Genomic DNA, 42,644 nt, shown 5'->3' with positions numbered 1-42,644 from the left:
CCGAGTTGTTGGCAGGCGCCGCCGCCGCCGAGGGCATCGAGCCTGTACCGGCCCGGTCTGGCCCCAACGGCGGCCGCCACGTGTGGCTCGGGTGCGCGGAGGGCGTCCCCGTCACCACGGTGCGGCGGATCGCCCGAGCGGCCCGCACCCTGTGCCCGTCCCTGGACGTGGCCCCGCTCATGAACGCGAAAGCCGGCGCGGTCCGCCCGCCCGGCGCCGCCCACCGCCTCGGCGGACACAGCGAGCTCACGGCCCACACCCTTGACCAGGCCGTGACGGCCCTCGGCGCCGCCTCGGCGCGGGCCGAGGCGTTCGAGCGTCTCGCCGCGCGGCTGGAGACGATGGCCGCCGCCGTCAGCCCGACCAGCCGCACCCGCCGGCCGTCCGCCGCCCTGGCCGCCGACGGCGAGGACACCGAGGTACCGCCGTCCATCCGCCAGCGCGGCCCGATCGTCCGCCCGGTCGAGCAGGACGCCACCGGATGCCCCAGGCTCGCCGTCCCGTGGCGCCCCCTCGGAGAGCGCGCGGTGAAGGGACTCCGCCGCAATCTGACGACCCGTCAGAACTTCTCGGATTGGGCCCACGCCTCGGCCCGGTCCATGGCCCTGGCCGGCTGGACGCAGGCCGAGGCCCTGGCCGTGGTGCGCGACGCCGAGTCCTCCCCCGCGCTGGAGTGGCTCCGCAGCGAGCGCCAGGAGGACGGCACCCGCGCCCCGCGCGACGAGGACGAGACGGCCCGACTGTGGGCCCGGGTGTGGTGGCTCGCCGTCCAGGACGCCGCCCGCATGCCGCGCCGCCCGGAGGACGACGGCCACCACCAGGACCGCACGGACGCCGAGGCCGCCGTGGCCGACCTCGTTGCGCGGATGCAGGTGGCCGGCCCCGCACGGTGGGGCCGCGAGTCCGGCCCGGCGGACGCCGCCGTACTCATGGCCGTGGCATGGCTGATGATCAGCGCCAGCACCACCGACGTGTCCGCCAACGTGCGGCGCGTCGGCACGCTCGCCGGGTACACGTACCAGACGGCATCCCTGGCCCTGTGGCGCCTGATCAGGGACGGATGGCTCACCGTCACCGCCGAGGCCAACCGCAGGGCAGGACAGGCCCGCCGGGTGACCCTGGCGACGGAGCACAAGTGCCCCGAGCACAAGGGCCACCGGTGCGCGATTGACCGGGTCCCCGAGACCGTTTCCCCAGCTCACCCGGGGTCTGACAGAAGGCGGAACGCCGCCGCCCCCCCACCTCCCGCTGAACTCCCTACCTACCTGCGGTCCCTGATCGCCCACCAGCAGGCAGGGGTATGGCACACCCTCGGGCACCACGCGGCCCGCACCCTGTGGCAGGTTCAGGAACAGGACCGGCCCACCCTGACCCAGATCAGCGCCGCCACCGGCTACGGCCGTCGTGCCACCCTGCGGCACCTCAGGCAGGCCCAGGCCCTCCAGCTCATCACCACCGCCCGCCCCCGCCGAGGAGCGACCACGTACGTCCCCACGGGCCGGTCCCTGTACGAGGCAGGCCAGGAGACCGGAACGGCAACACGGACGGCCCACCTGGCAGCACAGGCCCGCGTCGACCAGGCCGCCCACGACTGGTGGGCCAGCGAGGAGGAGTGGAGCCGGCTCACCAGGACGGAGAAGCGCCGCCGCGGATTGCGGCCCGGCCCCGATCAGCAGGTGATCCCCGGCATGGCCGCCGGCGCACGGGCCTACCCCCGGACCAGCACGGGCAGCCCCGACCACGCCCGCGCCCGCGAGATCGAGGCCGAGCGCATCGGCGCCGCCGGAATGCTCGCCCACGCCCACCAGCTCGCCCAGCGCGGCCAGATCATCGACCCCGCCCACCTCAGCCCCACCGGAGCCCAGCAGCCGCAGCAGCGCCGCCGGGCCGTACTGCCCGCCCGCCAGCACTGCCGGCACTGCCAAGCCGCCCCGGGCGAGCGCTGCGTGACCTGGCGAGGTCAGGTCACCGCCGAGTGGCACGCGGTGCGCCGTACCGCAGCCGAGCAGGCCGCCGAGGAGGCGACACGCCCGACCGAGCAGAGAAGTGCATGAGGAGGGGAGGGAGGCGGTAGAGTCTGCCCACGGTCGATCGAGTCGGAGCGTCACCACGGTGACCACCGCAGCGAACGACCACCGACAGGACCCAAGCCCACAGCGTGCACAGCACGCAGAGCACGAAGCCGGAAATCCCTCAGGGGCCGGCGACGAGCCAGGGCCGAGGGAATTTAGCTTGCACACGCTAAAACTGTCGTCACGGGCAGGACGCCCCGGCCGGCTCTAGCCGCCGAGGGGCGGAGCCCCCGAGCAGGACCGCCGGCGAGAGGCCGGCCACCCACCCCGCGAAAACTGGCAGCCGCTCGTTAACGTTCATTTTCTCAATTACTGGTAATGGTAATCGCGTAAATGATAGAGTGAGCGGGTGCTGACAACCCGTGAGATTGCCACCCGCGACGACGACCCCGCCGACGAGTTCGACACGGCCGCATGGCTGAGTCAGCGCCTGGCCGAGGACACCGCACCCGCACTGTGCTGGACGCTTCCCCACCTGGAGACCGTCGAGCATGCCGCCGCCCACGGCATCCACGCCGACGGTGCCGGCACCTACCGGCGCACGCCGACCGGCCGCCGCATCGCCGCCGAGCGCGTCAACGCCCTCATGGCCGGCGGATTCCTGATCGAGGCCGAGGGCATCGTGACCGCCACCGCCGACGGCGTGGAAGCCGCCCGACGAGTCCGCGCGGTTCCCAACGCTCTCAAGACCGACAAGGAGTTCCGCGCCCGCGCCCGCCGCGTCAACCGTGCCCGCGCGCACGGCAAGCGCGCCGAACTCCTCCCGTGCCTCCCCGAAGGCGAGGAGCACGAGCGCCGCCGGGCCGCCGCCCGCCTGAGTCTGGCCGCCGCCAGTCGCCGAGCCGCCATCCAGCACGCCGAGACCGTCGCTCGCCAAGCCGCCGCCGAGGCCACCTACCAGGCCGAGCGGGCCGCCGAGGCCGCCCGAGAGCAAGCCGAGATCGAGCGCGGGGTACAGCGGGACATGTACGGGTGCGGATCCTGCCCCGCGTCATGGGAGCTGGACGCCCGATGTGGAATCTGCCGGAACGCCATCGCGCCGGCCCCGCACGTTCCCGAGGTCGAGGCCGACGACGACGGATGGGCCGAGGAGTACGCGGAGCAGGCCGCCCACGACGCCGCCCAGGCGCCGACCCGCCGCCCGTCCGTACGCGCCGAGATCACCCGCCACCACCAGACCGGCAGCCACAGTCAGGCCCGCATCACCCTCCCCGCCCACCGCGCCCACCGAGCCCGCGACCACCGCGCGATCGTGTTGGAAGTGGCGCGACTTCTCGGGGTCCAGACGTCGAGCCCCCGCCGGCTACTGGCCGACGGCACCCACACCGGTGCCGAGCTGTGGCGCCATGTCGATGTCACCGGCCCCGCCCGCGCCGTCGACCGCATGCTGACCGCACTGGGCCCCGTCATGACCAGGCTGGAGCGATTGGCCACCCGCGCCGCCCGCCGCTACGGCACATGGCGCCGCAGCCTGATGACCGTCCTGTCGGGCGTGCTGGACGAGTTCACCCCGACCGAGGTCAAGAACCTGGGACGCCGGTACCGATCGGATGTCCTGTCACACCTCACCGCGTCCATGGCCCAAGGCCCGCAGCAGCCCGTACGGGACGACGCTCGCCGGCCTCTCTGGGAGCGAGCCGACGCCGTGGCCGCCGAACTCTGGATTCAGGACCCCATCGACCCTTGGACAGCCACCGTCGAGCAGGCCACCCCGGAGCCGACCGCCGTCGAGCCCGTCGCCGTCGAGCCGGCCACTCCGCCGGCGCCTCACAGCCCGACCCCCGCGCGGGCCCGCCGCATACGCCGACTCCGCACGGGAACCTACCGGCAGCCCGCCACCACCAGGCCCGCCACCCTGCGCACACGAGACGCCGCCCGACCGGCCCCCCGCGCGCGTGTGACGTTGGCCGCCGCGCGAACCCTCCGCGCGATCTAGCCCCAACCCCTCTGCGGAGGACCCCGGTAGGGGGTCGAGCGCCGGTCACCCGCCGGCGCCCGACCCCTGCCGGACCCCGCCGAGAACGCCGCCCGCGTCGAGGACGACCAGGACGACCAGCACGACAGCGCGGCCGCCGTCGAGGACGAGCACCAGGACCACGAGCACGACCAGGCCGCCGCCGCCGTCGAGGTCGAGGAGCCGGCGGCCGCGCACCGGACCACCAACAGGAAGAGGACGCCGACATGCCGAAGCGGTACATCACCGAAAGCGACGAGCCGGGCGAGACGTTCGCCGGCTGGTTCGACACCGAGACGGCCGAGGCGTACGAGCCCTCGGCAGGCAGCCCCGCATTCCACGAGCGGCTGTGGCAATCCGTCGGCGGCCGGTGGGTCATCCAGACGATGCCCCGCCAGTTCGACGGGCGGGAAGACGACTGGCGGTTCGTCACCGAGGAGGACGCCCAGCAGTGGCGTGCCGCGAACAGGGGACCCGAAGAACTGCCCGAAGGGTTCTGAGCACGTCGGCCCGTCGCGAACGTCGTCCCGCAGGACACCGAGGCGAACTGATCATGCGCGCGGGTACGGGACGATCAGGGACCGGCCAGAAACCCCAGGCATCAGCCGAGTTTGGAACAGGAAGGCTTGCGTACGTGAACGACGACCAGGACGACCCGCAGCAGCCCGTGAACCAGGGCGACGACGACGGAGAGGAGGAGGCACCTCACGGCTACTGGCCCGAGCCGTGCGCCAACTGCGGTAAGTCGATCGTCCGGGCGAGGCCCGCGAGCGAGAAAGGCCGGCCGCCGGAGTACTGCACCAAAGAATGCCAGGCCGAACGCCGCCAGGCACGGGCACGCGAGCGCAACGCGCCGGGCCTGCCGGGTCAGATTCTCCGCATGGAGGAGACCGTGACCCGGCTGGAGCAGGTGGCGGCCGACACCCGGACGGAGATCAAGAAACTCAACTCACCCGAGGGCGTGGAAGCCAGGTTGGCGGCCGCGCGAGCCGCCAACATGCGCGACGTGGCCCAGGCCAACCAGACTGCCGCCGAGGCCCGCTCAGAAGCTGCCACCGCCCGCGCCGAGGCACAGCAGGCGGCCGCGGATCGCGATGCGGCACAGGCCGTCGCGGAGAGGGACCGTACCGCGCGGGCGGCCGCCGACACTGCCCGAGAAGACGCCGAGAACAAGGCGACCGCAGCCGCCCACCGGCAGCGGATCGCCGAAGAGAAGGCCGAGGCCGCCAAGGCCGCCCAGGAGCTCGCCGAGACCGCGCGGGACGCCGCCGTGCAGCGCGCCGAAACCGCCGAGCGCATCGCGACCGATGCCGTGGCCCAGAGCGAGCGTGCCACCGGCGAGCGCGACCAGGCACGCCAGGACGCGGCGGCCGCCCAGGCGCTCGCAGAGGAGGCCGGACGAGAGCGGGACCGCGCCGTCAGCCGCGCCGACGATGCGAGCCGGCTGCGGGCCGAGGCCGAGCGGGAACGCGCCGACGCCCGCCGCGAAGCCGAGGACGCCGTGGCCCGCGCGACCGCCGCCGCAGAAGCACAGGCCCGCGCCGAAGCGCGCGCGACCCAGGCCGAGGAGGAGATGAAGGAGTTGGCGAAGGGCTACGCCGCCGCCATGCAGGAAACCAAGGACGCCAGAGGCGAACGCGACCGGGCCGGCGAACAGGTGGTGGAGGCAAGCCGTCAGCGCGTCGCAGCCGAGAAGCTCGCGCGTGAGGCCGACGAGAGGAGGGAGCAGGCCGAGGCGCGGGCCGTGAAGGCGGAGGAGCGAGCGGACAAGCAGATCGCCGCCGCAGAGAAACACCGGGACGAGTTGGCCGCCCAGCTCGCGCGCGAGGTCGAGGAGCGGCGACGCGCGGACCGGGACAGCGTGGCCGCCACCCTCCGGGCCGAGACCGCCGAAGCCGCCGCCCAGCGAGCCGAGGAGGCCCGGAAGAAGCTCGCCGACGAGTTGGAGGCCCTGCGCAAGGAAGCGGGGGCGAAGAAGGAAAAGGCGCCCCGAGGACGCAAGGCACCGGCCAGCGAGGCCCCGCAGAAGGCAGCGGACAGTTCGACCCCCGTCGAGGTCATCCCGGGGCAGATTCCGGCATTCTCCGAGCCCGCGATCGAGGCGGAGTAGGGCCCGTAACCCCGGACTCAAAGGGAGGTTGTGGAGTACATGAAGACGACCACGACGAGCACCAGGGCGACGGGCAAGGTGCCCGCGCAGGCCACCGAGACCTACCGCGGACTGCCGGTGTACCCGTCCGGCGAGACGCCGGACGGGCTCATGACCGTACGCCAGTTGGAGGCCGCCGGCCGCAGGCAGACACCGGGCCAGAAACCCCGTGCCTATCTGCGCTACCGCACCCGCTACCGGGGAAGCGACATGATCGAGCTGTACCACGTCGATGACACCCGGGCCGTCCGGCCGCTTTCCCCCCGTCAGGAAGCGCAGAAACTCGCACGCCGCACGTGCATCCTGTGCGAGGCCGTGGCCGACCGCCCCCTGTACGAGCGCAGCCGGAGACGCTCCCCGTGGCTTCACACTTCCGGCCGCATCTGCACCCCCTGTGCGGACACGGCCGCCGACCGTTGGCAGCGCACATGCCTGCGGTGCGGGACCGAGTACCTGCACGACGACAGCGTGCGCTACCGCGTGTGCGCCGCGTGCGAGGAGACGCGTAAGCGCAGTGAGGAGGTCGCCCGCCGGCTCACCCGTCGGCACTGCCCCGACTGCACCGCTCAGACCGCCACCCGCGAGGAGATCGACGCCGCCGACGCCGCCGACGACTTCCGCCATGCGTTCGGGTTTCCCCGCACATGCGAGGCGTGCAAGACCGAACGGAAGCGGCAGGCCGAGGAGGCTCGCCGGGCAGGCGAGCGGGAACGATGGGACGAGCTGGGCCCGGTTCGCGAGTGGGCCCGCCGAGTGATGGCCGCACCGCACGAGTTCGCAATCCTTGACACGGAAACCACGGGACTCGACTGGGACGCGAAGATCGTGGAAATCAGCGTCACGGACGGGGCCGGGAACGTCTTGCTGGACACCCTCGTACATCCCGGGGTCCCGATTCCCGAGGAAACTACGGCGATCCACGGAATCACTGACGAGGACGTGAAGAACGCCGATCGGTTCGGGGCGATCCTGCCCCGGCTCACGAGGGCACTCGCAGGCCGGCGCGTCATCATCTACAACCAGGAGTACGACACCGGAGCCTTGGCCTACGAGCTCAACCGACACCACCTCGGCCTGATTGGGATCGAGCCACTGCGGCCGCACGACAGGCACCCCGCAGCCGCAGAGTGGATGGACGCCCAAGAGTGGGACAGATGCGCGATGCTCGCCTACGCGGTGCACGTGGGAGAGTGGTCGGACTACTGGGGCGGGTGGAGTTGGCAGAGGCTCGGGGGAGGTCACCGAGCACTCGGAGACTGCCGAACGGTAGTTGAACGGATCAGGGAAATCGCCGAGCAGCCCGACCCCTTTTAGCCCCCGAAGAAGCAGCCCGGAGCCCGTGCCGAAAGTCGGTGCGGGCTCCGGCATTTCCGCCCCCCGAAACGACTTAGCTTGTACACGCTAAACGGCCGGTGTTGTCCCATCCACGGGCCTTGGGCGGGGGTTGCCCACGGTGGTGCGGGAGGCAACGGACGACACGCTCATGTGCCACGACGAGACCCGCACCGACGCGGAGCGACCACACCGGCCGTCATTGGAGCGCGGCAGCTGCCAGCTCCCCGCCCGCCACAGACGGGCGGTGCGTTCGCCTCACGCTGCCGCATCCGTGACGGCGGGGGTACGGCGCCCGGCCCCGTACACGTCCGGCAGAGCGGCAACCTGGCCCCGGCCCGGCACCCCCCCTCCCGCCGCCGGCCGTCTTTTCCACGCCGCGACGGGCCGCAGTCGGCAGCGGCGCCGGCCACGCATGCCATGTGACGGTTGCCGCCCCACCCACCCCGCCGCACCCGTCCCGAAAGTTGGCGCGGCCCGAGTCGAGTGCTAACTACCTTGTTTGTTGGCACTCACGCCCTGGCCGCCAGTTTCTACGGGTGCAGGACGAGGGTGATGGCCTCTCGGGCGATGCGACCCAAGGTGTAGATCTGAGCTTGGAGTTCTTCCCGGCGGAGTCGCGCGGCACGGGAGCGTGAGCGGCCGGGCCCGAGCAGGTTTTCCGCGCGCAGTTGGCTGACGATGGGTTCGCTGATCCGGTGTGAGGCGAGCTGTGCGAAGTTGACCAATTCGGGGTCGAGGTCAAGGGCGAGTTTGTCGGTGAACCTCTCGCTCGGGGTCCCGGGTCGACGGCCGGAGAGCCGTTGACTTTCTCGTTCCTCAGGAGTGAAGGGGGCCCAGGGCCCGACGAGGTCAGCGCGGGAGAGTCGGACGCGCATGGACGCTTCCACGAGGCGACTTTGTCCAGGCCACTGAACAGGCCGAAGGCGGAGCAGTTCGAGGCGGAGGGGTTCCGGTGTGGGCTCGCCCTCGGACAGTCCAAGTCGCTCGCGCTGCGCGGTGAGCCATGCAGCCTCGCGGGCCGCATTTGCCCCGCTCAGCTCGCGCAGAGCGTTGGCGTCTTCCTTGTGGACCCACACGAAGGTGTTGAGCTTTCCCGCGATCATGATTGGCTTTCCTAGGTGGTGGAAGGAAAGGGCCCCGGCCGCGATGGGCGGAACCGGGGCCGGGGCAGGTCGAATGGGTGTCAGGCCGAAGGAGCGGACGACGGGGTCTGTGCCGGCTCAGGGCTCCGCGGATTCGGCGGAGACGCGGGCGCGACGGCCGGGGAAGGCGCCTTGGTGGCACGCGCCCTCTTGGGGCGGCCCGGCGGTCGCCGAGTCGGCTCGGTAGCTCCCATCTGCGCGAGTTCGCCGGTAGTCCACCCGCCAGCCTCGGCGTTCGCGTAGGCGGCGCCGTAGCGCCGCTCTACGTCAGCGAGCTGAGCTTGCAGGTGCTTGCGCTCGGCGATGATCTGCGCCAGGGGACGCACGACATCCAGGCGGGAAGACAGGAGGCTTTCAGCAGTTTCGATGAACGACTGTTCGTCAGGTGCAGTGCCGTTGTTCGTAGATGCGGTCATGGGCGCCATGCTAGCGCCCCCATCGGAGACGAGGCGGATTTCCCCCACCCGGATGGACGGTGAACCACCGGGGCAAGCCCCGGACCCCATACGCGGCGGAGCCGCGTGCCGCCCTACCCCCGGCACCCACCCCCAGCGGCCTCCAGAGTCGGAGCAAGTTAGTGGATAAGGTGCCCTTATCCAGGCAGCGGCGCCCGCCTCTCGCTATGCTCGGGCTCTTATGCCGCTGTTTTGGTCCGAGCACGGACCAACGGAGGGAAGGGGTTTGATGGAGCAGATGCCACCCGCTCGCCGTCGTCCGAGACGAGCCGACGCCCCGCGCAAAGAGCGCTTGAACGTCCGATTCAACGAGCTTGAGTACGCCACGATCCTGACGGCGGCGACGGCCGCCGGTCAGTCAGTGGCGGCGTACATCGCGACCGTTGCCGTGGCCGTCGCCAAAGAAGAAGTCAACCCGGCACCGGTCGACGTGAAAGACAAGCTGCGCACCCTGGCCGACGCCCGGGTTTCCGTGAACCGGATCGGAAACAACCTGAACCAGATTGCTCACGTCCTGAACAGCGAGGGCGAGGAGACCCCGGAGCGCCTGGCCGCCGTTCTGGACCGCGTGGCGAAGACCGTGGAGACGCTGGACGCCGCGACGTTGGCAGTCATGGAGGGACGGATTTGATCCCGAAGAAGGCGAAGGCCGGCGGCCGCACGACAGGGCTTCTGTACTACTTGTACGGGCCGGGTCGAGCGAACGAACACACAGACCCTCACATGGTCGCCGCGTGGGACGCGGGTGTGGCCGATCCGGCGTTGGATTCCGGCGCGACGATCACGACTCTGGGCATGCTGCTGGACGCCCCCGTGTTGATGCTGGACGGCCCGCAGCCGGAACAACACGTGTACCACGTGCCGGTCCGGCTGGACCCGGGAGACCGGATGCTGACGGATGCCGAATGGGCGGAGGTGGCACGCGAGATCATGGACGCCTCGGGCATCGCTCCGAAGGGCGACGCGATGGCGGCCCGATGGGTTGCGATCCGGCATGCCGACGATCACATTCACATCGTGGCGACCCTGGCCCGACAGGACGGACGGGCACCCGATGTCCGTCGAGACATGCCCAAGATGCAGGCCCGAGCGCGCGAACTGGAGAAGCGTTTCGGGCTACGCCAGCTCACCAGCGGCGACAAGACGGCGAGCCGGTGGCCCACGGCAGCGGAGCAGGCGAAGGCCAACCGAAAGGGCCGCGAGGAGACGCCGCGCGAGACCCTCCAACAGACCGTCCGACGGGCAGCCGCCGGAGCTCATTCCGATGACGAGTTCTTCGCCGCGATCACGTCCGCAGGTCTGCGACTGAACAAGCGCGTGGCACCGGACGAGGCAGTTACCGGCTACTCCGTTGCGCTGCCCGGAGACCGAACGGCCGGAGGCCGCGCCGTCTGGTTTTCCGGCTCACGGCTGGCACCAGACCTTTCGCTCCCCCGCGTCCGCGAGCGCTGGAGCGCGGGTGCCGGCTCCAGCACATCGCCGGGTGTCGACACGGTATCCAGCCGGGCCGCCGCCTGGCAGCTCGCGGCCGGGCACGTGCACCAGGCCGCCGCCGTCCTCGGGCAGGCCGGGAACGAAGCCGGGGCCGGTGAAATGGTGGCCCTGGCCGACTTCTTGGCCACCTACGCGGCCCAGGCGCCGGAAGCGGTCCGCGACGAGCTGAGGACCGCAGCCCGCGCGTTTGAACGGGCTGGCCGCGCGCCGACGAGCCGCCGCATGGACAGCGAGGCCAGCGCCCACCTGCGTAGCGCGACGCAGCTTCTCGTTACCGGAGCATCTGCCATCGCCAGTGGCGGAGAAGCCGCCGCGGCCATCGCAATTCTCGTTGCCGTCGCCCTGGCCATCACGGCCGCGATGCGATGGCACCAGGCCGCCCAGCACGCCGCCCAGGAGCGAGCGGCGGCGCAGGCCGGTACACATCTGCGAGCCGCCACCGAGGTGGCGTACGGCGCCGCCGGCGGCCGTCGACCAGGACGAGGCAGCCGGGCCATATGGCAGCGAACGGCGATGGAGCCGGACGGGCCGGCTCTAGTCGAGGCGTACGCGCCTGTCGTCCGTGCCGCACTCCCCCACCTAGCGGAAACCGTCCTCGGCGAGGCAGCGTGGCCGGCCCTGGCGGCTACCCTGCGCCAGGCGGAGAACGCCGGCTATGACCCGGGCCAGGTGCTCGCGCGCGTCGCGTCGCTTCGCGGATTCGATGACGCCGACAGCACCGCCGAGGTTCTCGTCTGGCGACTGCAACGGCAGATGGACAGGGACGCGCGGAACGCGTCGACTGGAGACGGACCGGCGATCCCGCCCCAGCAACAGCCCACACCGGTCGCACCCCAGACGGGGGGCAGGCCGGTCCGGTGGACGATCAGCCACTACGAGTTCGTGAACGAGGCGGATCGGTCGATCGTTGACGCCGAGGGCACCGGATATCTACCCGAGGGCGTGACGGCGGAGGCGTACGCGGCCGAGCGACTACATGAGTACGCGGCCAAGATGCGGATGGGTGATCCGAGCCACTACGCCGTGAGTCTGCGCGAGGGGGAGACGCCGAGAGGGAACCGTCTGGCATACCTCCCCGAAGGCAGCGTGACGGCCAGGCCGCCGCGTCCCTCCGATGTCTCTTCCGGCGACGGCGACGACACCGCGGATTCGGGTGCGAGGACCACACCGCCGCCGGTGGTGGGACGAGAGCCCGTGGCGATCGAGGACACGCCGCTAGGTGTGGACGCGACCGCGACCACGTTCGGGGAAGCTGTTCGCCAAGCGGTCCCGGAATATGCGGCGTCCGTGCTCGCGGACCCCGCTGCCCCGACACTGGCCGCCTACCTCATCAAGGCGGCGGGGGAAGGACACCAACCGGCGCAGATTCTCGCCGAGGTGGTCGCGTCCCGAGACCTGGCTGACGCGGACAACGTGGCCCAGGTGCTCACCTGGCGAATGCAAGGGAGATTACAAAAGGCCGGCGCCCCGGTTTCTCTCCCCCGCATCCCCAGAAGGACGGGACCCGCCCGCCCGCAGGGTGCGGCACCAGGTGAGCGGAGCGCTGCCGAGCGGGCCGCACAGGAGGCCGCACAGCGCCGGAACGCGACGCGCGGACCCCGGCGGTAGACAGGCTAGTCCGGGCCGTCACACGGGCGGGAAAACCGCCTACGTGACGGCCCTCGGACAGCTAGCGTCAGGTACAGGAGACCCGTGGAGATGAGGACATGATGATGGCTCAGGACGAGGGGAACCCGTGAGCGATACCAACCCGATGGAGCAGGCCGGAGGGCAGGCGGCCCAGACGGCCGCCGTCGCCCTGCAAGTGCTCGTGATGGTGGCCCAGGCCCTACGCGAGCGCCAACAGCGCGAGGCCGCGGAACGTGCTGCCGCGCCCACGCCGACACCCGCCCCCGTTCGGCAGCCGGTAGACCCGGATCACGAGCGGTACGCGCACCTAGTGCGGGGCACCATCAAGCCCCCGGAAGTGGCGGAGGCGATGGTGAATTCCACGCAGTGGCCGCAGCTCGCCACCGAGTTGAAACGGCTGGAGGCAACAGGCGTCAACGTGGCCCAGTTCCTCGGCGACGCAGCTCCCGTGATCGCGCGCATGGACACCGACCTACGGGCAGGGGCGACAGCACCGGGCGTCACCGTGCCGACGACCACGAGCCAGCCGCGCAATCCTTGGGCGCCCCCGCCCGGCCAGGAATCCGGGAGAAGCAAGGAGCCTCGGGCCGGAACCTGGGAGCGAATGAAGGAAGGAGGGAAGAACCTGTTGGACAAGGTACGGGGGCAACAGAAGCCCGTCGGCGACTACGCCAGCGAGCTCGCACGCCTCGGAATCGGGCCGCAGGAGAATGCTCGACTGGCCATCGTGGCCCGCGAGTCCATGGCCGATGAGCACGTGTTGGACAAGCTGGTTACCTCCCGGGAGTGGCCGACCATCGCCAAGCAGATGAAGGACCTGCAAGGCAGCGGGCACAATCCACGCGAGGCCCTTGCCGGCGTCCCCGTCCGTATCCAGCAGGCAGCAGCCGCAGGCATCACGCTCACGCCCGCAGAAGCGGCCCGCGGATTGCTCAACGACCAGGCCAAGAACCCCCCGACCCCGACGGCGACGGCGACCCCGATGGCGACGGCGGCCCCGGCCCCAACCGCGACGACGGCGCCGGCCCCCGCGTCGACCCCGGCCGCCCCGGCCCCGGCCCCGGCACCTGCCCCGGCCCCTGCCCCTGCCCCTGCCCCGGCCCCTGCCCCGGCCCCGGTGACGGCGCCGGCCCCCGCGTCGACCCCGGCCACCCCGACGGCGGCACCGGCGTCCACGTCGACCCCGACAGCGGCCCCCGCGTCGACCCCGGCCACGACCCCAACGGGGAGTCCCACGCCGACGACGGATGCCCGAGCGTCGGCAGCGTCCGCGCAGTCCACCACCGCTACGCCTGGCGTGACGCCGCCACCGGGGCCTGCGGCCGCGCCCGCGAGCCCTGCGGCCCAGCCGACTCCGGCCCGTACCCACGGACGATAGGAACGAGGAGCGATGAATTCGAGTTTCCGTACCCCCGGCAGGCCGGCGGGCAACGAGCCGACGAGCAAGGGCGCAACGTCCACCACCAGCAGCACAGGTGACACCGGAACGGACGACGCGGAGGACCGACGGCACGCGGCCGCGCTCGCCCGCAGCAGCACCGACCAGCGGTCCCGGGCCGATGCCGCACTCGGGGAGGCCGACGAGGCCCGAGGCCGCGCAGCCGAGGCCGCAGGACGCGGCGACATCGCCACGGCCGGGGCGGAATGGAGTGACGCGGCAGGCCTTGACGGACTGTCCGCCCACGAGGCCACGGGCGCCGACATCGACGCGCGCGCAGCAGCCGCAGCGGCGAAGTCTCCAAGCGTGCCGGCAACGAAGGGCGGCCGCCGGACGACCGCCGCGAAGGCGACGCCGACTCAGGCGCGCGGGCCGGAACGCGCACCGACCCCGCCGCCGGGAGCACCCCGCCGCAACATCGCGTAACGCGGACGACGAAGGGCCGGAGGGATGTTCTCCCTCCGGCCCTTTTAGCTTGTACACGTTAACCGTCAGACGGTCGCAGGTTCCGCCTCGGCGACGGCGGCCCGAGTCGGCAGCGGTGTCACCGGGGGCACCGGTAGTACGTCGTGCTGGAGTCGGTCCGGGTGGGTCATGCAGGCGGCAAACGGGCCATCGGCGGCACGGAGGTGGACCATCGCGGGGTCCAGGTGGTCACGGTGCCAGACGGACGGGCCGGTGCGTCCGCACGTCTCGGGATCGGTCAGTTCCTGCCAGGCCAACCACAGTGCATGGAGCCGCGCGACGGCCGCCGGGTGGGCCCACCAGGACGCGCACCAGGTGGCCGACGAGGAGACCTCACCGAGGTAGGTGGGGACGAGGAGATTCGTCACCCAGCCCGCCAGGGCTTCGAGTTCGGCCGCGTACTTTTCCCCGGTCAGCCAGAGGATGAACGGCGGTGTCTTGGGCCTCTCCTTCTCGCCGTCGCCGTCCTTCCCGTCGTTGTCCTGGCCGCCGCCGGAGGCCACCGCGGATGCCACCTGTTCCACCTTGTTCGTGGTGGTTTCGAGCTGTGAGGCGAAGGCCGCGATGTTGGCTTTGATGTCCTCCAGGTCCTCGGCCAGGCCGTCCAGGGTTGGCGTGTTGTCGGTCATGCCGAGAGCACCTTTCGGCTCGCGCGGTTGGCGATCTCTGCGATTTCGACGTTGGAGTCTGCCGTGAGATCGACGGCGTCCGGCTCCAGGTACCAGGGCCGCAGGCGGATCATGCCGACGCGTACGCCGGTCACCAGCAGCAGGGCCCGGCCCTTGGGCAGGGCCCGGATGTCCGCCGCTTCCATGACGCGCTCGCGCCGGCGCGAGGTGCTGACGCTGCGGCCTGTCGATCCGTGGGACACGGAGCTTTCGGAGACCTTGTGCTCACCGATGAGCCGGCTGACTTTCTCGGCGAATTCGGCGTCATCGAGGCCGGCGCCGAGAACCTTGACGGTGGCCGCGCTCCACATCGAATCCATGCCCGACTCACCCCAGACGCGGACGCCCTGGCGGTAGCTCTGGAGGATGGTTGTCACGGGGATGCCCCGGGATCCCAGGTGCGAGTACAAGTCGGGCAGGTCCTCGATGCGGCACACGTTGGCGGCCTCATCCAGTACGGCGGGCAACGGCGGGTCGAGCCGTCCGCCAGCTCGCTCGGCGGCCGCCATCGCCGCGCGGAGTACCGCGTCAGCGGCGGCCGCGATGACACCGGCCGCAGAGCCGCCGCCGTCCTTGGAGAGCAGATACAGGGAGTCTTTCGACTTTACGAAGGCGTCCGGGCGGAACTGTGCGGCCGCAGGGTCGGGGGTGACCCAGGCGAGGGTTTCGGGGTCGAGGAGGCAGGCCACGCACTGACGCGCCGTCTCGTAGATGCCGTCGCGGGTGTCGGCCGCACCGGCGACCGTCGAGGCGAGTTGCTGCGCGTGGGCTTCTTTCCCGGCAGCTTTGAGCGCGGCGACGGGGGCCCGGTCGCTCGGCGTCGACAGCCAGGCGAGCACGTCGGAGACGGAGCCGCCCGAGACGGAGGCCGCGTGAAACAGGGCGGTCAGCAGGTTCTTGGCCGCCCCCATCCAGAAGTCGCCGCGGCTTTTTTCGTCCGTGGTCGCCGCGATGAAGTGACTGGCCAAACGCCCGGCACCCTCGATCGTCCGGGCGGACGCCAGCATGTCCCACCACAGGGCCCGGGGAGAGTGCGTGATCCCCTGCGGGTCGATCAGCCACACCGTGCCGACCTTGCGGCGCCGCATGTGGGTGACCGCCCACACATCCGGCTTGTTGCTCGTGAGCATCACCGCGCCGGGGGCGCGCAACACCGTCGGCACGGCGATCGAGGTGGACTTGCCCGAGCGCGGCGCCATGATGGACAGCATCACGTCTTCCCAGCTCGCCCGGAGCTCAGGGCCGCGCGCCGCGTCGAGGTTGCCGAGCAGTACGCCCGTGTCGTCAGGCTCTACCTTCTCCACCCCCTTGAGGGACGGCCGCAGCTGACGGGCCCGTGCCGTGATCGCTTTGGGGGCGAGGGGTGCGAGCTCGCGCACTCCCGCGAGCCCGGCACGGTGGGAGAAGAAGCGTTGCCAGATGAAGAAGCCGGCGACGCCGAGGCCGACGAGGACGAGCACCAGGAGCACGACGATCCCGACGCCGGCCGCCGTGGTGTGCCCCGGCCACAGCCGGGCGGGGCCGCCGGAGACCAGGGCCACCGCGGATTTGAAACTGTAGGCGGGCGGAGCCCAGCCGCCCCCCGCGAGGAGGACGCCGAGGGTGCCGCCGATGTAGGCGCCGCTGAACAGGGCGGCGCCGCCCACGACGACGCCGAGGACGGCGAGGGGAGCCCCCGCGCCGGCCCCGCCGCCGTTGCCGGATTCGTTCACGCCGTCACTCCCTTGCTGATCGTCTTGGGGTCCGTCTCGTACAGGCGGCGTTCGGCTTCCGTCAGCGCGAGCCGGACGGGGGTGCCGGGGCGGGTGCCCAGCCTCAACATGTACTTGCCCCGGCCAGGGTGGACCTGGCGGGTGCCGTCCAGGCCGGTGCCGGAGGACGACGACCACGAGGCGATCATGGCGATTTCGGCATCCGTCAGGGGCCGTTGCGCCGAGACTCGTTCGAGCTCGCCGACGCTCAGCGCACCCAGGATCATCGAGTCACAGCGGTCGATCATGCCCATGGCCTTGGCCCGGTCCTCGGGGGTGGGCAGAGACTCAGGGTCGCGAAGGCTGTGCGTGATCATGAGCGTGACCTCACGCCGGGCCCTGTTCAACCTGGTCATGCTGTCGAACGCGTTGACGATGCCGGGGCCGGCTCGCAGGGCCCGCCACATTTCATCGAGCGGCAGCACGAGCGGGGAGTTCATCAGGCCGACCGCGCGGGCCGAGTCGATCGAGCTGTACGCGTACGCCCACGTTGCCAGCAGGCCGGCGGACACGACCTGATCGCCGGCCGTCAGCAGGGTGGACAGGTCGACGGACAGGGCCGGGGCGTCGAGGTCGAGCGGCCGGGTGGTCGGCCCGTCGAAGAGGCCGGCCAACGGGCCGTCGCACAGGTTCTCCAACGCGTGCGTGACCTGGCGGACCAGGGCCCGGTAGTCGTCTTCCGTGTCCACCATGAGCTGTGCCCGCAGCTCTGCGGGCCCTTCCCGGAGCACCTTCACCACGTCGGGGATGACCGGGTCTTCCTCCCCGATCAGCGCGGCTGCCACGAGCCGGATCGCCTTTTCCACGACGTTGCGTTCGGACGAGTCGGGCCGCCGGTCCATTTCCGTGGTCAGCAGAGCGTGAAGGAGCTCGCTGCGGCGACCGTTCATTTCCGAGAGCAGAGCATCCCGGCGGCCGGCGCCGAGGGTCGGCAGGACGCGCCGGAGGGGGCCGGAGTCGAGCGGGTTGAGTCGGTCGAGGCCGCGACCGATCCGGACGACCTGGCCGCCGAGCTCGCGGACCAGGCCCGCGTACTCCCCTTTGACGTCGCCGGGGACAACCAACTTGTGGCCGTAGGAGGTGTACACGAGGCAGATGCGCTTGGCGATGGCCGACTTTCCAACGCCGGGTTGCGCCATGATCCACACGCCCGGGTTGGTCAGCAGGGTGCCGATCCACCCGGACGGGTCGAAGCACACGAGTTCGTGCGTGAGCTGGTCGTACCCGATGGGTACGCCCTCGGGCGGCAGGCCGCCGCCGAGGACGAACGGGTACAGCCCCGCGGTTTGCTTGGTCGAGCTGAGGTAGACGGCACCGGGGTCCAGGAGGGCGGCCCGGCCACGGCCGGCCCCCTTCCAACCCCAGCGGGATGCGATCACGCGCGGGTTGAGGCCACCGCCGCCGGTAGGCTCGCTCCCGGTCGTCCCGGCGGTTACGGTCCGCCGGGACGACTTCTTGTCGATCTTGCTCATGACGCCCTTCTCAAAGCAGAGGGTTAATGCCGACCGGCAGGCCCACGACCAGGGCCGCGCTCTGGCCGCCGAACGCGGGACGGAACCGCAGACCGCCGGAGCTGCGGGCAGCCTTTTCGATCTCTCGCCGGGCGGCAGGCAGGTCCGCCAGGTTGTCCACGGTGGTGGTCACGTAGATGGACCACTGGACCATCCCCGCGCCCATCGCCTCTTCCTCGGCCGTCCGCTCGGCGTGCACCGCGTCCACCCGCTCACGCCGGGTCGACGTGCGCTTGGTGCGCTCGCGGTACTGCCGACGCGCGTCGTTGGCGTTGATCTCCCGCTCAACTACCGCTTGTGCCTCATGAGTCGGTAGAACGCGGTAGACGAGGGTCACGCGCCGGGTGAACTGCCCCGGGGCCAGGAGCTTCAACAGGGAGTCGTACGCGACGAGCTTGCGCGGCGCCTCACGGAGCACCCACGAGGTGCTGTAGTGGCCATCGTGCTGGTAGTGCGTCCACTCGTCCTCGGCGGCGACCGGCCCCACCTCGTGCCAGACGAGCTCTTCGATCTGCGCGGCCGGCGCGTCCATGTCGGACGGGACGAACGCCCCCCGGACAAGCCGCTTGATGTCCACGTCCGTGGCACGGCGCAGGACATCGACGCCCGCCCCGGACAGGTCCACCGCGTCCAGCGCGCCCAGGGCGACCGCCGCGGATTCGGCCGGCCCCGTCGGCTTCTCCGGCGAGGCGGCCGGGTCGATCACGAGCGAGAGCCAGGCGGCCATCTGCGCACTCGCCCGGGGGGCGCCTTCCACGAGCTCGCGGATCGCCTGCCGGGCGAGCGGCGGGGCCGCCGGGTCGAGGCGGCCCCGGACGTGATCGGAGAGCGCGGCGCCGCTGGACGGCGTGATCTGGAGAGTGACGGCCGCCATCTGCACGCCGTCCTCATCGGCGAGCCGCGCGAGGGTATCGCCCCAGGCGGTCACCTGAGAGCGGACCGTGGTGCCGGAGGCCAGCAAGGAGCCGGCCGGGTTCAGCAGCAGGGCCGCCGTCATCGTGCCGGTCCGCTGGTTCCAGACCAGACCGGTGGAGCCCCTGCCGTCTGACGCCTCGGCGCGGATCAGCTTGGTGGGGGCGACCATGCCCGGCAGGTCGAGCGCCTCGGGCGAGGGCAGGAACACCGACCGGTAGGAGGTCTCCCCGCGCATGTTGGCCAGGGACCAGCGGGCCCGACCGATCGCGTACGACATCAGCGGCATGCCGTGCCGCTGCCACACGGTCAGGATGATGACCGTGAGGGCGATCGGCACGGTGACCGCAAGGGTGCTCAGCGGGCCGCCCAGGATGATGACCATGATCGGCGTCAACATCGCACCGACGACGACCACCGTCTGACCCGAGTTCAGGGTGGCGATGCCCATGCTCTTGGAGCGCCGCCACCCTCCATAGAGGGGTTGTTGCGTCTCTGCGTTCATGGGGTCTACTCCGTTCCGCCGACGGTGCCGCCGGCCTTGTCCTTCGCGGCGCGTCCGGCCTCGGCGGCGACGAGGGCGATGCCCACGGGCGTAGCGGCCGTGGCGGTTGTGGCGGCCGTGGTCGCGCCGGTCGATGCCGTCTCGGTGGCCGTGGTGGCCGCCTCGGTGGCGGCTTCCGGACTGCCGCCCTGCTGGGGGATGTTCGCGGAGGCCTGGCGTACGGCGTTGGACCCGGAGTCGCCGCCGTCGTCGCCGCCCCCGTTGCCGCCGCCCCCGCCGCTTTCGCCGCCGGCCGGGCCGCTGCGGTCCATGTCGGCCGCGTGCTGAGTCGCCGACGTGCCGCCCCCGCCGCCCGCGCCGCCCATCTGCGAGCCCATGGCGCTGCCCGCGATGCTCAGCGCGCCCGCGAACCCGCCGCCCGAGCTCACCGCGCTACCGATCGAGGCGCCGATGGGAGCGAAGAGCGCGAAAAGGGATTTGAGAGCGATGATCGAAAGGCCGAGCGTGACGACGCCTCGGATGAAGTCGATGATCCCGTTTCCGTAGGCCATTTCAATGAATCCCACGGAGATGATCACGGCTGCAATCGGCTTGTAAATAACGATCACCATGATGGCGGTGAAGGTCCGGGGAAGCCACTGCCGCGTGCTTTCGCCGCCGAGCTGTCCGGCGCCCGCGATCGGAAGAATGAGCGCCTGAATCGGGATTGCCGCCTGCCGGAGGAACAGCATCACGATTTGCACGCCGCCGACGATGAGGACGATCAAGGAGACGGCCAGGAGGCCGAGCGGGTTGACGAGGGCCGGAAGCAGCATGAGGGCCATCCGGTCGGGTACGTCGTCGCCGCCGAACCCTACGAACAGAATCTGTTTGGTCAGCTGGTCAGAGGCGATCAGCAAGGCGTCGATGATCGCGATACCAGCCGCGCTCACCAGCATGTTGACCATGAGCCCTTGGAGCAGGTGCGCCAGGGGTGTGCCCTTGCGCTGGATGATCGTTTTGATGCCTTGGATCATCACGAGAAGGGTCGCGATACCGGCGCCGATGCCCATCATCAGCCCGTGCAGACTGAGTTTCTTGCTTGGATCGGATGAGGCGGTATCGCCCAGTACCCCCGAATCCTTGACCTGCACCGATGGGGTCATAAGCCAGAATCCGAGCCCGGTCCGCATGAATTCACCGACGAATTCGGCCATGCTCTTGGCCGCGTCGCCGAGAACGGAATCAGCGACCTTCTGTGCTGCCGCGCTCATTACCTTGCCGGTGGCATCGTTGACAGCTTTGCCGCCCTTGATGGCGGTTTTGATGCACGAAGCAGGGCCGCCCGGGTGCTTGGGGGCGTTGGGGATGAACCAGGAAGCGCACTTCCCGATGTTCCACCAGTCGACGGTAGGGAGCTTTTGTGCGGCAGCCGGAGCGGCGGCCGCCGGTTGCGCGAGAGCAGCGGGCGCGGCGAGTCCGAAGATGAGAGCGAGGGCGGCCACGGTGGCCGCCAGGCGCGCGAGCAGCAGGCGGGGCGTCACAGTCGGTCCCCCTCCTGAATCGCTTTCCACCGGTCCTCGTTGAAGTACGCGGTACCGATGTCCACGGGGTCGGGCAGCGGCTGACCGGGGTCGGTCGGCACGCCCTTCCAGTCGCCGCCCTCCCAGACGGCCCGGCCGGGGCTGACCACGATGGTGGTGGTCGGCTCAGCGCCGGTCTTGGCCGCGTGGGTGACGCGGAGGAGTACCAGAACGTCCACGGTGTCGGAGTTGACGGCCGAGTACTTCACGCCGATGGGCCACGCGACGAGCGTTGCACCGGCCGGCAGGGGGCCGGTGTCCGGGATGCCGGCGTACTGCCGGTTGCCCTTGGCGCCGTCCTCGGCGGCGGTGGCCATCTGGTCGCGGTACTGCGCGGACGAGTACGCGACGATGCCGGCCCGGACCTGTGCCGGGTCCATGCTCCAGGCATTGCGGACGGAGGCCACGGCCATGGCGGCCGCGCCCTCGGGGGTGTGCGGGAACTGCACCGGGAGGTTGCCGGCGCCCTTGGTCGCGCCGTCCGGCAGCTTGACCGTCTGGGCAGGCGCGACGTAGCCGCCATCGTCCGGCCGTACGGTCGGGGTGGCACTCGGCCCCGCGGATTCGGTCTTGGAGTCCGGGGCCGCCTTGGTCGAGCCGCCGCCGCCGGTGAAGGCGATGGCGACGAGGGCGCCGACGAGCACCAGGACCAGGCCGACGAGGAAGAACAGGGCCCGGCGCATCCGCCGTTGTGCCTGCTGTTGCAGGTTGAGAGTCATGGCCGCCGCCTCAGGTCACGATCGAGGGGACGACGCCGGCCGCGAGGGTGACGACGGAGAGGCCGCCGAGCACCCACAGCAAGCCGTTGGCGCCCTCGGCGGCCAGGTGGGAGCGGTTGCGGCGGCCGACCATCATCATGATTCCGCACGCGATGATGCCCAAGATCCCAGCGCCGATGGCGAAGTACTTCGCCCACCCAACCCACTGCGGCATGATCGTGTCCATGCCGGGGGGACTGGACGGCCCCTGGTCCCAGGACTTCGGGTCGTCGGCCATCGGGGCCAAGGCCACTACGTCGTTCAGGGTGCTCAACAGGTGCATGTGCACTCTCTCCTAGTCGGTGAGTCCGAGCTGTCGACGCAGGGCGCCGGCAGCTTTCTGGACGGGTCGGTGGGTGAGGCCGTCGGCGGGGGTGTCCGCCTCTCGCAGCCTCACCAGGTACGGCACTTCGACGATGCCGAGGACGCGCGGCCGCAGGGTCTTCGTGCGGTAGCTCGCCGCCCGAGGCAGCCGCAGCGGGGCATCCCGCACGACAACCAGGTACGGCCGTGGCACATCCGGGTGCCACGCGCCGATGAGCTGGACCGCCGAGGCGAGCCCGAAAGCGGTGGACCGGCAGACCACCAGCGGGATGTAATGCGGTGGCAGGTGTGAACCCTTCTTGAGTTCGAAGGTTCCGCCGTCACCGTCGGGGTCCAACCAACGAGTGATCGTTGATGTTCCCGCTCCACCGTGGGCGCCCACGACGCCGAAGTACCGGGAAGTGCTAGGCCGTTCGGCCACTGTTGCGCTCTTAACGCGCATCTTCTCACCCCCGTACTGTCGTTGACTTCAGCGTGACGCTACCATGACCTACTGTCAACACGTACTTATATAAATCGAGGGTCGAATGACTCCATCCAGCGGCATGGCGTCCTTCCGCGCTGACCTGTTGCTGACGCAACGACAGGTGGCCGGGCTGAGTTGCGAGGCGCTTGCGGTACTGGCGCACGTCTCCCCGGAAACCGTCCGCCGAGCGGAGAAGGGGAGAAGCAAGCCGTCCGCCAGGGTCACGAAGGCCTTGGCGGAGGCGCTCCGCCTGCCGTTGGAGGAATTGGCGCCTCCCGCGCCGGAGTTGACGCTCAAACAGCTACGGCAGCAGGCCGGAGCCACACAGCGGGACGTGGCTGGCCGGGCGGGGGTGTCCACGCAGATGGTCAGCCGGGTGGAGAACGGGGTGTACGGGGTGAAGGACAAGGCACGGTGGGCGCACGCCTACGGGGTGACTAAGGCGGTGTGGACGAGAGCGTGGGCGGTAGGCCGCGCGGACCGTCAACGGCGCATCAGGTCCCAGCCGGGCAAGGGCGGGGGGACAGAGTGAAAGCGCTAGTCAAAGTTGCGATGGTGGTGGGCGGCACGGTGCCCGTCGCCCTGTTCGGTCTCATCCTCGCGGGTGCCTCGGCGGTCGACGCGTCGGGACGCAGTTCCGGCGGTCTGGTCGGCGGGTTGAACCTGTCGGTCATGCCGGCCGCGGGGAGGCAGTACGCGCCGTGGTACGTGAAGTCCGCAGCGCAGTGCCCGGGGAAGCTGACGCCGGCCATTCTGGCGGCCCAGGGGTGGACAGAGTCCCTGTTCAACCCGAACGCCGAGGGTCCCCCGACCCAGTACGGAACCGCAAAAGGGATCGCGCAGTTCATCGACACGACCTGGCCGTCGTACGCGGAGGACGCGGACGGAGACGGGACCGCGCGCGGAGCGTACGACCCGGAAGACGCGATCATGGCTCAGGGCAAGTACATGTGCAAGCTGGTCAAGGACGCCGAGGCCTCGGGGTACTCCGGCGATCCGGTCAGCCTCGCGCTCGCCGGATATAACGCCGGCTGGGGGTGGGTGCAGTACTACAAAGGTGTGCCCCCCGAGAGGTTCGCGGAAGGCCAGACGTACAACTACGTGCGCGAGATCACGGCCAACGCGAAGAAGTGGGCGACGGCCCTCGGCGGCCCCGGCGTCGCAGGCCTCGGCACCGGCAGCGGCCCCGACGCGATACGGCACGCGTACAGCCAGTTGGGTATCCCCTACGCGTGGGGAGGCGGCACACCCGGAGGCCCAGGCCTCGGGTTCTGCGACGGCCGCAACGGCTACTTGGACGGCCGTTGCTCCGCCTCGGTCACCAAGGGATTCGACTGTTCGAGCCTGGCCCAATTCGCGTGGTGGCCGAGCGTGAAGCTGCCCAGGACCGCAGCCGACCAGTACGCGGCGACCGCGAGCCGGCCCGTTGCCAGGGGCGAGCTCAAGCCCGGCGACCTTGTGTTCTGGTCCAAATCCGGGCCCGCCGGCATCTACCACGTGGGCCTGTACTTCGGTGACGGCCAAGTCCTGCACGCCCCCCGGACGGGGAAGACGGTTTCGATCCAGCCCATGGACGAGGCCATGCCGAAGGGCGACTACGTGGGGGCGACCCGCCCAGGCGCCTGACGAGTTCGCGTGTACACGCGAAGCCGCAGCGACGAGAAGTGCCCCGCCGGCCCGAGGGTCGGCGGGGCACTTCGGTTAGCTGACGGGCGGGTTAGGAGCTCGCCAGCCAGGCGTACTGTTCCCGGCGGTCGACGTAGACCGTCCGTCCGGGCCCCCCGTTCAGCGCAGCCACGAGAGCCACCAGGTCGTCCACCGCCTCAGGCTCCGCCACCGGAACGTTCACCGGCTCCGGCTGGACCGGGACGGACTGCACCGGGACGGACGGGACCGGCATCGAGCGGGCAGGCGCCGGCTCGACCGGCCGCAGCGGCCAGCCACCATCAGGCTCAGCCGCAGGCAGAAGCGCCCAGCCGGCCACGCCGCCGCCACGAGTCACACCACGCGAGTCACGCACTACAGTCACGGCAGATCCTCCATACAGGATCGAGGCCCCGAAGGCGGAGCAGGCAGAAGCCGCCCGAGGCCGAACGGTTGAGGGGGTCGGGTGCCAGCCCGGCCCCCTCTCTTGAGTCAGGACTGTACTTGCTTTCTTGCTTGCTAGCTAGCACGCTAGAGGGCGTGTTAGAAAGCGAGAGCGCGAGCTTTGGAGCTAGCATGCGGCACATGACTGGACCTCAAGTTGTCGGCAGCTACTCGGAGACCGGGGGCGTCACCAAGACGGCCACAGCCGTGTCCCTGGCCGTCGCGTACGCGCTGGAATTCCCCGACGAGGATGTGATCCTTGGCGACCTCGACCCCCGGGCCGCAGCCACGAAGTGGACCGGCGCCGTCGCCAAGACGGACGACAAGGGGCGCCCGCTGGACATGAGCGCCATCCTGGCCGCCGATGACGTCGAGGGGTGGGCGGACGCTATCGCCGTCCCACTCGACACGGCGAAGGGGTGGCCGGCGAACCTGCGGATCATCCCGAGCTCGCGCCGGTTGTCCGCACAGGAGAAGACGCCGGACGACCATGCCGAACGGAGGCTTAGGCGGAGCCTGATCGGGACGCAGGCCGGGTTCGTGACGATCGACTTCCCGAACCGGCAGGGCGGAGTCCTGACCCAGAACGGGCTAACGGCTTGCACGAAGATCGTCTATGCCGCTAAGCCCGACGAGGACGGGTTGGACGGCGTGGACGGCGCCAAGCTGACGGTAAGCAAGTTCCACGGCTACCGCGAAGAAGCCGGGTTGCCTAAGTCCCCCCATGAGGTCGGGATCATCCTCGGCGCCGCGTACACCGGCGCCGTCTGGACCCGGGACGCCAGGCGGGCCGAAGAGGAGTTCAAACGGACTTCCCCCGGCATGCTGCTGACCCCGTACGTGGAACAGCGAGTGATCGTGAAGGAGTGCCGCGCTGCCGGAGAGTTCTACTCCCAGTACGGCGGCAGTGCAGGCGGAGACAAGGTGTTCGCGGCGTACCGCGAACTGTTGCTGAACAGGATTCTTTGATGACCGAACGTGAACGCCCCGCCGCTCGTCCGAGGTCGGCCCCCGAGACTCCTGACCCTGCGGTGCCCCGGGGAGAGGACACCGGACCCCCGGCGCCGGTGTCCGCCCCGCGGAGGCGGAGGGGGCCAGCTGCGACGGTGCAGCTCAACACCCGCGTTGACCCGGACGTGGACGAGCTGGTGGCCTACGTAGGAGACATGCGCGGGTGGAGCAAGCGCGAGACCGTCGAGCACGCCTTGAGGAAGGCATACGCGGCCGAGATCAAGGAACTGAAAGCTCGCAAGGAAGAGAGCTAGAGCGCGAGCTAGAACGCACGCTAACTAGCTAGCTCTCTAGGAAGCGCGCGAGCGAGAACGAGGGCGAGAGAAAGCCCTGAGGACGCCCGACTACCAGGAAGCGCGCCCCCAGGGCCAACAGGAATGAGGAGCAAGGTCCCCATGCACCACCACCACGTTAAGGCCCGTCGGCGCCAGCCGATGACCACACCGGCCGGCCTGGCCGGAAGCTCGCGGATGGAGTCCACACGATGACCTTCCGCCCGCTCACCGAGTGGACCACGGCCCACCCCATCGTGACGGCCCTCGGCGCCCTGGCCCTGGCCCTGGTGGCCGGAGTCGTCGCCCTGCGGTTGTGGAAGGCCAGCAGCAAGGACCGCCGCAAGTTGAGCGCCGGCACTCTTGCCGCGATCGTCGCGTTCATCGTCTGCACGTCGGTCAGCTTGAACACCGGATACCGATTCACGGGCGATGCCGAGAAGGGCTTGGGCATGACGAGCATGCCCGAGCGGATCTTGGCTTGCGCAGCGTTTGAATCCCTGATCGCCATGTGCGTGCTCGGAGCCCGTGAGCGCATGGCCCGAGCAGAGGGCGACCACAGCCCCGGGTGGTACGGAAGCGCCGTGTGGACGTTCGCCGCCCTGTCGGCCGTCCCCGCGTGGGCCGAGGGCGGAGGCTTCGGGCCCGGCACCCTCGTACGGATCATCGTCGGGTCGTTCGGCAGTGCGCTGGCCGCTCACTCCGCCCTCGGGCTGGAACTGCGGCACCGCACCGGCGGCGAGTCGCAGACTGCCATGGCTCAGATCATCCGCGAACTGCGCGAGCGCCTCATGGCCCGCATGGGCCTGGCCCACCGCGCCCTCTCGGCACAGGAGATTGCCCAGGACCGCGCCATGTCCAAGGCGGTCGACCTGGCCGACCGCTACGAGCGCCTTGGCAACGCCAAGACGAAGTGGAGGGGAAGGCGGATCGCCCGCCGCATGGGCGTCTGGCAGGACCGAGCCGGCGTAAGCACGGACGACGCACAGCGCGATCTCTACCGTCAGCGCGTGGCACACCGCCAGTTCGCGACGGCCCTCCACGTTGGCGAGGACGAATCGCCGTGGGCTCAGCCGAGCACAGCCCAACGGCGTGCGCGCGGCCTGGCGGACCTGGAGGAGCACACCGGGCACATCGAGGACCTGGCTGACGAGGCCGAGGCGGCACTACTGGCACACATCGGCACACCCGGCACAGTCGCGGCGGCACACGGCGGCACATCGCTGCCCGCGCCGCGTGCCGAAGCCTTGCCCCCGCTCGACATCGCCCCCGCAGACGAGGAGGAAGCCGACTGCATCGACGGCGACGAGGAGTCCACTGGTGACCCCGCTACCGCAGCAGCGGCACACGGCGGCACACCCGGCATCATCACGGCACGCGTGCCGCAGGACGCAGACGAGGACGAGCCGCAGCAGCCGGAGCGTGCTCCCCTGCGGGACTTGAAGGCCTACCCGACGAAGCGGGCCGCCATTGAGGCGCTGTACGCCCACACCATCACGGACGACGGCACCAGGACCACGAACGCGATCGTGGAAGACCTGTTGGCGGAGCTCAAAAAGGCCGGCATCACGTTGGACCGGGGACCGGCAAACCGATACATCGGAGCCCTGCGGGACCCGGCCGACGAGAGCGGAGCCGAGGCCGAGGACCGCGAGTTGGTCGACGCGTGATGCAGCCGAATACAGGGGGTGCGGCCGACCAACCGCGCCCCCGGCACACCAGCGGCACACGTGTGCCGACCCGGACCACAGGGGGACTCATGAGCAAGAGGACCGACACCGAACCGGCGGCACACGGCACCCGCGGATCGGTCCCGCGCGCACTCGCCAGCGTGCCCGCCCCGCGTACCGCCGAGTTGGGCGAGCGGTTGGACGCCGCAAGCGGCCGCGTGCGCCTGGCCGTGGAGGCCAGCACCGCCATCCACACGGCACGCCAGGAAGCAGAGCAGGCACACCGGGACGCCGCCGACGCTCGCGCCGAGGCCCAGCGCGCCGAGGCCGCAGCCGAAGCGGCACAGCGCGAAGCCGACCACGCCCGCGAGGCCGCCAGTGAAGCCCGAGAAGAGTTCGAGGCACTGCGGCAGCAGCTCGCCGCCGAGCAGGCGGCACACCAGGCCGAGACACTGGCACGCGGGCAGGCGGAGGGGGGTCGTGCCGTCGCGGTGCAGCTCGCCGAGCAGGCACAGCACACCGCCGAGGAGGCACAGGCCACGGCCGGCGAACTACGCGGCCAGCTCGCCGAGGTACGCCGTGAGCTCGCCGAGGCACATCAGGCCCAGCAGCGTGCCGAGGCCCGGGTGGAAGCAGCGGAGTTGGCACGCGGGCAGGCGGAGGGGGGTCGTGCCGTCGCGGTGCAGCTCGCCGAGCAGGCACAGCACACCGCCGAGCAGGCACAGGCCACGGCCGGCGAACTACGCGGCCAGCTCGCCGAGGTACGCCGTGAGCTCGCCGAAGCACACCAGGCCCAGCAGCGTGCCGAGGCCGGGGTGGAGTCGGCACAGGCGGAGGCGGAGGCCTTGCGTGGCCGGCTCGCCGAGGTCGAGGAGGCGGCACAGAACCGGGTCGAGGCGGCACAGGCCGGGGTGGAGTCGGCACAGGCGGAGGCGGAGGCCTTGCGTGGCCGGCTCGCCGAGGTCGAGGAGGCGGCACAGAACCGGGTCGAGGCGGCACAGGCCGGGGTCGAGTCGGCACAGGCGGAGGCGGAGGCCTTGCGCGGCCGGCTCGCCGAGGTCGAGGAGGCGGCACAGAACCGGGTCGAGGCGGCACAGGCCGGGGTCGAGTCGGCACAGGCGGAGACGGGCAAGGCCGGCGGCAGGCCGGGGCGTCAGCCGCTCAAGAAGCAGCGAGGCGGACGGAAGTAGGCGCCTCCCCCTGGCGTGTGCACGCTAAAAGGAGGAAGGGCCGCACCCCGGTTGTGGGGTGCGGCCCTTCCTTGCGTCAGCGTTCAGCGACTCAAAGCGTCCCGTTCCGAAGTGCGTCAACCACCGCGGCGAAGGCTTCCGCCGGCACGGCCACCACATCGCCGTGGGGTCGCTTCGAGTCCCGAAGGCCTACCCACACGCCGACGGGAGCGACTTCGACGCATTCGTTTTCTGCCGCGCTGTAGCTACTCGTCCTCCAAGGGGCGGCCGCGAGCTCGGCGGCGGTAGGGGCGCTCTGGGGGGTCATCGGGTGTGCTCCTGTCGTGCCTGTTGCATCAGGGTGATGCTTTGTGCGGGCCCCGCCGCATCGCGGCGGAGGTAGTCAAACATGATCTTGTAGTCGGCTACGTCGGTGGGGGCGTCGAGATAGATGCCCTTCCGGTGGAGTTCGAGGTACACCACAGACATGGATGCCATGGGGTTGCTCTCGTCGTCCCGGCCGAGAACCACGAAGTGCCCGCCGGAGCCAGCCGCGTGGGCGCCGATCGAGGCCGGCAGAACCTGGATGTCTACGTTCGGCCGTTCGCTCATCGTGCACAGATGGTCGATCTGCTCCACCATCACCGAGGGATCTCCCACGGACCGGCGGAAAACTGCCTGATCGAGGATCACCCAGAGGTGCAGAGCCGGCGTTCGGTCCAAGACCGCGGCTTGCCGCTTCATTCGGGTGTCCACCCGGCTCGTGATCGTCTCGGAGTCGAGGCGCACGTTGCTGGCTTGATGGAGGGCCAGGGCATAGCGGCGTGTCTGTAGGAGCCCCGGAACCAGCGAGTTCGCCCACACGTTTTCGAACTCCGCGTAGGCCTCAAAGGAGACCAGGGGATCAAGGATTTCGGGCACCGCTGGATGATCCATCCACCAGCCGGATTCCTGATCGGTGACGAGCCGGACCAGGGCGTCCCGCTCGCTCGCCGTCGCCCCACAGGCTTCCGCGATGGCTCTCATGGTCGGCACACGGAGTCTCGCCCGGTCCTGCCACCCCATGTAGCGGTTGACGGTGCCGACGCTCACCCCCGCGAGCTTGGCGACCTCGTTCTGTTTGCGGTCCGACCGCGCGAGGAGAGCTTGGAGGCCGCGAGCGATCAGCATGCGGCCGGCCGCGCCCGTAGTCCCTCGTTCGGTCACATCGCCCCCTTGTCTGTGTCCGCCGCTGCGTGGCGCGGCGGAGCCGTCAACGGGGAGAGCGTACGCGGGAGTCGACACCTCGTAATCCCCTCATGGAACCTCACCCGGTCGGGGGGGAATTCAGTCGTTCGGGTACCGCTCATTGAATTTCAATGGCAGTGTATTCCATGGCTACACGCGGTGCCGGAGTGCGCGCTTTAAGTGATCATTCGACCGGTCGTGTGGTCCCCCACCGAGCCCGGACGACAGGGATCGAGCCGATGCCAGAAGGCGCCGCAGGCACACCGTCATCACGAGCAGACATCCGCAGTGGAGTACTGGACCCGCTACGGGCCACCCACGCGCAGACCTCCCGCTTACGCGGGGAGGAATGCGCCCGCTGCGGCTCCAAGAGCGGGCTACGGCCCGGAGGTTACGCGTACACCGCATCCGAGGGCGCCGGCCGCCTCGGTTGGGCCGTCAAGGTCTGCGGATCATGCCCGGCTAACTGGGGGTCCTGAGATGACTGGAGAGCTCGCCCGGCGGCGCGACGCCGCGAACGTAGGTGCCCACTGGATTGCCAGTGCCCACCACACCCCTGACGCAGTGTGGGAGGAGTGGGACGGGGCCTTGGGGGTGGCGCTGGTACCGGCTGGACGAGAGTGGGACGCGGTAGCCATGCCGTACGACCGCCTGTTGGCCGTTATGGGGGACATGGGCCCGCTCGCGTGGAAGCACCGGCCCGTGCTCGCCGACCTGTCGTCGGGCCGTACCTACGTCTTTGTGCCCCAGGGGACGGCCGAGACCTGGCAGGAGCCGGGCACGACCCCGATCGGTGACGGTTTCTGGCTGGTCATGTCGCAGCCCGGTGGAGTGCGGGAATCCCGAGTCGGTCACTGGATGAACCCGCCGGGTCTGCTGACGAGCCTGGCCGACCCGGCGGATCTTAAGGCGTCTCTTCGGCGCACCGCGAGCGATGACCACAGCTACAGCGAGGAAGGGTTCTGATGAGCGACACGAAGGCGTTACCCGTCAGCGCGACGGTCGCCAGCCGGCCCCGTCTCTACCACGTTCCCGCAGGCCTCTCGCTCGCCGAGCGCGCGGCGGCCCGCGCCGACGCCCGGGGCATGCGCGCGACATGGGGATACCCCGGGTACGACGAGGAGTCGGCAGAGCGCGCCGGCTTCAATGCAGGAATTGCCTACGGAGTGTGGGGCGTGTACCCCGCCGGCGCCGAGAGGCTTGGGGAACTCGCGCACCACCTGACGGCGCACGTGCAGCAGGCGTTCAACTGTCACCGCCTCATCGTGACGGCCGCGCTGGTCGAGCGCGACGCCACGGTGAGCGTGCTCGCCCTGGACGGCGTGAAGAGCCTGCTCGTGGAGGCAGACCCAGGTACGAACGAGGTGGTGAAGCGCCTCGCTACCGGGTGGAGCCGGATTCGTCTGGCGGCAGGCCCCTGTATCTCGGCTTCCATCGCCCTCTAGCCCCCGACCCCCGGGCCCCTACTTCCCCCGAAGGGAGGCCCGGGTGAGTGGCCGGCGGTATCCCGCACCCCCACGGCGCCGCCGCCACTCTGCTGGCCGCCCCGGACCTCACCCCTCCCCCGGTCCGGGGCGGCTTCATGTCCGCAGTCCGGTGGCCGACGTGGGTCGGGGGCGGGGGTCGTCACCCCCTCCCGTGGAGGGCAAGCCGGGGCGTACGGTGGGACGGTCGACACACGGAGGTCATCACGATGAGCGCCCTGCCGCACGAGACGCCGCCGAAGGCGTACGCGGACCCGTACCGGGTCGAGGAGTGGGAAGGCCCGCAGACGCTCGCCGCACTCCGCGCCGAGCTCGCCATGATCGACCCCGCCGAGTTGGTCGCGTTCAACGCCCGACTGGACGCCGCGAGGTTCACCGAACAGGCCGCCGTCATCTCCGACGCGCGTCGGCTGATCGCTCTGCGCACCCGCCCCGAGGTCCTGGCCGCCATCGCGGCATCGCTCGCCGGCACGTCGGAAACGGCGCCCGTGGAGGAGCTCTACGCCCACCTGGAGCGCCGGGGCGCCGCCGAGTGACCCTCTGGACCGTCGAGGTACCACCGCGGCTCTACGACGAGGTGGCCCACCTCAGCGCCGGCGGCCGCCGCGCCGTCCACGACGTACTCGACACGCTCGCCGTCGACCCGCGCGACCCCGCCAGCTCCACCGAGCCGATCGCCGGCGCCGAGCTCCGCCGCATCAACACCGCCCCCGCGAAGGACACCGGCGACCGCATCACGCTCCTGTACCGGGTGCACGCTCCCGAGGCCGGACAGCCGGCCGGCCGGGTGGAAGTGATCTTCATTCTGTCCGGTCCGTGACGCGTCACCCCCGCGAGTGAAGATGCATCGAATTCCAAAACGGGATGCCTTCAATCTGTAGATTGGATGCATCGGGTCGGCGTGCGCCGGCCGCCGATTGGAGGCACCTCTATGCCGCTCTTCACCACCCGCTACTACCGCAGCGCCACCGGCGAGGTCGGAACCTGGGCATTCGGCGGCCAGAGCCGGGACGACGCGCCGGCCGATGTCGAGCCCGTCGACTATGCCCGGCGGATGCTCGACTACCTCGTATCCGTCCTCCCCGGCGACGACGGAGTACGGGTGCGGGTGTGGATCGGCGAGGCCGCCACCGACGCCGAGGCGGAGGTGGACCTCTCCCACCCGTGGACGGAGGACACCGAGGCGCGCGTGGAGGACATCGCCCGCTGCCGGGACGAGGTGGCCAACGCGGAGGCCTTGGCCCGGAGCCTTGAGACCCAGGCCAAGGCAGCCCGCGGCCGGCTCCAGGAGGCGCGTGCGGCCCTGGCCGCGTCCGTCTACGTGGGCACCATCAGCGGCGTGCCTCAGACACGGATCGTCGGCGCCAGCGGGCACGCGCGGAATTGGGTACGGACCACCGTGCGCGACGTGGAGTCCCAGCGCATCGCGGCGCTACCGGCGGACACGTGGGCCGGCCCGCCCGCCGGCAGCCGGGAGTGGACGAGCATCCCCGACCCGGACGAGCTGGACGCGATGATCCGCGCCGGCCGCAAGACGTACGACCCGGCCGACCTCTTGCCCGGCCGGGAAGCGGCAGTGACCCATCCGCGCACCGCGGACTGACCGGAGCCGATCCGCAACCTCGGGCGCCCGCCACGGACCACCGTGGCGGGCGCCCGTGCTTAGTTGGCCTTGGTGCAGGTCAACATGCCCCCGCCAGGCGCCGCCGCGCACGCCCGGATCTTCACGCCGGGTCCGTCGTACTCCCACTCAGCCCCCGTGGTCATCAGGGGATCGCCGCTGGTCGGGTACCTCGGCGCCGTCACCGTCTTCACCCGCTTCGGCGCACCCCCGTTCTTGCGCACCTCCAACCAGAGCTGCCCACCCTGGGGAATCCAGCCGATCGCCCGCGCGTGGTCCACCCCCCGGATCTTCTTGATCCGTAGTTCCACGATCGGGCCGCCCCCCTCCAACGTCGCGCCGTAGCAGAGCCGGGCACCGTCCCGCAGCTCGCACGCCGAGTGCACCGTGGCCGCAGCATTGGCCGGCGACCCGGCCAGCACCACCAGCGTGGCCGCCAGCGCGGCAGCCCCAGACAAGTTCAGTCGCATCATGAACAGCCCAACGCCGGGCGACGAGTTGAGCGAACGGGCTGATGTTCCGTACCGCCCGAACGTGCGACGCGGTGGCTGCTGCGGATTCGGTGCGTGGGTCCGGTGGGTGGGGCGGCATCCGTTACATGGCATGCGTGGCCGGCGCCGTTGCCGTCTGCGGCCCGTCGCGGTGTGGAAAAGACGGCCGGCGGCGGGAGGGGGGGTGCCGGGCCGGGGCCAGGTTGGCCGTCTGCCGGGCGTGTACGGGGCCGGGCGCCGTTCCCCCGCCGTCACGGATGCGGCAGCGTGAGGCGAACGCACCGCCCGTCTGTGGCGGGCGGGGAGCTGGCAGCTGCCGCGCTCCCATGGCGGCCGGTGTGGTCGCTCCGCGTCGGTGCGGGTCTCGTCGTGGCACATGAGCGTGTCGTCCGTTGTCTCCCGTACCACCGTGGGCAACCACGAGCCCAAGGCCCGTGGGTGGGACAGCACAGGCCGCCGGACAGCCTGACCACGACGAGCACCAGGACCACGAGCACGGCCAGGCCGCCGACGACGATGAGCCGGGGCCCGGCCCCCGTCACCAACTTCGCGTGTACACGCGAAAAGAAATCTGCGACTCCCTCACGACAAGCCGCTGACCTGCGGTTTTGTGGCGACACGACGCGCCGCAGAGTTGTGCGTGATCGTCTATTGCTGTAATCTAGTTCTTGTCAGGGAGGGAAGGGAACGGCACCCGGCCCGCCTGGCGAATCCCACCAACACCCCTGAAAGGGGACGGACATGATGAACCTGGAGACCACCACCAACGCGGAGCGGGCCGACAACGGCAGCCAGCTCGCTGCGCTCTTCATCGAGCGGGCTGCCGCAGCCGGGGCGACCCTCGCCCACGGCGACCGGGCCGAGATCGGCCGGGCCATGGTCGACGCCTACTACGAGGGCGCTGAGGTTCCCCCGGGCTACGAGTGGGAGTCTCTCGCGCTGGTGATCAGCGACCTGTTCCACCACGCGGACGGCCTGATCAGCCCGGTTGGCCTCATGCACGTTGCCGTGTCGGAACTGCGCGCCACGGTCAACGTGGTCCCGCTCCTCTGCGGGATCGGCGAGGAGGGGCAGCCGGGACTCATCGCGGGTGCGGTGACGGCCATCCTCGCGCACGCCGAGACGGGCGAAATCTGCATCGACCACCTGACTGACATGGCGTTCGCCGCATGGTCCGAGGAGGTGGAAGAGGAGCGGTTCATTCAGGCGAAGGCCGCCCGCGCCGCCCGCTTCACCAGCTAGACCCCTGAGACGCCGGGGGGCGGGAACGGCACCCGCCCCCCGGCACCACCACCACCAGCACCCCGAAGGATGATCGATGAAGTTCACATTCCTGGCACCTGCGGATGTACTCGTGACGGTCGACGCCGCCGACGAGATGGCCGCGTGCGATGCGTTCACCGCGATGCAGGGCGAGTTCGTCACTGTCGCGCACGGCACGGCCCACGGGCACCAGCTCACGGCCGTGGACATCCACGAGGACGGATGGGAGCTCTACCAGGCCGACGGCGAGACGGTGCGGGATCAGCCCGCGTGCCCCGCCGACGCCTGTAACGGCACCCTCGTGGGCGCCCGCTGCACCTACGGCGCCGGATGCCTCGGCCGGTGCCCTGTCTGCGGCAAGGGCGATTGTGAGAACCCTGCTGCCCCCGGCAGCTCCATCTGTACCCGCCTGCACTGCCACGCCCCCCACGACGAGCACCAGGGCGACGAGGACGAGGGCGCCACCTGCGGCGCGTTCACCCTGACCATCCCCGGCCAGGACGACGACGAGCTGTAGCGTCCGCCGCGATTCCCGGGGGCGGGAACGGCACCCGCCCCCGGCACCACCAACACACCATTGAAGGGAACCGACATGGAGACCACCACCCCCACGCCCGACGAGCGCGCCGCACGCGGAGCCGAGCTCGTGCGCGAGCACCTGGCCCACGCAGGGCCGCACGACACCCCCACGGCCCGCGCCCGCCGAGGGTGGCGCATCGCCCAGCACCACCGCCCGCACGCCGACAGGTGGACGCCCGTGCCCTGTTCGATGTGGCAGGAGCTCATCACCGCAGCCGTGACCGATGTCCTGCACCTGGCCGACGGATGGCACAGCCCCGAGACCGTGCTCAGCCGGGCATTCGGCATCCACTGGTCCCAGGACCTCCCGGCCGAGTGGAGCGACGCCGCAAACGGCGGGCAGGGCCTCAGCGTGTCCGGTGGCGCCCCGCGCATTCCCCGACTGGACGCCGATCCGCGCGACAGGGACGCCCTGGCCGGAGCCGTCGCCGACCTGTACGCGGCCGCCGCCGACCGGTACGACGGCACGGCCGAGGAGGTAGCCGACCAGGCCGAAACCGATTTCTGGGACGAGGTCCACACCGCCCGACTCCGCGCCGTACGCGAGGCCCGTAGCGCCCGCTAGACAGACGAACCCACGGCCCCGGGCATCCAGCCCGGGGCCGTTCCTGTGTCGGCAGCCCAGGGCCGCCGCTGCCGCCGGTTTCGCCGGTTTCGCGTGTGCACGTTAAAAGGCCACCTGAGCAGGGACTTTGATGCCCTCCCAAGTTGCCCGTGATGCTCTATTGCTGTATTCTAGTGAATGTCGGAAAGGGGAACGGCACCCCGGACCGCGACCACCAACACCGTCCCGAAAGGAACCGCCATGTGGATCAAGCCCCGCTGTGGAGAGTGCATGATCGGCAACTACAGCCAGCTGCGCCCCACGGCACTGCTCGCCTGCACCAACCCCGCGTGTGAGCACGTGATCGCACCATCCGACCTTGTGGACGTGGACGAGTGGAAGTTGCGCAACGGGATCGTGGTCATCGCCGACCCCCTGTTGTAGACAGAGCAAGCGGGCCGGGGGCGCGAGGTCTGCGCCCCCGACCCGCCGCAAGACATGGGAAAGGCCGGTGGGACACCCCGAGGGGTGACGGCATCCACCGGCCCAAGTTGCTCCCACCAACACCGGCCCGAAAGCCGAAATGGAAAGCAGAGCCAGTGTAGACCCCGCCGCCCAGCGCCGGCACCCAGCGGCCGGCGGGGCGGAGCGGCCGAGGCGGCATCGAGCCGCCACGGCCGCGCTGCCGCCTGCCACTCAAGGCACGTGCGCACCGCCCGCCCCGTAGCCTCACACCAGCCCGAACCCCCGTCCCCGGCCCCTGCGCCGGGACCGACCCCAGGAGCCCCACCGTGATTCCCCGTGGCCGCCCCACACTCGACATTCACGACGTTGCCGCCCGCGCCGGCGTCTCTGTCGCCACGTGGCGCCGCCGGCACCACCAGGCATTCGCCGCCGCTGTGCATCCCCTCCCCGGGTCCGTGCGCCCTCTCATCTACGACGCCGCCCAGGTTGATGCTCACCTGGCCGGCGAACCGCTGCCGGCCCTCCCAGCCGGACCGCACCCGGACGACCTGTTGACCGACGCCGAGGCCGGCGCCGTCGCCGGCATCACCGCGTCCACCGTCCGGGCCGATGCCGTCACCGGACTCATGGACCGGGGCCAGGAGCGCCACGGGCGCCGCTGGTGGACCCGCGCGGCCGCCGAGGCCCGCGCCGGGCGCGAGGCGCAGTACAAGGGCCGCACCGCCGGGGCCAAGGACCTGGCGCCGCGGATTGCGCGGACGGACCGACGGGTCCGCGAAGTCGCGGCCATCGCCGAGGCCGTCGAGGCCGGACACGCCAGGCCCGTGACCGCCGACGAGCTCGCCAAGCAGTACGGGGTAAGCCCCGAGACCGCCGAGCGCCTCATGGCCAAGGCCGACGAGGCCCGCGACGAAGACCGCCGCAAGTCCTAGACGGCCGGCACCAGGCGGCCCACGTCGGCCAGGAGTTCGGCCGGCACCCCGTCACGCATCCACTCCAAGGCGACCGGCCCCGGCATCCCGTTGCGGTGCAGGAGCGGCCCGCCGTGGTGGCCCATGAGCGCGGATGCTGCGTCGGGCACCACCGGCACGCCCAAGTAGGAGGCCCCGGGGCGTGGCCAGGTCAGGTCACGTACCGTCCCGTCCGACGTTGAGCACCAGGCATGTTCGACGGGATACGCCACATCCCAGGCCCACCCCTCCACATAGGCGAGCTCGCCGCCGGAGCCGTTGTTGGCCCACATGATCGACTCAATGAAGCACCGCCCCGGCTCGCCGGGAGGCAGCCCGCCGCCCGGCCACGGCGCCGCCGTGAATAGCCGGCCCGCCCCGAGCAGCAGGCCGGCCAGGGAGCCGTACGCCCAGCCTGGCCGCGCGGGACGTAGCTCCGCATCCATTTGGAGCCAGGCGACCAACGCACGGTCCCCGTCCGTCATGGGTGCCGCGAGTGATGCGCTCTGACTGCCTGCCTGTCCGCTCATCCGCCCAGTCTCCCGCAGCCGGCACGGGGCCGTCCGTGCCACCGCGGATTCGGTGCGTGGGTCCGGTGGGTGGGGCGGCATCCGTTACATGGCATGCGTGGCCGGCGCCGTTGCCGTCTGCGGCCCGTCGCGGTGTGGAAAAGACGGCCGGCGGCGGGAGGGGGGGTGCCGGGCCGGGGCCAGGTTGGCCGTCTGCCGGGCGTGTACGGGGCCGGGCGCCGTTCCCCCGCCGTCACGGATGCGGCAGCGTGAGGCGAACGCACCGCCCGTCTGTGGCGGGCGGGGAGCTGGCAGCTGCCGCGCTCCCATGGCGGCCGGTGTGGTCGCTCCGCGTCGGTGCGGGTCTCGTCGTGGCACATGAGCGTGTCGTCCGTTGTCTCCCGTACCACCGTGGGCAACCACGAGCCCAAGGCCCGTGGGTGGGACAGCACAGGCCGCCGGACAGCCTGACCACGACGAGCACCAGGACCACGAGCACGCCCAGGCCGCCGACGACGAGCCGGGGCCCGCCCGTCTGTGACGCGCAGGAGGGCGGCGTGTCCTCACGCCCTTGGGGGCGTTGCGGGCCCCGCTGTGGGACCGCGCCGCCGTCGGCGGCCGCAGGTGCGCGGGGGCTCTCAAAGGCGGCACAGGGGCTGATGCCGTCCACGGCTGAGGTACCTCCGCACCGCCGTTGCTGCCCGCCCCGCCGCGTCGGTTGCCGTTCTGTGGCTGACGTCGCAAACCGGGGAATTGATCATCAGCCGTGGAAGGGCAACCACAAGGCGGCCGGGGGTCGTGGGTCCGGCCGCGGCTCCGGCTGTGGTGAAGGACGGCGGCCAGCCACGGGAGCCAGGCCCTGGGGGGCGGGGTCCGGAGGAGCCCCCCAGGGGTGTGCGCAAGGGCGCTCGCGCCCGTAGCCCCGGCGCGTAGCGTCGGGGTCGCTAGTAGGAAGCCGCAACGGCGGCTCGCCCCCACCGGGCAGGGTCCGGCTTCCGGAGGCGACGCACTGCCGGACCGGGCCGGAGGTCCGGTGCCGGGTCACGGCCGGTCCCATGAAGACGCCCCGTCAGGCCCGTTCACCGCCCGCCGGAGCGCCAGGACCACGGGCACGGCCAGGCCGCCGACGACGACGAGCCGGGCCGGGGCCCGCCGTCCGGCCGCGCCTCAACTTCGCGTGTACACGCGAAAAGAAACCTGAGACTCCCTTACGGTAGGGCTCTGACCTGCGGTTTTGTGGCGACACGACACGCCGTAGAGTTGTGCGTGATCGTCTATTGCTGTAATCTAGTGCTTGTCAGGGAGGGCAGGGGACGGCACCCCGCTCGACTGGCGAAACCCACCAACACCCCCCGAAAGGAACAGACATGAACAACAACAGCGCCACGGAGGCTGTCGAGTACACCGATGCGGAGGTGGAGCAGGCCACCTCGCTGTTCCTTGAGCACCACCTCATCCCGACCGCGCAGCGCATTGGCCGCCCCGTGGGTGAGGTGCTGGACGAGCTCGCGGAAGACCTGTTCACCGCCGGAGTGCTCGCCTACATGCTGGCCGCCCGCAACGCGGCGAAGTCCCCCGGCGTCAACGTGCGGGCGGAGGCGGGCGTTCTGTTCATCGGGATGCTTCGCAAGATGCCTCAGCGCGAGGACCTGGGCACCGCTCTTCTCAGCGAGGTCTACCACCAGGCCCGCGCCGCCCAGCAGGGCTAGCACTCAACAGATGCCGGGGGCGGGAACGGCACCCGCCCCCGGCATCACCACCAACACCCCTTGGAGGGAATGAACATGGCTGACGACGTAACCAGCGCAGAGCGCGCCGAATGGGCCGCCATCGCACTTGAGGCCTACGGCGACGCGGCTCCCACACCGCTGTTCCCGGTGCCGAGTCCGAGCGCGCTCGCCCACCTCGGAACCATCGCCGCCACGGCCTACGCCGAGGCGACCCGCCACAACCCGGCGGACCGCGATGTGAACGACACCCTCAGCGCCAATCTCGTGATCGGCGACCTGATCGCCGATCTCTACCACCTGGCGGATGAACAGCAGATCGCCGCCGACCAGCTCACCGAGGCCGCCGAGGAGCTGCGGGCCCGCCGCTACCCAGTGCAGCCGACCGCGCTGTGTGCCGTGGCGGCAGCCGGGGCGGAGCGCCTGGCCGCGATGCTCGCCGCACTCATGGAGTCCGCCGAGGCGTTCGGGTGCGACGTTCCCGAGATGGTGGCCGACGCCCACGCGTTCTACGAGGACTGCATGGCTGAGGAGGCCTTGAGCCGGTGAGCCGTGGCCCGGGGGCGCTGTCGCCCCCGGGCCGTCCGGCCGTGCCTCAACTTCGCGTGTGCACGCGAAAAGAAACTTGCGACCCCTCTACGGCAAGCCCCTGACCTGCGATTTTGTGGCGACCCGACACGCCGTAGAGTTGTGCGTGATCGTCTATTGCTGTAATCTAGTTCTTGTCAGGGAGGGCAGGGAACGGCACCCCGCCCCGACCGGCGAAACCACCAACACCCCCCGAAAGGACCAGACATGAAGAACCCGGAGAACGAGCGAGTCACCCCGAAGCTCCCGGCACAGCGCCAGTCCTCGGAGCCGATCCGGCGACTCCCCGAGCAGCGCGACCGCCGCGCGAGCTGACCCGCCCGGGGGCGGCGACCAGCTCGCCGCCCCCGATCCCCACCCACTCGACCTCTCGGCACGATAGGAAAGCACCGATGAACACGACCGCCACCACCGCGACGATCCCCCCGCAGGCCGGACCGGCCGAGACCCAGCAGGAGCACGGCAGCCGTATCATCACCGCCCTTGAGGGCGCGTGGAGCGCGATCCGGGCCCAGCACCCCGACGTGCCCGCCGTCGTGATGATCACCGGCACGGGCCGAACTGCGGACAGCATGAAGTGGGGACACTTCGGTGAAAAGCGGTGGACCACCGGCGCGAAGGCCCGGACCCACGAGCTCTTCGCGGGCGGGGAACTCCTCAGCCTCGGCGGCCGCCGCACGATGCAGACCCTTCTACACGAGGCCGCCCACGCACTCGCCCACGTCCGGAACATCAAGGACACGTCGAGCGACTACCGGTACCACAACAAGCGTTTCGTGAAGCTCGCCGAGGAACTGGGCTTGCAGGGACCCGCGTCCCCCGTGCCTATCAACGGCTGGAACACCTGCGAGATCACCGACCGCACCGCCGCACGGTACGCGGCCGCCATCGAGGCCTTGGACACGGCCAGCCTGCCCTACGTCTACGACGCGTGGGTGACCGCGAACTTTGGCGGCACCGCGAAGCCGACCGGCGGCGAGGACGAGAACGGCGACGACGGAGACGACGACGGCGAAGCCCAGGGCGGCCAGGGTGAGGGCGGCGACGAGCCGAAGAAGTCGAAGCGACCGCCGACGCGCTTCCTCGTGGTGTGCGGCTGCACCAAGCCGGGCAAGGACGGCAAACCCGAAGCCGCCCGCCGAATCCAGATCAGCCGGGCCACGTGGGAGTTCGGCCGAGAGGACGGCGACGAGGACGGAGGCGCCCTGATGTGCGGCCGGTGCCAGAAGCCGTTCCGCAAGGCCGACGAGGACCAGACCGCCGGATAGACGGCCAGGGGGCGCCCCTACCGGGGCGCCCCCTGAGTGCACGTCACTGGCTTTGCGCCGGCCGCCGGGTGCCGGCCCGGAGCGGTTCACGGCGGCATCGAGCCGCCACGAACCGCGCTGCCGCCAGCCCCGCCCCGCGGATTGAACGCGCACGCCAAGTCAACCGAGGAGCAGGGAGTTTCACCCCCTGCGAGCAACAGCCGTCCCGGATACCCCAAGAAAAACACGCCGACACATTCAATATTGTGGACATCAACATGGGGTGACCGTCTATGATCCGGATCATGGCAGCACCCAGAGGACGACAGCAGCGAGGCCGGTCGACGGACATCCCGTCAGACAAGTCGATTCGCGCGGGTCTGATGCTGCACCCGGGCGAGCCCGTGCGCGTGGCGTACGAGGAGCTGGTGGCAGAAACCGGCGTCAGCGGTGCCGAGGTCATCAGGGAAGCCCTGTTGGAAAAGCTGGAGCGGCACCGCAAGGCGCGATTGACCGCCGCGAAGAACAACATGCAGGAGGCCGGGTGACTTCACCGGCTGCGTGACCGTCGCGGACTTCCTACCCGCAGACGCCGCGTATGCCGCCCGGGTCTCAGCCGCCAGGATCGCCATCCAACACTGAGACTCCGGGCCCTAGAAAGAGCACTTAGCCGCCGTTGCGCCGGTTTCCTAGGCCGGCCCGGTGGGGGCTTTCGTGCGTCGTCATAGCACCGAGGAGCTGCCGCCATCGTAGCGCACCCCTACGGTGGCGGTTCTTTTTTGCCTGAACCCCGTGTGTCATCAGCCTTTTATCGACATGACGACCCGGTATCCGCCGCCGTACCCGATTCATCACCTAAGTCCGAAGACGCCGACGGCTTTAGCGTGTACACGCGAAACGCGGTGCACGCCGAAACCCTGAGCCGGTTCCTTGCCGAGCTGTCCCCCCGCCCGCGCGTCCGCGCGGCCGCAGGCGAGCCGGGGGAGTGGCGCAACGTCTACCCCGAGGCCGTGGCACTCGCCGAGGTCGACCCGGCCCGGCCGGTGGCGATGTACCTCACGCGCCGCCGCCACGGCGCCCACCGCTACACGCTGGTGGTGCTCGACCATGACGCCAAGCGTGTGCCCGCCGCCCAGGCCGCCGCCGACG

General features: G+C 70.7%; 45 protein-coding genes. 30 read left to right on the top strand and 15 right to left on the bottom strand.

From position 1 onward, the window contains the following. Together OG594_RS46920 and OG594_RS46915 are read left to right on the top strand one after the other, a co-directional pair. A partial coding sequence (locus OG594_RS46920; RefSeq protein ID WP_266609161.1) for a hypothetical protein occupies positions 1-2,054 on the top strand: 2,054 nt, incomplete at its 5' end. Positions 2,055-2,421: 367 nt separating this feature from the next. After that, complete coding sequence (locus OG594_RS46915) at positions 2,422-4,008, top strand: hypothetical protein (protein WP_266609159.1); 1,587 nt, start codon at positions 2,422-2,424, stop codon at positions 4,006-4,008. A 45-nt stretch (positions 4,009-4,053) separates the two neighbouring features. Here OG594_RS46915 and OG594_RS46910 read toward each other — a convergent pair whose 3' ends face one another. Continuing rightward, positions 4,054-4,224: a hypothetical protein gene (locus OG594_RS46910; RefSeq protein WP_266609155.1), complete on the bottom strand. Its 171-nt coding sequence runs from the start codon at positions 4,222-4,224 to the stop codon at positions 4,054-4,056. 29 nt (positions 4,225-4,253) lie between these two features. Here OG594_RS46910 and OG594_RS46905 point away from each other — a divergent pair, with 29 nt between their 5' ends. The 3 genes from OG594_RS46905 (at position 4,254) to OG594_RS46895 (ending at position 7,489) form a co-directional block, all read left to right on the top strand. After that, positions 4,254-4,526, top strand: a complete 273-nt coding sequence (locus OG594_RS46905; protein WP_266609152.1) for a hypothetical protein — start codon at positions 4,254-4,256, stop codon at positions 4,524-4,526. A 134-nt stretch (positions 4,527-4,660) separates the two neighbouring features. Next, positions 4,661-6,136, top strand: a complete 1,476-nt coding sequence (locus tag OG594_RS46900) for a hypothetical protein (RefSeq protein ID WP_266609150.1) — start codon at positions 4,661-4,663, stop codon at positions 6,134-6,136. 249 nt (positions 6,137-6,385) lie between these two features. Continuing rightward, a complete protein-coding gene (locus tag OG594_RS46895; protein ID WP_266609148.1) occupies positions 6,386-7,489 on the top strand; it encodes a 3'-5' exonuclease in 1,104 nt (367 codons plus the stop codon). A 551-nt stretch (positions 7,490-8,040) separates the two neighbouring features. On the opposite strand, the gene OG594_RS46890 is transcribed toward OG594_RS46895, so the two are convergent. Next, complete coding sequence (locus tag OG594_RS46890) at positions 8,041-8,613, bottom strand: hypothetical protein (RefSeq protein ID WP_266609146.1); 573 nt, start codon at positions 8,611-8,613, stop codon at positions 8,041-8,043. Positions 8,614-8,693: 80 nt separating this feature from the next. Then, a complete protein-coding gene (locus OG594_RS46885) occupies positions 8,694-9,068 on the bottom strand; it encodes a hypothetical protein (protein ID WP_266609144.1) in 375 nt (124 codons plus the stop codon). A gap of 331 nt (positions 9,069-9,399) precedes the next feature. On the opposite strand from OG594_RS46885, the gene mobC reads away from it, so the two are divergent. From mobC to OG594_RS46865, 4 genes are all read left to right on the top strand, one after another. Then, positions 9,400-9,738, top strand: a complete 339-nt coding sequence (mobC, locus tag OG594_RS46880; protein WP_266609142.1) for a plasmid mobilization relaxosome protein MobC — start codon at positions 9,400-9,402, stop codon at positions 9,736-9,738. Beyond that, positions 9,735-12,209, top strand: coding sequence for a hypothetical protein (locus OG594_RS46875; protein WP_266609140.1), 2,475 nt, complete (start codon positions 9,735-9,737; stop codon positions 12,207-12,209). Before mobC ends, OG594_RS46875 begins: the two co-directional genes overlap by 4 nt. Positions 12,210-12,336: 127 nt before the next feature. Next, positions 12,337-13,608: a hypothetical protein gene (locus tag OG594_RS46870; RefSeq protein WP_266609138.1), complete on the top strand. Its 1,272-nt coding sequence runs from the start codon at positions 12,337-12,339 to the stop codon at positions 13,606-13,608. Between the two features lie 12 nt (positions 13,609-13,620). Continuing rightward, entirely contained in the window at positions 13,621-14,094 is a 474-nt protein-coding gene (locus tag OG594_RS46865; protein ID WP_266609136.1) for a hypothetical protein, read from the top strand. A gap of 65 nt (positions 14,095-14,159) precedes the next feature. Here the strand turns inward: OG594_RS46865 and OG594_RS46860 are convergent, their stop codons facing one another. Genes OG594_RS46860 through OG594_RS46825 form a run of 8 tightly spaced genes read right to left on the bottom strand, consistent with a single transcriptional unit; the run spans position 14,160 to position 22,461 of the window. Continuing rightward, complete coding sequence (locus tag OG594_RS46860; protein ID WP_266609134.1) at positions 14,160-14,762, bottom strand: DUF4913 domain-containing protein; 603 nt, start codon at positions 14,760-14,762, stop codon at positions 14,160-14,162. After that, positions 14,759-16,513 carry a type IV secretory system conjugative DNA transfer family protein gene (locus tag OG594_RS46855; protein ID WP_266609132.1) on the bottom strand — a complete coding sequence of 585 codons (1,755 nt, stop codon included), beginning with the start codon at positions 16,511-16,513 and terminating at the stop codon, positions 14,759-14,761. Before OG594_RS46855 ends, OG594_RS46860 begins: the two co-directional genes overlap by 4 nt. Then, on the bottom strand, positions 16,510-18,024 hold the full coding sequence (locus OG594_RS46850; RefSeq protein ID WP_266609130.1) for an ATP-binding protein: 1,515 nt from the start codon (positions 18,022-18,024) through the stop codon (positions 16,510-16,512). The genes OG594_RS46855 and OG594_RS46850 overlap by 4 nt, the downstream gene beginning before the upstream one ends. A gap of 10 nt (positions 18,025-18,034) precedes the next feature. Then, positions 18,035-19,480, bottom strand: coding sequence for an SCO6880 family protein (locus tag OG594_RS46845; protein ID WP_266609128.1), 1,446 nt, complete (start codon positions 19,478-19,480; stop codon positions 18,035-18,037). Between the two features lie 5 nt (positions 19,481-19,485). Beyond that, positions 19,486-21,003, bottom strand: a complete 1,518-nt coding sequence (locus OG594_RS46840; RefSeq protein WP_266609126.1) for a hypothetical protein — start codon at positions 21,001-21,003, stop codon at positions 19,486-19,488. Beyond that, positions 21,000-21,761 (bottom strand): hypothetical protein, encoded by a 762-nt coding sequence (locus tag OG594_RS46835; RefSeq protein WP_266609124.1) that lies wholly within the window; start codon positions 21,759-21,761, stop codon positions 21,000-21,002. The genes OG594_RS46840 and OG594_RS46835 overlap by 4 nt, the downstream gene beginning before the upstream one ends. A 10-nt stretch (positions 21,762-21,771) precedes the next feature. Beyond that, positions 21,772-22,083: a hypothetical protein gene (locus OG594_RS46830; protein ID WP_266609122.1), complete on the bottom strand. Its 312-nt coding sequence runs from the start codon at positions 22,081-22,083 to the stop codon at positions 21,772-21,774. A 12-nt stretch (positions 22,084-22,095) separates the two neighbouring features. Continuing rightward, on the bottom strand, positions 22,096-22,461 hold the full coding sequence (locus OG594_RS46825) for a hypothetical protein (RefSeq protein ID WP_266609120.1): 366 nt from the start codon (positions 22,459-22,461) through the stop codon (positions 22,096-22,098). Positions 22,462-22,651: 190 nt separating this feature from the next. Here OG594_RS46825 and OG594_RS46820 point away from each other — a divergent pair, with 190 nt between their 5' ends. The 6 genes from OG594_RS46820 (at position 22,652) to OG594_RS46795 (ending at position 28,821) form a co-directional block, all read left to right on the top strand. After that, a complete protein-coding gene (locus OG594_RS46820; protein WP_323185506.1) occupies positions 22,652-23,122 on the top strand; it encodes a helix-turn-helix transcriptional regulator in 471 nt (156 codons plus the stop codon). A 20-nt stretch (positions 23,123-23,142) separates the two neighbouring features. After that, a complete protein-coding gene (locus OG594_RS46815) occupies positions 23,143-24,216 on the top strand; it encodes a bifunctional lytic transglycosylase/C40 family peptidase (RefSeq protein ID WP_266609116.1) in 1,074 nt (357 codons plus the stop codon). Between the two features lie 594 nt (positions 24,217-24,810). Then, entirely contained in the window at positions 24,811-25,647 is an 837-nt protein-coding gene (locus OG594_RS46810) for a ParA family protein (protein ID WP_323185508.1), read from the top strand. A gap of 137 nt (positions 25,648-25,784) precedes the next feature. Next, positions 25,785-25,943: a hypothetical protein gene (locus OG594_RS46805; protein ID WP_266609114.1), complete on the top strand. Its 159-nt coding sequence runs from the start codon at positions 25,785-25,787 to the stop codon at positions 25,941-25,943. Between the two features lie 230 nt (positions 25,944-26,173). Beyond that, positions 26,174-27,631 carry a hypothetical protein gene (locus tag OG594_RS46800; RefSeq protein ID WP_266609112.1) on the top strand — a complete coding sequence of 486 codons (1,458 nt, stop codon included), beginning with the start codon at positions 26,174-26,176 and terminating at the stop codon, positions 27,629-27,631. A gap of 89 nt (positions 27,632-27,720) precedes the next feature. Then, positions 27,721-28,821 carry a hypothetical protein gene (locus tag OG594_RS46795; RefSeq protein ID WP_266609110.1) on the top strand — a complete coding sequence of 367 codons (1,101 nt, stop codon included), beginning with the start codon at positions 27,721-27,723 and terminating at the stop codon, positions 28,819-28,821. 91 nt (positions 28,822-28,912) lie between these two features. Here OG594_RS46795 and OG594_RS46790 read toward each other — a convergent pair whose 3' ends face one another. Together OG594_RS46790 and OG594_RS46785 are read right to left on the bottom strand one after the other, a co-directional pair. Further along, the gene (locus tag OG594_RS46790; protein WP_266609108.1) at positions 28,913-29,128 is read right to left on the bottom strand and encodes a DUF397 domain-containing protein; all 216 of its coding nucleotides are present in this window, start codon (positions 29,126-29,128) and stop codon (positions 28,913-28,915) included. Further along, positions 29,125-30,006 carry a helix-turn-helix transcriptional regulator gene (locus OG594_RS46785; protein WP_266609106.1) on the bottom strand — a complete coding sequence of 294 codons (882 nt, stop codon included), beginning with the start codon at positions 30,004-30,006 and terminating at the stop codon, positions 29,125-29,127. Before OG594_RS46785 ends, OG594_RS46790 begins: the two co-directional genes overlap by 4 nt. A gap of 501 nt (positions 30,007-30,507) precedes the next feature. On the opposite strand from OG594_RS46785, the gene OG594_RS46780 reads away from it, so the two are divergent. The 5 genes from OG594_RS46780 (at position 30,508) to OG594_RS46760 (ending at position 33,114) form a co-directional block, all read left to right on the top strand. After that, positions 30,508-30,993 carry a hypothetical protein gene (locus OG594_RS46780; protein WP_266609104.1) on the top strand — a complete coding sequence of 162 codons (486 nt, stop codon included), beginning with the start codon at positions 30,508-30,510 and terminating at the stop codon, positions 30,991-30,993. Then, the gene (locus OG594_RS46775; protein WP_266609102.1) at positions 30,993-31,472 is read left to right on the top strand and encodes a hypothetical protein; all 480 of its coding nucleotides are present in this window, start codon (positions 30,993-30,995) and stop codon (positions 31,470-31,472) included. Before OG594_RS46780 ends, OG594_RS46775 begins: the two co-directional genes overlap by 1 nt. 248 nt (positions 31,473-31,720) lie before the next feature. After that, on the top strand, positions 31,721-32,047 hold the full coding sequence (locus OG594_RS46770; RefSeq protein WP_266609100.1) for a hypothetical protein: 327 nt from the start codon (positions 31,721-31,723) through the stop codon (positions 32,045-32,047). Next, positions 32,044-32,331, top strand: a complete 288-nt coding sequence (locus OG594_RS46765) for a hypothetical protein (protein ID WP_266609098.1) — start codon at positions 32,044-32,046, stop codon at positions 32,329-32,331. The genes OG594_RS46770 and OG594_RS46765 overlap by 4 nt, the downstream gene beginning before the upstream one ends. A gap of 111 nt (positions 32,332-32,442) precedes the next feature. Continuing rightward, positions 32,443-33,114 (top strand): hypothetical protein, encoded by a 672-nt coding sequence (locus tag OG594_RS46760; RefSeq protein ID WP_266609096.1) that lies wholly within the window; start codon positions 32,443-32,445, stop codon positions 33,112-33,114. A 59-nt stretch (positions 33,115-33,173) separates the two neighbouring features. On the opposite strand, the gene OG594_RS46755 is transcribed toward OG594_RS46760, so the two are convergent. After that, the gene (locus OG594_RS46755; RefSeq protein ID WP_266609094.1) at positions 33,174-33,590 is read right to left on the bottom strand and encodes a hypothetical protein; all 417 of its coding nucleotides are present in this window, start codon (positions 33,588-33,590) and stop codon (positions 33,174-33,176) included. 774 nt (positions 33,591-34,364) lie between these two features. On the opposite strand from OG594_RS46755, the gene OG594_RS46750 reads away from it, so the two are divergent. The 5 genes from OG594_RS46750 (at position 34,365) to OG594_RS46730 (ending at position 37,406) form a co-directional block, all read left to right on the top strand. After that, the gene (locus OG594_RS46750) at positions 34,365-34,865 is read left to right on the top strand and encodes a hypothetical protein (RefSeq protein WP_266609092.1); all 501 of its coding nucleotides are present in this window, start codon (positions 34,365-34,367) and stop codon (positions 34,863-34,865) included. A gap of 76 nt (positions 34,866-34,941) precedes the next feature. After that, the gene (locus OG594_RS46745; RefSeq protein WP_266609090.1) at positions 34,942-35,403 is read left to right on the top strand and encodes a hypothetical protein; all 462 of its coding nucleotides are present in this window, start codon (positions 34,942-34,944) and stop codon (positions 35,401-35,403) included. Between the two features lie 75 nt (positions 35,404-35,478). Then, positions 35,479-36,030, top strand: coding sequence for a hypothetical protein (locus tag OG594_RS46740; RefSeq protein WP_266609088.1), 552 nt, complete (start codon positions 35,479-35,481; stop codon positions 36,028-36,030). A gap of 240 nt (positions 36,031-36,270) precedes the next feature. Then, positions 36,271-36,453: a hypothetical protein gene (locus tag OG594_RS46735; protein WP_266609086.1), complete on the top strand. Its 183-nt coding sequence runs from the start codon at positions 36,271-36,273 to the stop codon at positions 36,451-36,453. Between the two features lie 476 nt (positions 36,454-36,929). Next, positions 36,930-37,406: a DNA-binding protein gene (locus tag OG594_RS46730; protein WP_266609084.1), complete on the top strand. Its 477-nt coding sequence runs from the start codon at positions 36,930-36,932 to the stop codon at positions 37,404-37,406. Here the strand turns inward: OG594_RS46730 and OG594_RS46725 are convergent. Next, on the bottom strand, positions 37,403-37,954 hold the full coding sequence (locus OG594_RS46725) for a hypothetical protein (RefSeq protein WP_266609082.1): 552 nt from the start codon (positions 37,952-37,954) through the stop codon (positions 37,403-37,405). The genes OG594_RS46730 and OG594_RS46725 overlap by 4 nt on opposite strands. Positions 37,955-39,300: 1,346 nt before the next feature. Between OG594_RS46725 and OG594_RS46720 the strand changes: the two genes are divergently transcribed. The 5 genes from OG594_RS46720 to OG594_RS46700 form a co-directional block, all read left to right on the top strand. After that, on the top strand, positions 39,301-39,642 hold the full coding sequence (locus OG594_RS46720) for a hypothetical protein (protein WP_266609080.1): 342 nt from the start codon (positions 39,301-39,303) through the stop codon (positions 39,640-39,642). A gap of 75 nt (positions 39,643-39,717) precedes the next feature. Beyond that, positions 39,718-40,209: a hypothetical protein gene (locus OG594_RS46715; protein WP_266609078.1), complete on the top strand. Its 492-nt coding sequence runs from the start codon at positions 39,718-39,720 to the stop codon at positions 40,207-40,209. A 431-nt stretch (positions 40,210-40,640) separates the two neighbouring features. Beyond that, on the top strand, positions 40,641-41,516 hold the full coding sequence (locus tag OG594_RS46710) for a hypothetical protein (RefSeq protein WP_266609076.1): 876 nt from the start codon (positions 40,641-40,643) through the stop codon (positions 41,514-41,516). Positions 41,517-41,800: 284 nt separating this feature from the next. Beyond that, on the top strand, positions 41,801-42,043 hold the full coding sequence (locus tag OG594_RS46705; protein ID WP_266609074.1) for a hypothetical protein: 243 nt from the start codon (positions 41,801-41,803) through the stop codon (positions 42,041-42,043). Positions 42,044-42,379: 336 nt separating this feature from the next. Beyond that, a partial coding sequence (locus tag OG594_RS46700; protein ID WP_266609073.1) for a hypothetical protein occupies positions 42,380-42,644 on the top strand: 265 nt, incomplete at its 3' end.

Origin of the sequence: Streptomyces sp. NBC_01214 (assembly GCF_026340975.1) — a bacterium.
GTDB lineage: Bacteria > Actinomycetota > Actinomycetes > Streptomycetales > Streptomycetaceae > Streptomyces.
Note: the sequence above shows the minus strand (reverse complement) of the source record. Positions and strands in the feature narration are given on the sequence as shown.

Excerpts from the sequence above, each read along its gene's own strand:
- OG594_RS46905 (WP_266609152.1), top strand. The coding sequence starts at position 4,254 with ATGCCGAAGCGGTACATCACCGAAAGCGACGAGCCGGGCGAGACGTTC.
- OG594_RS46895 (WP_266609148.1), top strand. The coding sequence starts at position 6,386 with ATGATCGAGCTGTACCACGTCGATGACACCCGGGCCGTCCGGCCGCTT.
- OG594_RS46890 (WP_266609146.1), bottom strand. The coding sequence starts at position 8,613 with ATGATCGCGGGAAAGCTCAACACCTTCGTGTGGGTCCACAAGGAAGAC.
- OG594_RS46885 (WP_266609144.1), bottom strand. The coding sequence starts at position 9,068 with ATGACCGCATCTACGAACAACGGCACTGCACCTGACGAACAGTCGTTC.
- OG594_RS46865 (WP_266609136.1), top strand. The coding sequence starts at position 13,621 with ATGAATTCGAGTTTCCGTACCCCCGGCAGGCCGGCGGGCAACGAGCCG.
- OG594_RS46860 (WP_266609134.1), bottom strand. The coding sequence starts at position 14,762 with ATGACCGACAACACGCCAACCCTGGACGGCCTGGCCGAGGACCTGGAG.
- OG594_RS46850 (WP_266609130.1), bottom strand. The coding sequence starts at position 18,024 with ATGAGCAAGATCGACAAGAAGTCGTCCCGGCGGACCGTAACCGCCGGG.
- OG594_RS46845 (WP_266609128.1), bottom strand. The coding sequence starts at position 19,480 with ATGAACGCAGAGACGCAACAACCCCTCTATGGAGGGTGGCGGCGCTCC.
- OG594_RS46835 (WP_266609124.1), bottom strand. The coding sequence starts at position 21,761 with ATGACTCTCAACCTGCAACAGCAGGCACAACGGCGGATGCGCCGGGCC.
- OG594_RS46830 (WP_266609122.1), bottom strand. The coding sequence starts at position 22,083 with ATGCACCTGTTGAGCACCCTGAACGACGTAGTGGCCTTGGCCCCGATG.
- OG594_RS46820 (WP_323185506.1), top strand. The coding sequence starts at position 22,652 with ATGACTCCATCCAGCGGCATGGCGTCCTTCCGCGCTGACCTGTTGCTG.
- OG594_RS46815 (WP_266609116.1), top strand. The coding sequence starts at position 23,143 with ATGGTGGTGGGCGGCACGGTGCCCGTCGCCCTGTTCGGTCTCATCCTC.
- OG594_RS46810 (WP_323185508.1), top strand. The coding sequence starts at position 24,811 with ATGCGGCACATGACTGGACCTCAAGTTGTCGGCAGCTACTCGGAGACC.
- OG594_RS46800 (WP_266609112.1), top strand. The coding sequence starts at position 26,174 with ATGACCTTCCGCCCGCTCACCGAGTGGACCACGGCCCACCCCATCGTG.
- OG594_RS46795 (WP_266609110.1), top strand. The coding sequence starts at position 27,721 with ATGAGCAAGAGGACCGACACCGAACCGGCGGCACACGGCACCCGCGGA.
- OG594_RS46790 (WP_266609108.1), bottom strand. The coding sequence starts at position 29,128 with ATGACCCCCCAGAGCGCCCCTACCGCCGCCGAGCTCGCGGCCGCCCCT.
- OG594_RS46780 (WP_266609104.1), top strand. The coding sequence starts at position 30,508 with ATGACTGGAGAGCTCGCCCGGCGGCGCGACGCCGCGAACGTAGGTGCC.
- OG594_RS46775 (WP_266609102.1), top strand. The coding sequence starts at position 30,993 with ATGAGCGACACGAAGGCGTTACCCGTCAGCGCGACGGTCGCCAGCCGG.
- OG594_RS46770 (WP_266609100.1), top strand. The coding sequence starts at position 31,721 with ATGAGCGCCCTGCCGCACGAGACGCCGCCGAAGGCGTACGCGGACCCG.
- OG594_RS46760 (WP_266609096.1), top strand. The coding sequence starts at position 32,443 with ATGCCGCTCTTCACCACCCGCTACTACCGCAGCGCCACCGGCGAGGTC.
- OG594_RS46750 (WP_266609092.1), top strand. The coding sequence starts at position 34,365 with ATGATGAACCTGGAGACCACCACCAACGCGGAGCGGGCCGACAACGGC.
- OG594_RS46745 (WP_266609090.1), top strand. The coding sequence starts at position 34,942 with ATGAAGTTCACATTCCTGGCACCTGCGGATGTACTCGTGACGGTCGAC.
- OG594_RS46740 (WP_266609088.1), top strand. The coding sequence starts at position 35,479 with ATGGAGACCACCACCCCCACGCCCGACGAGCGCGCCGCACGCGGAGCC.
- OG594_RS46735 (WP_266609086.1), top strand. The coding sequence starts at position 36,271 with ATGTGGATCAAGCCCCGCTGTGGAGAGTGCATGATCGGCAACTACAGC.
- OG594_RS46725 (WP_266609082.1), bottom strand. The coding sequence starts at position 37,954 with ATGAGCGGACAGGCAGGCAGTCAGAGCGCATCACTCGCGGCACCCATG.
- OG594_RS46720 (WP_266609080.1), top strand. The coding sequence starts at position 39,301 with ATGAACAACAACAGCGCCACGGAGGCTGTCGAGTACACCGATGCGGAG.
- OG594_RS46715 (WP_266609078.1), top strand. The coding sequence starts at position 39,718 with ATGGCTGACGACGTAACCAGCGCAGAGCGCGCCGAATGGGCCGCCATC.
- OG594_RS46710 (WP_266609076.1), top strand. The coding sequence starts at position 40,641 with ATGAACACGACCGCCACCACCGCGACGATCCCCCCGCAGGCCGGACCG.
- OG594_RS46705 (WP_266609074.1), top strand. The coding sequence starts at position 41,801 with ATGGCAGCACCCAGAGGACGACAGCAGCGAGGCCGGTCGACGGACATC.